50 protein-coding genes (1 of these 50 running past the window's edge) are annotated in these 57362 nt (G+C 71.7%); 38 read left to right on the forward strand and 12 right to left on the reverse strand.

Translation table 11 applies throughout. The features are described 5' to 3' along the window. Positions 1-127: 127 nt before the first annotated feature. Positions 128-868 carry an SDR family NAD(P)-dependent oxidoreductase gene (locus ACWDX6_RS14615; protein ID WP_451485291.1) on the reverse strand — a complete coding sequence of 247 codons (741 nt, stop codon included), beginning with the start codon at positions 866-868 and terminating at the stop codon, positions 128-130. Between the two features lie 193 nt (positions 869-1061). Here ACWDX6_RS14615 and ACWDX6_RS14620 point away from each other — a divergent pair, with 193 nt between their 5' ends. Continuing rightward, the gene (locus ACWDX6_RS14620; protein WP_451485292.1) at positions 1062-1673 is read left to right on the forward strand and encodes a dihydrofolate reductase family protein; all 612 of its coding nucleotides are present in this window, start codon (positions 1062-1064) and stop codon (positions 1671-1673) included. Positions 1674-1773: 100 nt separating this feature from the next. Next, positions 1774-2700: a DMT family transporter gene (locus ACWDX6_RS14625; RefSeq protein ID WP_451485293.1), complete on the forward strand. Its 927-nt coding sequence runs from the start codon at positions 1774-1776 to the stop codon at positions 2698-2700. A 45-nt stretch (positions 2701-2745) separates the two neighbouring features. Here the strand turns inward: ACWDX6_RS14625 and ACWDX6_RS14630 are convergent, their stop codons facing one another. Further along, complete coding sequence (locus ACWDX6_RS14630; RefSeq protein WP_451485294.1) at positions 2746-2967, reverse strand: hypothetical protein; 222 nt, start codon at positions 2965-2967, stop codon at positions 2746-2748. Positions 2968-3110: 143 nt separating this feature from the next. Between ACWDX6_RS14630 and ACWDX6_RS14635 the strand changes: the two genes are divergently transcribed. The 4 genes from ACWDX6_RS14635 to ACWDX6_RS14650 are packed head-to-tail and all read left to right on the forward strand — an operon-like array spanning position 3111 to position 6629. Continuing rightward, on the forward strand, positions 3111-4337 hold the full coding sequence (locus tag ACWDX6_RS14635; RefSeq protein ID WP_451485295.1) for a sensor histidine kinase: 1227 nt from the start codon (positions 3111-3113) through the stop codon (positions 4335-4337). After that, positions 4334-5005, forward strand: a complete 672-nt coding sequence (locus tag ACWDX6_RS14640) for a response regulator (protein ID WP_451485296.1) — start codon at positions 4334-4336, stop codon at positions 5003-5005. Before ACWDX6_RS14635 ends, ACWDX6_RS14640 begins: the two co-directional genes overlap by 4 nt. A gap of 9 nt (positions 5006-5014) precedes the next feature. Continuing rightward, positions 5015-6193, forward strand: coding sequence for a cytochrome P450 family protein (locus ACWDX6_RS14645; protein WP_451485297.1), 1179 nt, complete (start codon positions 5015-5017; stop codon positions 6191-6193). A gap of 4 nt (positions 6194-6197) precedes the next feature. Further along, on the forward strand, positions 6198-6629 hold the full coding sequence (locus ACWDX6_RS14650; protein WP_451485298.1) for a PaaI family thioesterase: 432 nt from the start codon (positions 6198-6200) through the stop codon (positions 6627-6629). A 38-nt stretch (positions 6630-6667) separates the two neighbouring features. Here the strand turns inward: ACWDX6_RS14650 and ACWDX6_RS14655 are convergent, their stop codons facing one another. Further along, complete coding sequence (locus ACWDX6_RS14655; RefSeq protein ID WP_451485299.1) at positions 6668-7678, reverse strand: Gfo/Idh/MocA family protein; 1011 nt, start codon at positions 7676-7678, stop codon at positions 6668-6670. A 158-nt stretch (positions 7679-7836) separates the two neighbouring features. Here ACWDX6_RS14655 and ACWDX6_RS14660 point away from each other — a divergent pair, with 158 nt between their 5' ends. The 6 genes from ACWDX6_RS14660 (at position 7837) to ACWDX6_RS14685 (ending at position 13298) form a co-directional block, all read left to right on the forward strand. Further along, entirely contained in the window at positions 7837-8556 is a 720-nt protein-coding gene (locus tag ACWDX6_RS14660) for a GntR family transcriptional regulator (RefSeq protein WP_451485391.1), read from the forward strand. Positions 8557-8720: 164 nt separating this feature from the next. Beyond that, positions 8721-9686, forward strand: coding sequence for a sugar ABC transporter substrate-binding protein (locus tag ACWDX6_RS14665; protein ID WP_451485392.1), 966 nt, complete (start codon positions 8721-8723; stop codon positions 9684-9686). Next, a complete protein-coding gene (locus ACWDX6_RS14670) occupies positions 9683-10732 on the forward strand; it encodes an ABC transporter permease (RefSeq protein WP_451485300.1) in 1050 nt (349 codons plus the stop codon). Before ACWDX6_RS14665 ends, ACWDX6_RS14670 begins: the two co-directional genes overlap by 4 nt. Further along, on the forward strand, positions 10729-11514 hold the full coding sequence (locus ACWDX6_RS14675; RefSeq protein ID WP_451485301.1) for an ATP-binding cassette domain-containing protein: 786 nt from the start codon (positions 10729-10731) through the stop codon (positions 11512-11514). The genes ACWDX6_RS14670 and ACWDX6_RS14675 overlap by 4 nt, the downstream gene beginning before the upstream one ends. Before the next feature lie 36 nt (positions 11515-11550). Next, entirely contained in the window at positions 11551-12726 is a 1176-nt protein-coding gene (locus tag ACWDX6_RS14680) for an ROK family glucokinase (RefSeq protein WP_451485302.1), read from the forward strand. Beyond that, positions 12723-13298 carry a hypothetical protein gene (locus ACWDX6_RS14685; protein WP_451485303.1) on the forward strand — a complete coding sequence of 192 codons (576 nt, stop codon included), beginning with the start codon at positions 12723-12725 and terminating at the stop codon, positions 13296-13298. The genes ACWDX6_RS14680 and ACWDX6_RS14685 overlap by 4 nt, the downstream gene beginning before the upstream one ends. Before the next feature lie 51 nt (positions 13299-13349). Here the strand turns inward: ACWDX6_RS14685 and ACWDX6_RS14690 are convergent, their stop codons facing one another. Continuing rightward, the gene (locus ACWDX6_RS14690; RefSeq protein ID WP_451485304.1) at positions 13350-14147 is read right to left on the reverse strand and encodes a VOC family protein; all 798 of its coding nucleotides are present in this window, start codon (positions 14145-14147) and stop codon (positions 13350-13352) included. A 199-nt stretch (positions 14148-14346) separates the two neighbouring features. Here ACWDX6_RS14690 and ACWDX6_RS14695 point away from each other — a divergent pair, with 199 nt between their 5' ends. From ACWDX6_RS14695 to ACWDX6_RS14720, 6 genes are all read left to right on the forward strand, one after another. Further along, positions 14347-15501, forward strand: coding sequence for an NAD(P)/FAD-dependent oxidoreductase (locus ACWDX6_RS14695; RefSeq protein WP_451485305.1), 1155 nt, complete (start codon positions 14347-14349; stop codon positions 15499-15501). 103 nt (positions 15502-15604) lie between these two features. After that, a complete protein-coding gene (locus ACWDX6_RS14700) occupies positions 15605-15928 on the forward strand; it encodes a (2Fe-2S)-binding protein (protein ID WP_451485306.1) in 324 nt (107 codons plus the stop codon). Then, positions 15900-17348, forward strand: coding sequence for an FAD/NAD(P)-dependent oxidoreductase (locus tag ACWDX6_RS14705; protein WP_451485307.1), 1449 nt, complete (start codon positions 15900-15902; stop codon positions 17346-17348). Before ACWDX6_RS14700 ends, ACWDX6_RS14705 begins: the two co-directional genes overlap by 29 nt. Before the next feature lie 97 nt (positions 17349-17445). Then, complete coding sequence (locus ACWDX6_RS14710; RefSeq protein ID WP_451485308.1) at positions 17446-18354, forward strand: dihydrodipicolinate synthase family protein; 909 nt, start codon at positions 17446-17448, stop codon at positions 18352-18354. 112 nt (positions 18355-18466) lie between these two features. Then, positions 18467-19471: a proline racemase family protein gene (locus ACWDX6_RS14715; RefSeq protein WP_451485309.1), complete on the forward strand. Its 1005-nt coding sequence runs from the start codon at positions 18467-18469 to the stop codon at positions 19469-19471. A 148-nt stretch (positions 19472-19619) separates the two neighbouring features. Beyond that, positions 19620-20303 (forward strand): GntR family transcriptional regulator, encoded by a 684-nt coding sequence (locus tag ACWDX6_RS14720; RefSeq protein WP_451485310.1) that lies wholly within the window; start codon positions 19620-19622, stop codon positions 20301-20303. 37 nt (positions 20304-20340) lie between these two features. On the opposite strand, the gene ACWDX6_RS14725 is transcribed toward ACWDX6_RS14720, so the two are convergent. Continuing rightward, positions 20341-20649 carry a DUF3040 domain-containing protein gene (locus tag ACWDX6_RS14725; protein WP_451485311.1) on the reverse strand — a complete coding sequence of 103 codons (309 nt, stop codon included), beginning with the start codon at positions 20647-20649 and terminating at the stop codon, positions 20341-20343. Between the two features lie 621 nt (positions 20650-21270). Here ACWDX6_RS14725 and ACWDX6_RS14730 point away from each other — a divergent pair. The 10 genes from ACWDX6_RS14730 (at position 21271) to ACWDX6_RS14775 (ending at position 31147) form a co-directional block, all read left to right on the forward strand. Continuing rightward, entirely contained in the window at positions 21271-22806 is a 1536-nt protein-coding gene (locus tag ACWDX6_RS14730) for an alanine/glycine:cation symporter family protein (protein ID WP_451485312.1), read from the forward strand. A 226-nt stretch (positions 22807-23032) separates the two neighbouring features. After that, positions 23033-24343: a Na+/H+ antiporter NhaA gene (gene nhaA / locus ACWDX6_RS14735; RefSeq protein ID WP_451485313.1), complete on the forward strand. Its 1311-nt coding sequence runs from the start codon at positions 23033-23035 to the stop codon at positions 24341-24343. A 192-nt stretch (positions 24344-24535) separates the two neighbouring features. Further along, positions 24536-25801 carry a bifunctional 3-oxoadipate enol-lactonase/4-carboxymuconolactone decarboxylase PcaDC gene (gene pcaDC / locus ACWDX6_RS14740; RefSeq protein ID WP_451485314.1) on the forward strand — a complete coding sequence of 422 codons (1266 nt, stop codon included), beginning with the start codon at positions 24536-24538 and terminating at the stop codon, positions 25799-25801. Between the two features lie 45 nt (positions 25802-25846). Further along, positions 25847-26479 (forward strand): MBL fold metallo-hydrolase, encoded by a 633-nt coding sequence (locus ACWDX6_RS14745; RefSeq protein ID WP_451485315.1) that lies wholly within the window; start codon positions 25847-25849, stop codon positions 26477-26479. 39 nt (positions 26480-26518) lie between these two features. After that, a complete protein-coding gene (locus ACWDX6_RS14750) occupies positions 26519-27298 on the forward strand; it encodes an exodeoxyribonuclease III (protein WP_451485316.1) in 780 nt (259 codons plus the stop codon). Positions 27299-27377: 79 nt separating this feature from the next. Next, positions 27378-27815, forward strand: coding sequence for a DUF6278 family protein (locus ACWDX6_RS14755; protein ID WP_451485317.1), 438 nt, complete (start codon positions 27378-27380; stop codon positions 27813-27815). Positions 27816-27944: 129 nt separating this feature from the next. Continuing rightward, the gene (locus ACWDX6_RS14760) at positions 27945-28688 is read left to right on the forward strand and encodes an amino acid ABC transporter ATP-binding protein (protein ID WP_451485318.1); all 744 of its coding nucleotides are present in this window, start codon (positions 27945-27947) and stop codon (positions 28686-28688) included. 14 nt (positions 28689-28702) lie between these two features. Beyond that, positions 28703-29617, forward strand: coding sequence for a glutamate ABC transporter substrate-binding protein (locus ACWDX6_RS14765; protein WP_451485319.1), 915 nt, complete (start codon positions 28703-28705; stop codon positions 29615-29617). A 16-nt stretch (positions 29618-29633) separates the two neighbouring features. After that, entirely contained in the window at positions 29634-30278 is a 645-nt protein-coding gene (locus ACWDX6_RS14770) for an amino acid ABC transporter permease (protein ID WP_451485320.1), read from the forward strand. After that, entirely contained in the window at positions 30275-31147 is an 873-nt protein-coding gene (locus tag ACWDX6_RS14775) for an amino acid ABC transporter permease (RefSeq protein WP_451485321.1), read from the forward strand. Before ACWDX6_RS14770 ends, ACWDX6_RS14775 begins: the two co-directional genes overlap by 4 nt. Positions 31148-31199: 52 nt before the next feature. Here ACWDX6_RS14775 and ACWDX6_RS14780 read toward each other — a convergent pair whose 3' ends face one another. From ACWDX6_RS14780 to ACWDX6_RS14790, 3 genes are all read right to left on the reverse strand, one after another. Next, positions 31200-32747 (reverse strand): alpha/beta fold hydrolase, encoded by a 1548-nt coding sequence (locus ACWDX6_RS14780; protein ID WP_451485322.1) that lies wholly within the window; start codon positions 32745-32747, stop codon positions 31200-31202. Positions 32748-32870: 123 nt separating this feature from the next. Then, a complete protein-coding gene (locus ACWDX6_RS14785; RefSeq protein WP_451485323.1) occupies positions 32871-34037 on the reverse strand; it encodes an Ig-like domain-containing protein in 1167 nt (388 codons plus the stop codon). A gap of 127 nt (positions 34038-34164) precedes the next feature. Continuing rightward, positions 34165-34896 carry a hypothetical protein gene (locus tag ACWDX6_RS14790; protein WP_451485324.1) on the reverse strand — a complete coding sequence of 244 codons (732 nt, stop codon included), beginning with the start codon at positions 34894-34896 and terminating at the stop codon, positions 34165-34167. 104 nt (positions 34897-35000) lie between these two features. Here ACWDX6_RS14790 and ggt point away from each other — a divergent pair, with 104 nt between their 5' ends. Next, positions 35001-36830 carry a gamma-glutamyltransferase gene (gene ggt, locus ACWDX6_RS14795; protein ID WP_451485325.1) on the forward strand — a complete coding sequence of 610 codons (1830 nt, stop codon included), beginning with the start codon at positions 35001-35003 and terminating at the stop codon, positions 36828-36830. A gap of 125 nt (positions 36831-36955) precedes the next feature. Here ggt and map read toward each other — a convergent pair whose 3' ends face one another. After that, on the reverse strand, positions 36956-37723 hold the full coding sequence (gene map / locus ACWDX6_RS14800) for a type I methionyl aminopeptidase (protein WP_451485326.1): 768 nt from the start codon (positions 37721-37723) through the stop codon (positions 36956-36958). Between the two features lie 32 nt (positions 37724-37755). Between map and ACWDX6_RS14805 the strand changes: the two genes are divergently transcribed. From ACWDX6_RS14805 to ACWDX6_RS14840, 8 genes are all read left to right on the forward strand, one after another. Next, a complete protein-coding gene (locus ACWDX6_RS14805; RefSeq protein WP_451485327.1) occupies positions 37756-38007 on the forward strand; it encodes a helix-turn-helix domain-containing protein in 252 nt (83 codons plus the stop codon). Between the two features lie 100 nt (positions 38008-38107). After that, entirely contained in the window at positions 38108-39388 is a 1281-nt protein-coding gene (locus ACWDX6_RS14810; RefSeq protein ID WP_451485328.1) for a UL36 very large tegument protein, read from the forward strand. A 256-nt stretch (positions 39389-39644) separates the two neighbouring features. Further along, the gene (locus ACWDX6_RS14815; RefSeq protein WP_451485329.1) at positions 39645-40487 is read left to right on the forward strand and encodes a nitrilase-related carbon-nitrogen hydrolase; all 843 of its coding nucleotides are present in this window, start codon (positions 39645-39647) and stop codon (positions 40485-40487) included. Beyond that, a complete protein-coding gene (locus tag ACWDX6_RS14820; protein ID WP_451485330.1) occupies positions 40484-41764 on the forward strand; it encodes an aspartate aminotransferase family protein in 1281 nt (426 codons plus the stop codon). Before ACWDX6_RS14815 ends, ACWDX6_RS14820 begins: the two co-directional genes overlap by 4 nt. Positions 41765-41788: 24 nt before the next feature. Continuing rightward, positions 41789-43192 carry a dihydropyrimidinase gene (hydA, locus tag ACWDX6_RS14825; protein ID WP_451485331.1) on the forward strand — a complete coding sequence of 468 codons (1404 nt, stop codon included), beginning with the start codon at positions 41789-41791 and terminating at the stop codon, positions 43190-43192. Between the two features lie 11 nt (positions 43193-43203). Beyond that, complete coding sequence (locus tag ACWDX6_RS14830) at positions 43204-44205, forward strand: TIGR03842 family LLM class F420-dependent oxidoreductase (protein WP_451485332.1); 1002 nt, start codon at positions 43204-43206, stop codon at positions 44203-44205. A gap of 24 nt (positions 44206-44229) precedes the next feature. After that, entirely contained in the window at positions 44230-45765 is a 1536-nt protein-coding gene (locus tag ACWDX6_RS14835) for an NCS1 family nucleobase:cation symporter-1 (protein WP_451485333.1), read from the forward strand. A 121-nt stretch (positions 45766-45886) separates the two neighbouring features. Beyond that, positions 45887-47461 carry a pectate lyase family protein gene (locus ACWDX6_RS14840; RefSeq protein WP_451485334.1) on the forward strand — a complete coding sequence of 525 codons (1575 nt, stop codon included), beginning with the start codon at positions 45887-45889 and terminating at the stop codon, positions 47459-47461. An 85-nt stretch (positions 47462-47546) separates the two neighbouring features. On the opposite strand, the gene ACWDX6_RS14845 is transcribed toward ACWDX6_RS14840, so the two are convergent. The 3 genes from ACWDX6_RS14845 to ACWDX6_RS14855 all read right to left on the reverse strand — a co-directional run bounded on the left by ACWDX6_RS14845 (position 47547) and on the right by ACWDX6_RS14855 (position 56240). After that, positions 47547-47876, reverse strand: a complete 330-nt coding sequence (locus tag ACWDX6_RS14845; protein ID WP_451485335.1) for a hypothetical protein — start codon at positions 47874-47876, stop codon at positions 47547-47549. A 117-nt stretch (positions 47877-47993) separates the two neighbouring features. Beyond that, entirely contained in the window at positions 47994-54170 is a 6177-nt protein-coding gene (locus ACWDX6_RS14850; protein WP_451485336.1) for a DNRLRE domain-containing protein, read from the reverse strand. Between the two features lie 162 nt (positions 54171-54332). Beyond that, positions 54333-56240 (reverse strand): ABC transporter ATP-binding protein, encoded by a 1908-nt coding sequence (locus ACWDX6_RS14855; protein ID WP_451485337.1) that lies wholly within the window; start codon positions 56238-56240, stop codon positions 54333-54335. A 596-nt stretch (positions 56241-56836) separates the two neighbouring features. Here ACWDX6_RS14855 and ACWDX6_RS14860 point away from each other — a divergent pair. Next, positions 56837-57362: the 5' portion of a class I SAM-dependent methyltransferase gene (locus tag ACWDX6_RS14860; protein WP_451485338.1), read on the forward strand. The gene runs 98 nt beyond the window's last position; only the first 526 of its 624 coding nucleotides appear in the window; it begins with the start codon at positions 56837-56839; its stop codon lies off the right edge, out of view.

Raw genomic sequence — 57362 nt, forward strand, 5'->3', positions numbered from 1 at the left:
CCCCGCTCGTTCCTCGCGGGCCTGCGCGCGGTCGGGGCTGTTCCCCCGGCGCGCCCTTCGGCTCACTCGCCGGGTTTCCGGGCCTGGTTGGCCTCGGGGCTCTTTGGGCTGTCCGCCGGGGGTGTCATTACGCGGCGTGGCCGCCGTCCACCGAGAACTCCGCGCCCGTCACGTACTCCGCGCCCGGACCCGCGAGGAACGCCACCATCGAGGCCACCTCCTCCGAAACGCCGAAACGGCCCAGCGCCGTCATGTCCACCTGGCCCGGCGCGTACGGTCCGTCCGCCGGGTTCATGTCCGTGTCGATCGGGCCCGGGTGGACGATGTTGGCCGTGATGCCCCGCCCGCCCAGCTCCCGCGCCAGCGCCCTGGTCAGCCCGATGAGCGCCGACTTGCTGGTCGCGTAGAGCGTGCCGCCGGGTCCCGGCACCCGCGCCGTCATACAGCTGCCGATCGTGATGATCCGCCCGCCGCTGCCCATCCGCGCCGCCGCCGCCTGCGAGGTGAGGAAGGCCGCGCGCACGTTCACCGCGAGCACCCGGTCCACATCCGCGAGGCTCAGGCTCTCCAGCGGAGCCACCACCCCCACCCCCGCGTTGTTGACGAGGACGTCGAGCCGGCCGAGCGCGTCCGCCGCCCACTCCACCGCGCCCGCCGCATCCCCGGCGTTCGCCGCGTCGGCGCGCAGGGCCAGCGCCTTGCGTCCGGCCGCCTCGATCCCCGCCGCGACCTCGCGCGCCCGCTCCTCCCCCCGTACGTACGTGAAGGCGACGTCCGCGCCCTCCCGTGCCAGCCGCAGAGCCGTGGCGGCACCCATCCCGCGGCTCCCGCCCGTCACCAGGACCGCCTTGCCGTTCATCGTGGACATCCCGAAACCTCCGTACACACGCCATGAGTGGTTGCGGGTTCAATGAAAGTTCGCCGGGCGGGCGGACGCTGGCGGCAATCGGACACCGATGAGTTCCGCCGGTCGGTCGAGTCGAACCTGGTGAGACACGATGGACCGGGTGACACCGGTCCAAGGAACGCCGAACCGAAAGCCGAACCGAAAGGCACCCGCCATGGGCACGCTCAGCCTCACCCAGTTCCTGACCCTCGACGGCGTCTACCAAGCACCCGGCGGCCCCGACGAGGACCGCAGCGGCGGCTTCGAACACGGCGGCTGGTCCGTGCCGTACGGGGACGAGGACTTCGGCCGCTTCGTGGACGAGGTCTTCCAGCGGCCCGCCGCCTTCCTCCTCGGCCGCCGCACCTACGAGATCTTCGCGGGCTTCTGGCCGAAGCAGACCGACCCCGCCGACCCCGTCGCCTCCAAGCTCAACGCCCTCCCCAAGTACGTCGCTTCGACGACCCTCACCCACGCCGACTGGGCCGGCACCACCCTCCTCGGCGACGACGTGGTCAAGGAGGTCACCGCACTGAAGGAACGCACCGACGGCGAGGTGCAGATGCACGGCAGCGGCGGCCTCGCCCAGACCCTGCTGGCGCACGACCTCATCGACACACTCCATCTGCTCGTCTTCCCCGTCGTCCTCGGCACCGGCCGCCGCCTCTTCACCGACGGGGCCCGGCCCACCGCGTTCCGCTCCACCGACGCCCGGACCACGAGCACGGGCGTCGCCATCCACACGTACGAACGGGCGGGCCGCCCCACGTACGGCTCGTACGCCTGACGGAAAGGTGTAGCCACCACACGCCCGTGCGGGTACGGTGATCGTCCCGCGTGCGAGCCGCCGAAGTCTCCACTCCTTGCGACGAGTCGGAGCAGCCCGCATGTCCTCGATCACCGCTTCCGTACCCCTGCGCGCCCCGCGTCGCGCCTGGCTCACCGACCTTCCGGTCCTCCTCGTCGCCGCCGTCTGGGGCGCCAGCTATCTCGCGGCCAAGGGCATCACCACCACCCACACCGTCGTGGCGGTCCTCGTCCTCCGCTTCGCCGTGGTCCTGCCCGCCCTCGCCGTCGCCGGACGGCGAGGGCTGCGGGCGCTCGGCCCCGCCCAGTGGCGCGGCGCCGGGCTCCTCGGTCTGGTCCTCAGCGGGATCTTCCTTTTGGAGACCTACGGCGTCGTCCACACCTCCGCCACCAACGCGGGCCTGATCATCAGCCTCACCATGATCCTCACCCCGCTCGCCGAGGCCGCCGTCACCCGCACCCGGCCGCCGCGCGCCTTCCTCGCGGCCGCCGCGCTCTCCGTCGCCGGAGTGGTGCTGCTGACCCAGGGCGGAGGGTTCACCACCCCGTCCCTCGGCGACCTGCTGATGCTGCTCGCCGCCCTCGCCCGTACCGTCCACGTCCTGGCCATGTCCCGGATCAAGGCCGTACGGAGCGCCGACTCGCTCTCCCTGACCACGGTCCAACTCGGCACCGCCGTCGCTGTCTTCGCCGTCCTGGCCACCCTCCCCGGCACCGGCGCCTCGCCCCTCTCCGTGGCCCTCGACTTCGGCCCCCGCGAATGGGCCGGACTGCTCTTCCTCTCCGTCTTCTGCACGCTCTTCGCCTTCTACGTGCAGATGTGGGCCGTCCGCCGCACCTCCCCCTCCCGGGTCAGCCTGCTCCTCGGCACCGAACCGCTCTGGGCCGCGGCCGCCGGCATCGCGCTCGCCGGCGACCGCCCCGGCGCCCTCGGCCTGGCGGGCGCCGTCCTGGTCCTCGCGGGCACGACCTGGGGCCGCCGAGCCGCCGACGAGGGCGCCCGGTAGCTTCACGCGCCGACGCAACCGCCTCCCGACCAGGCCCAGGAGTCGTCACGCCTTCCGCACCCGGTCCGCGACGATCAGCAGCACGAGACCCAGCACGGCGATCACGACGTTCGCGAACAGCTCGCGCCCCTGGAGGAACCACACGTGCTCCGTCAGGAACCGGGTGAAGCCCATCAACCTGAACCAGCCGTCCGTCAGTTCGCGGATCACTCCGCAGACACCCGCGACCAGCACGACCATGCCGGCGATCTCCAGAATCTTCTTCATGGAGAGAGCATGATCCGCCCCCCGCGCCGCTCGCGTCGGCCCACCGGCCACGGCGGCGCTACCGAAGTCTCCTCTCGCGCGACTTTGGTCGCTTCCTCCGTCCATGCCCCGTCGCGCGCCCCTCGCCTGCGTAATTTGGGGGGATGACACGTACGGACCGCCACGCCTGGCTGCTTCCCTCGGCCATGGCCGACACCACGGCCGACAGCCCACCGGGCCGCCGGCCGCGGCGCACCGTACGCGACTGGGTCGTCGACACCCTCCTCTTCCTCCTCGCGGCCTTCGTCGGCCTGCTCGCCGCCGAGTCCACCGACCAGCTCAACAGCGACGTCGTCGCCTTCGTCGACCAGATCGTCGGCGCCGCCGCCTGCTGCGCCCTCTGGCTCCGCCGCCGCCGGCCCGTCGGCCTCGCCGTCGTCCTCACCGTGATCAGCACCGTCGCCCCCGTCGCCGGCGGGGCGGCCCTCGCCGCGCTCTTCGGCGTCGCCGTCCGCCGCCCCTTCCGGGAGACCGCGATCCTCGGCGGGCTCGCCGTGGCCTCCTCCACCGCCCAGGTCTTCCTCCGCCCCGACCCGTCCCTCCACCCGGCGGCGGCGGTCGTGATCGGCATCGTCCTGACCCTGCTGGTGACCGCGTGGGGCATGCTCGTACGCTCCCGGCGCCAGCTCGTCGAAGCGCTGCGCGAGCGCGCCCGGCGCGCCGAGGCAGAGGCGGAGCTGCGCGCCGAACAGGCCCAGCGGCTCGCCCGCGAGGCCATCGCCCGCGAGATGCACGACGTGCTCGCCCACCGGCTCACCCTGCTCAGCGTGCACGCGGGAGCCCTGGAGTTCCGGCCCGACGCACCGCCCGCGCAGATCGCCCGCGCCGCCGGCGTCATCCGGGACAGCGCCCACGAGGCGCTCCAGGACCTGCGCGAGATCATCGGCGTGCTGCGCACCCCCGGCGAAGAGGGCGGCGGCGACCGGCCCCAGCCCACCCTCGACACCCTGGACGCCCTGGTCGGCGAGTGTCGCGAGGCCGGGATGAAGGTCGCCCTCGACATCGGCCTCGACACCCTCGGGGGCTCCTCCGCCGTACCCGCCGCCACCGGCCGCACCGTCTACCGCATCGTGCAGGAGGGCCTCACCAACGCCCGCAAACACGCCCCCGGCACCGAGGTCACCGTCACCGTCCGCGGCCGCCCCGGCGACGGACTCACCGTCCAGGTCCACAACCCGGCGCCCGCAGGCCCCGTCCCGCACGTCCCCGGGTCGGGGCAGGGCCTCATCGGGCTCACCGAACGCGCCACCCTCACCGGCGGACGGCTGGACCACGGCCCGGCCCCCGACGGCGGATTCGCCCTCCGCGCCTGGCTACCGTGGCCCTCATGACCATCCGGCTGCTGATCGTCGACGACGACCCCCTGGTCCGCGCGGGCCTCACCTTCATGCTCGGCGGCGCCGAGGACATCGAGATCGTCGGCGAGGGCGCCGACGGCCGGGAGGTCCCCGACCTCGTCGACCGGCTCGCCCCCGACGTCGTCCTCATGGACATCCGGATGCCCCACGTCGACGGCCTCACCGCCACCGAACGGCTCCGCGCCCGTCCCGGCGCCCCCGAGGTCGTCGTCCTCACCACCTTCCACGCCGACGAACAGGTGCTGCGCGCCCTGCGGGCAGGCGCGGCGGGCTTCGTCCTCAAGGACACCGCGCCCGCGGAGATCGTCGCCTCCGTGCGCCGGGTCGCCTCCGGCGACCCCGTGCTCTCCCCGGCCGTCACCCGCCAGCTGATGACCCATGTCGCCGGGCAGCAGGGGCAGCCCCGGCGCGCGAGCGCCGCCGACCGCCTCGCCGAACTCGCCCAGCGGGAACGGGAGGTGGCCGTCGCCGTCGGCCACGGCCGGTCCAACGCCGAGATCGCCGCGACCCTCTACATGAGCGTGCCGACCGTCAAGACCCATGTCTCGCGCATCCTGGCCAAACTCGGACTGAACAACCGTGTCCAGATCGCTCTCCTCGTCCACGACGCCGGGCTGCTGGACGACGAGGGCGGGGCATAGTCTGGACCGATGTCCGTCATCGAACTGGGGGAGTACGGCGCGGACTTCACCGCGAACCCTTATCCGTACTACGCGAAGATGCGCGAGACCGGGCCCGTCCACCGGGTCCGCACCGCCGACGGCGAGCAGCTGTGGCTGGTCGTCGGCTATGAGGAGGCACGCGCCGCCCTGGCCGACCCGAGACTCTGCAAATCCCCGTCCGTCGTCGGCCTCACCATGCTCGACGAGCGGGTCATCGGCCCCAATCTGCTGGTCCTCGACCCGCCCGACCACACCCGGCTGCGCAAGCTGGTCGCGGGGCAGTTCACCGGCCGCCGGGTGGAGAGCCTGCGGCCGCGAATCGAGCGGCTCACCGGCGAACTCGCCGACACGATGGCGCCGACCGGCCACGCCGATCTGGTCGACTCCTTCGCCTTCCCGCTGCCCATCACCGTCATCTGCGAACTCCTCGGCATCCCGGCCGCCGACCGCGACACCTTCCGGGCCTGGTCCAACGAGATCGTCGCCCCGACCGGCGCCGGTCCCGAGGCCGAGGCGATCGAGGGCTTCGCCGCCTATCTCGACACGCTCATCGAGGACAAGCGCGCCGCCGGCCCCACCGACGACCTGCTCTCCGACCTGATCACCGCCCGCGCCGAGGACGGCGACCGGCTCTCCCTGGCCGAACTGCGCGCCCTCGCCTACCTCCTGCTCATCGCCGGCCACGAGACCACCGTCAACCTCATCTCCAACGCCGTACGGGCCCTGCTCACCCGACCCGACCAACTCGCCGCGGTCCGCGCCGACTCCGGCCTGCTCGACGCCGTGGTGGAGGAGACGCTGCGCTGGGAGGGGCCGGTGGAGAACGCGACGTTCCGGTTCACCCGGGAGCCGGTGCGGTTCGGGGAGACGGTCATCCCCGCGTACGAGCCGGTCCTCGTCTCGCTCGCCGCGGGCGGCCGCGACCCCGAGCGCTTCCCCGACCCGGACCGCTTCGACATCCGCAGGGACCCGCGCGGCCACCTCGCCTTCGGGCACGGCATCCACTACTGCCTGGGCGCACCGCTGGCCCGTCTGGAGGCACGCATCGCGATCCGGACTCTTCTGGAACGCTTCCCCGGACTGGAACTCGATCCCGGGGGCGGGGCGTTGGACTGGCTGCCGGGCATGCTCATGCGCGGCGTCCGCCGCCTTCCCGTCAGATGGTGATCCGATGACCGCCGCCCCGTCGCACGACCTCAACCTCGCCCTCGCGCGGCAGGTGCTCGACGCCCAGCCGTTCAGCCGGCTCCTCGGCGCACGGATCACCGCCTTCGGCGAGGGTGGCGCGACCCTGGAGCTGGACGTCCGCGAGGAACTGCGGCAGCAGAACGGCTTCGTCCACGGCGGTGTGCTCTCGTACGCCGCCGACAACGCGCTCACCTTCGCCGCCGGCACGGCCCTCGGCGGGGCCGTCCTGACCGCCGGCTTCTCCATCCAGTACGTCCGCCCGGCCGTCGGCGTGACGCTGATCGCCCGCGCGGAGGTGGTGCACGCGGGGCGGCGCCAGGCGGTGACGCGCTGCGATCTCCTGACCCTGGACACCGAAGGCGCCGAGACGCTGTGCGCGGTCGCGCAGGGCACGGTGCTCGCCGCGAACGGCTGACGACGGACGGCTGACGGCCCGCCGTCCGGTCGGCGTCGTCAGCCGCGGTCCGAGGCGATCTCGGCCAGGGCGACCGGCCGGCGTTCGCGGCGGGAGAGTTCGCACGCCTCGGCGATCCGCAGGGCCTGGAGGGCCTCACGGCCGTCGCAGGGGTTGGGCGCCTCGCCCCTGACCAGCCGTACGAACGCGTCCAGCTCGGCCTCGTACGCGGGCGCGAACCGCTCCAGGAACCCGGGCCAGGGCTTGTCCGGAACCGGCGGGCCCAGCGGCTCGACGGAGGTGAGCGGGGTGCGGTCGTCCAGGCCGACGGCGATCTGGTCCCGCTCCCCGGCCAGCTCCATCCGTACGTCGTACCCGGCGCCGTTGCGGCGGGTCGCCGTGGCCGTCACCAGCGTGCCGTCGTCCAAGGTCAGTACCGCGGCCGCCGTGTCGACGTCGCCCGCCTCGTGGAACATCGCGGGACCGGTGTCCGAGCCGGTCGCGTACGCCTCGACGACCTCCCGGCCGGTCACCCAGCGCAGGATGTCGAAGTCGTGCACCAGGCAGTCGCGGAACAGCCCGCCGGAGAGCGGCAGATACGCGGCCGGTGGCGGCGCCGGATCGGAGGTGGCCGTCCGTACGGTGTGCAGCCGGCCGAGCCGGCCTGAGCGCACGGCCTCCCGGGCCGCCCGGTACCCGGCGTCGAAGCGGCGCATGAAGCCCAGTTGCAGCTCCGTACCGGCGCTCTCCGCGGCCCGCAGCGCGCCGAGCGTGCCGGACACGTCGAGGGCGATCGGCTTCTCGCAGAAGGCGGGGAGTCCGGCGTCGGCGGCGCGGGCGATCAGCTCGGCGTGGGCGGCGGTCGCGGAGGCGATGACGACGGCGTCGAGCGGGTGGCCGAGGAGGGCGTCGACCGTCGGGGCCGCGGTGGCGCCGAGCGCCCCGGCGACCGCCGCCGCCCGGCCGGCGTCGGCGTCCGCCACGATCAGTGAGTCGATCTCCTGGTGACGGGCGAGGACGCCCGCGTGGAAGGCCCCGATCCGGCCCGTCCCGATCAGTCCGATGCGCATGGCCCCAAGGTGGTGCCGCGGGAACCTCCTGTCAAGGATTTGTCAGGACAATCGGACGTCACCACTTCCTGTCATCTTGTCCTGCGACTACGCTCCCGTCCGTGGCCAAGCAGTCCCCACCCCCGCCGAGGTCCGTCGCCTCCCTCCCTCTCCTGTCCGTGGACCGCACCAGCCCGGTCCCGCTCTACTTCCAGCTCGCCCGGCAGCTGGAGGCGGCCGTCGAGACCGGAGCCCTGACCCCCGGCACCCTGCTCGGCAACGAGATCGACCTCGCCACCCGCCTGGGCCTGTCCCGGCCCACCGTCCGCCAGGCCATCCAGACCCTCGTCGACAAGGGGCTCCTGGTCCGCCGCCGGGGCGTCGGCACCCAGGTCGTGCACAGCCAGGTCAGACGCCCGCTGGAGCTGAGCAGCCTGTACGACGACCTGGAGGCGGCCGGCCAGCGCCCCGCCACCCTGGTCCTGGTCAACCGCGTCGAGCCCGCCACCGCCCCGGTCGCCGCCGCCCTCGGCGTACCGGAGGGCAGCGACGTCCGCTACCTGGAGCGGCTGCGTGCCGCGCACGGCGAGCCGATGGCCCGGCTGCGCAACCACCTGCCGGCCGGACTGCTCGACCTGGACACCGAGCGCCTGGAGGCGACCGGCCTCTACCGGATGATGCGCGGCGCCGGTATCACTCTGCACAGCGCCCGCCAGACCGTGGGCGCCCGCGCGGCCACCCCCGCCGAGGCGGAACTGCTCACCGAGGAGGAGGGAGCCCCGCTCCTGACGATGGAGCGCACCACCTTCGACGACACCGGCCGCGCCGTGGAGTTCGGCTCCCACGTCTACCGGGCCTCGCGGTACTCGTTCGAGTTCCAGCTGCTGGTCCGCCCCTGAGCCGCGACCCGGTGACCGGCCGGTGGACCCCCATGACCGATACTGCAATGCACGCAGATGGACATAAAGGAGGGCACGGCCTCGTGACCAAGGTTCGGAATCGGACAAGGACCGTACCGAGATCGCGGCCAGGGGTACGCGCCACCGGCGCCCTCCTCGCGGCGGTGCTGGCCGCCTCCGCGCTCGCCGGATGCAGCAGCACCGGCGGCAAGCGGGCCGAGGACGCCCGCAAGGCCGCCGCGGCGCAGGGCCGGGCGGCCGTGAACACCCCGAAGTGGACCTTCGCCATGGTGACCCACTCCGGCGACGGCGACACCTTCTGGGACATCGTCCAGAACGGCGCCCAGCAGGCCGCTGTCAAGGACAACATCAACTTCCTGTACGCCCACAGCGACGAGGCGCAGCAGCAGGCCCAGCTCATCGACTCGTACATCGCCAAGGACGTCGACGGGCTGATCGTCACCCTCGCCAAGCCCGACGCGATGAAGACGGCCGTGGAGAAGGCGGTCAAGGCCGGGATCCCGGTCATCACCGTCAACTCCGGCTCCGAGCAGTCCAAGGCCTTCGGCGCGCTCACCCACATCGGCCAGGACGAGGCCGTCGCCGGCGAGGCCGTCGGCGACGAGCTCGACAAGCGCGGCAAGAAGAAGGCCCTGTGCGTCCTGCACGAGCAGGGCAACGTCGGCCACGAGCAGCGCTGCGGCGGCGCGAAGAAGACCTTCGGCGGCGACATGCAGAACCTGTACGTCGACGGCACCAACATGCCCGACGTCCAGGCGTCCATCGAGGCCAAGCTCCAGGCCGACCCCTCCATCGACGCGGTCGTCACGCTCGGCGCGCCCTTCGCCGACGCCGCCGTCCAGGCGAAGAAGACCGCCGGGAGCGAGGCCGAGATCGGCACCTTCGACCTCAACGCCAAGGTCGCCACCGCCCTCGGTGCCGGCACGCTCGGCTTCGCCGTCGACCAGCAGCCCTACCTCCAGGGCTACGAGGCCGTCGACCTGCTCTGGCTGTACAAGTACAACGCCGACGTCCTCGGCGGCGGCAAGCCGGTCCTCACCGGTCCGCAGATCATCACCAAGGACGACGCCGCCGCGCTGAAGGCTTACACCGAGCGGGGCACCCGATGAGCACCACCGTCCCGTCCGACGTCGACCACGTCGACGAACGGCTGCTGCGCACCTCGCCGCTGAAGAAGGTGCTGGCCCGCCCCGAGCTCGGCTCGATCGTCGGCGCGGCCGCCGTCTTCCTCTTCTTCGCGATCGTCGCCGACAGCTTCCTGCGCGCCTCCAGCCTCGGCACGGTCCTCTACGCGGCCTCCACGATCGGCATCATGGCCGTGCCCGTCGCCCTGCTGATGATCGGCGGGGAGTTCGACCTGTCGGCCGGTGTGATGGTCACCAGCGCGGCGCTGATCTCGTCGATGTTCAGCTACCAGATGACCGCCAACGTCTGGGTCGGCGTCGGAGTCTCGCTGCTCGTCACCCTCGCCGTCGGCTGCTTCAACGGCTTCATGCTGACCCGCACCAGACTGCCCAGCTTCATCATCACGCTCGGCACCTTCCTCATGCTGACCGGTCTGAACCTCGGCCTCACCAAGCTGATCAGCGGCACGGTCTCCACCAAGTCGATCGCCGACATGGAGGGCTTCCCCTCCGCCCGGGCGCTCTTCGCCTCCCAGCTCACCGTCGGCGGCGTCGAACTGAAGGTCACCATCCTCTGGTGGCTCGTCCTGGTCGCCCTGGCCACCTGGATCCTGCTGCGCACCCGCTTCGGCAACTGGATCTTCGCGGTCGGCGGCGGCGCGGACGCGGCCCGCGCGGTCGGCGTCCCGGTCTTCAAGACCAAGATCGGCCTCTATACGGGCGTGGCCTTCTGCGCCTGGGTCTCCGGCCAGCACCTGCTGTTCTCCTTCGACGTCGTCCAGTCGGGCGAGGGCGTCGGCAACGAGCTCATCTACATCATCGCCGCGGTGATCGGCGGCTGTCTGATCACCGGCGGGTACGGCTCCGCCATCGGCTCCGCGGTCGGCGCGTTCATCTTCGGCATGACCAGCAAGGGCATCGTGTACGCGGAGTGGAATCCCGACTGGTTCAAGTTCTTCCTGGGAGCGATGCTCCTCCTGGCGACCCTGCTGAACGCCTGGATCCGCAAGCGTGTGGAGGCCACCAAGTGACTGCTCCGCTGGTCGAGCTGGACGACGTCAGCAAGTACTACGGCAACATCCGCGCCCTCGAAGGGGTCTCCCTGGAGGTCCACCCGGGCGAGATCACCTGTGTGCTCGGTGACAACGGCGCCGGCAAGTCCACCCTCATCAAGATCATCGCGGGTCTTCACCGGCACGACGCCGGGACCTTCCGCATCGAGGGCGAGGACGTCTCGCTCGCCAACCCGCGCGAGGCCCTCGACCTCGGGATCGCCACCGTCTACCAGGACCTCGCCGTCGTCCCCCTGATGCCGGTCTGGCGCAACTTCTTCCTCGGCTCCGAGCCCACCAGGGGCGCCGGGCCCTTCAAGCGCCTCGACGTCGAGCGGATGCGCGAGACCACCCGCACCGAGCTGCTCCGCATGGGCATCGACCTGCGCGACGTCGACCAGCCCATCGGCACTCTCTCCGGCGGCGAGCGCCAGTGCGTGGCCATCGCCCGCGCCGTGTACTTCGGCGCCAAGGTCCTGGTCCTCGACGAGCCGACCGCCGCGCTCGGCGTGAAGCAGTCCGGCGTGGTCCTGAAGTATGTGGCCGCCGCCCGTGACCAGGGCCTCGGCGTGGTCCTCATCACCCACAACCCCCACCACGCCTACCTCGTCGGCGACCGTTTCGTCCTGCTCAAGCGCGGTGTCATGTCGGGCAGCCACACCAAGGCGTCGGTCACCCTGGACGAGTTGACCCGGCAGATGGCGGGCGGCAGCGAGCTGGAGGATCTCCGCCACGAGCTGGAGCGCCCCTCCGCGCCCTGACCGCTCCCTCCACCCCCACCTGGCAGAATCGAGCCGATGAGTACCTACCGCGACCTCACCCAGCGCGGCGCCGCCCGGGGCACCGTGCTGCGGACCGTCGGCACCCGCGAGCGGCGCTCCCTGCTCACCGCGCCCAGGGTGCCCACCGTGGGCATCGACATCGGCGGTACGAAGGTCATGGCCGGGGTCGTCGACGCGGACGGCGTCATCCTGGAGAAGCTCCGTACCGAGACCCCCGACAAGTCCAAGAGCCCCAAGGTCGTCGAGGACACCATCGTCGAGCTGGTCCTGGACCTCTCCGACCGGCACGATGTCCACGCCGTCGGCATCGGCGCGGCGGGCTGGGTCGACGCGGAGCGGGCCACGGTGCTCTTCGCCCCCCACCTCGCGTGGCGCAACGAGCCCCTGCGCGACGCCCTCCAGTCCCGGCTCGCCGTCCCCGTCATGGTCGACAACGACGCCAACACCGCCGCCTGGGCCGAGTGGCGCTTCGGCGCCGGCCGCGGTGAGGACCACCTCGTCATGATCACGCTCGGCACCGGCATCGGCGGCGCGATCCTGGAGGACGGCCAGGTCAAGCGCGGCAAGTACGGCGTCGCCGGCGAGTTCGGCCATATGCAGGTCGTCCCCGGCGGCCACCGCTGCCCCTGCGGCAACCGCGGCTGCTGGGAGCAGTACAGCTCCGGCAACGCCCTGGTCCGCGAGGCCCGGGAACTGGCCGCCGCCGACTCACCGGTCGCGTACAACATCATCGACCGCGTCAAGGGCAACGTCCCCGAGATCACCGGGCCGCTCATCACCGAGCTGGCCCGCGAGGGCGACCCGATGTGCGTGGAGCTCTTCCAGGACATCGGGCAGTGGCTCGGCGTCGGCATCGCCAACCTGGCCGCGGCCCTCGACCCGTCCTGCTTCGTCATCGGCGGTGGGGTCAGCGCCGCCGACGATCTCCTCATCGGACCCGCCAGGGACGCCTTCCGCCGCCAGCTCACCGGCCGCGGCTACCGCCCCGAGGCCCGCATCACCAAGGCCCAGCTGGGCCCCGAGGCCGGCATGGTCGGCGCCGCCGACCTCGCCCGGCTCGTCGCCCGCCGCTTCCGCCGCGCCAACCGCCGCCGTGTCGAGCGGCACGAACGCTACGAGCGCTACGCCCAGGCCCTGCTCAACGGCACCGCCGGGCGCACCTCCCGCACCACCCAGGATCCGCACTCATGACCGTCCCGTCCCCGTCCCTCTCCCCCGAGCAGGACGTCAAGCCGCCGGAGGACCGGCGCCACATGATCCGCCGCCGCTGGCTGACGGCGGTCATCATCGTCCTCCTCGTCGGTGTCCCGGCCGGATATCTGGCGATCTCCGCCGGTCAGAGCCGCGACAGCGGCCGCGACAAGGAGCGCGAGTCCTCGGTGGTCGGACTGCAGGACAACTGGCCCTCCCAGATGAAGCGTCGGGTCTTCGAGGTCCCCATCCCCTCCGGCAGCACCGGCGTCGCCTACTACGAGACCAGCAACTGGCGCACCAGCCGGCTGTACGTGCAGTTCACGACCAGCGCCGGCAAGCTCGACTCCTTCCTCGACAAGGTCGGCTCCAGCCGCTCCCAGCTGACGCCCGCCCAGGTCACGGTCACCGAACGCGACGCCTCCATCGTCGGCTGGGACTTCGCCCCGGACCGGGACTGGTCGGGTACCACCATCACCCGGGAGAAGCCGCGGCCCGCCCAGGACATCACCGTCGACCTCACCGACCCGGCGGCCCCGACCGTCTACGTGGTCTCCGCCGCGACCCCGTGACCGCGACCCGCTGTCCGGCCCTGCCCTCGACCTCCTGACCGAGCGGCGGGCTCAGCTTTCGGTCGGGGTGAGCACCACGAAGTCCGCGTTCGACGGGTCGAGGCAGACGGCCAGGCGGCCGACGCCTTCGGCGTCCTCCGGCCCCATCTGCACGCTGCCGCCGTTCTCGGTGACCTTGGCGACCGCGTCGTCGCAGTCCGTGACGGCGAAGACGGGGTGCCAGTACGGCCTTCCGCCGGTCAGCGTGAGGGCGTCCTTGGGGAGTTCCATGATGCCGCCGTGCATGCGCTCCTCGGGCAGTCCGGCGGGGGTGACGAGGGAGTACGTGCCCCCGCCGCCGGGCAGCTCCATGTCACTGAACCGCCAGCCGAAGACGGTGCCGTAGAACTCCTTCGCCGCCGCGGCGTCGCTCGTGTACAGCTCGGTCCAGGACAGCGAGCCCGGCTGGTCCGCGATCTCGAAGCCGGTGTTCTTCCCGGGCTGCCAGACGGCGAACTGGCCCCCCAGCGGGTCGCTGTACTGTGCCATCCGGCCCCAGTCGTCGAGGTCCCTGGGCGCCAACCGTACCGTGCCGTTCGCGTTCTTGACGGCCCGGGTCGTGGCGTCCGCGTCGGTGACGGTGTGGTAGATCATCCAGGCCGAGCGCGCGCCCGGCTCGGTGAGCTTGCCGAGCCCGGCGACGGTCTTGCCGTCCTTGCGGAACATGCCGCCTTCCATGTCCTCCCCGTCGCCCATGGATTCGTACTCCCAGCCGAGCACGGCGGTGTAGAAGGCCGCGGCGGCGCCGACATCGGGAGCGCCGAGGTCGAGCCAGCAGGGGGCACCGGGGGTCAGGTCCGTGGTGATCATGCCGAATGATTCCCTTCCGTCGATCCGATGTGAACCCAGCGTGACAGCAGGCACTGACAATCGCCCCCCGGCCGCTCTGCGCGGGGCGACGGCCCCGGCGCGGAACCGCGCGGTCCGCCGGGGACCACGTCTCCGAGCGGCTTCACCGGTTCCGCCGAGACTCTTGTTCCCTCGTAATGCAATGTGAAATATTACTGACGTGCCCACGGGAAACCTCTCGGACGTCATCATCGTCGGCGCCGGCGTGGTCGGCGCGGCCTGTGCCTACTACGCCTCTCGAGCCGGCCTCACCGTCACCGTCATCGACCGCGGCCCCGTCGCGGGCGGCACCACCGGCTCGGGAGAAGGGAATCTCCTCGTCTCCGACAAGGAGGGCCCCGAACTCGAACTCGCCCTCCTCTCCACCCGGTTGTGGCGGCAGCTGGCCGACCGGCTGCCGCCGCGGATCGAGTACGAGCCCAAGGGCGGCCTCGTCGTCGCCTCCGACGAGACCGGCATGCGCGCGCTGCGCGACTTCGCGGCCGGACAGGAGAAGGCCGGAGTCAGCGCCCGGGAGGTCCCGCCCGAGCTGCTGCGCGACCTGGAGCCCCACCTCGCGCCCGGCCTCGCCGGCGGCTTCCACTATCCGCAGGACGCCCAGGTCATGCCCGCCCTCGCCGCCGCGCATCTGCTGCGTGCCGGCGGCGACCGGGTGCGCCGGAGACTCGGGGAGGAGGTCACCGGTCTGCTCACCGGAGCCTCCGGGGAAGTGCGCGGGGTGCGCACGACGGACGGTGAGCTCCACGCCCCGTACGTGGTGAACGCCGCCGGCACGTGGGGTGGTGAACTCGCGCGGCTCGCCGGAGTGGAGCTTCCCGTACTGCCCCGCCGGGGCTTCGTCCTCGTCACCGAACCGCTGCCGCGCCTGGTGCGCCACAAGGTGTACGCGGCCGACTATGTGGCGGACGTGGCCAGTGGGTCGGCGGCGCTGCAGACCTCGGCGGTGGTCGAGGGCACCCCGTCGGGCCCGGTCCTGATCGGGGCCAGCCGGGAGCGGGTCGGCTTCGACCGGACGATGTCGGCGGAGGTGCTGCGCCGCCTGGCGGCCGGGGCCACCGCGCTCTTCCCGGTCCTCGCCGCCGTACGGGCGATACGGACGTACGCGGGCTTCCGCCCGTATCTGCCGGACCACCTGCCCGCGATCGGCCCCGACCCGCGGGTTCCCGGACTGCTGCACGCCTGCGGTCACGAGGGGGCGGGCATCGGGCTGGCGCCGGCGACGGGGCTGATCGTCGCGGGCTGCCTGACCGGTGCCGAACCCCCCCTGGACATCGGCCCCTTCAGGCCCGAACGGTTCGCGTCCGCCCCCTTCTGAATCCGTCGGCAGGGCCCCCGGAGAGGCCGCGCGCCGAGCCCGAGTGCTCCTGCTCCGAACCCGACCGGCACATCCTGTCCGCGCCGTCACGAGAGGAAGCCCTGTGGCCCGCACCCCCGCCGAGCTCGTCGGGGCCCGACCCGACCCGCCGTTCGAGATCACCTTCGACGGCCGCCGTCTCACCGCCCTGCCCGGGCAGACCGTCGCCGCCGCCCTGTGGGCGGCGGGGATCCTCGCCTGGCGCACCACCCGCTCCGGCGGCCGGCCGCGCGGCGCGTTCTGCGGCATCGGACAGTGCTACGACTGCCTCGCCACCATCAACGACCGGCCCAACCGCCGGGCCTGCCTGGTTCCCGCCCGCCCGGGCGACACGATCACGACCCAGGAAGGACACGGCCATGACCGCCGCGGTGCCGGGACCGTCTGAACCGTACGACCTCGCGGTCATCGGCGCCGGCTCCGCCGGAATGGCCGGTGCCGTCGCCGCGTCCGGACTCGGTCTGTCCGTCGCGCTGCTGGACGCCTCTCCGGGGACCGGCGGGCAGTTCCACCGGCATCCCGCCCCCGCTCTGGGGGCGGTACGGCCCGAGGCCCTGCACCACGACTGGTCCACCTACACCGACCTGCGCCGGCGCCTGGCGGCGAGCCGGGCCGACCACCTGGCCGGGCACCACGTGTGGAGCGTGATGAAGGAGGCCGACGGCGCCTGGGCGGTGCACGCCGTCACCGGGGCCGACGGCACCGACGAGCGCCCAGTCCGGGTACGTGCCCGCGCGGTGCTGCTCGCGACCGGCGCCTACGAGCGCCAACTCCCCTTCCCCGGCTGGACCCTGCCCGGTGTCGTGGGCGCCGGGGGAGCGCAGGCCATGCTCAAGTCCGGCCTGGTCCTCCCCGGCAGGCGGATCGTCGTGGCGGGCAGCGGACCGCTGCTGCTCGCGGTCGCCGGGACCCTGGCCGCGGCCGGCGCACGCGTACCGGCCGTGGTGGAGGCCTCCGGCTACCTGCGCTACGCCCGCGACCCCAAGGCCCTCCTGGCCAACCCGGGCAAGGCGGCCGAGGCCCTGACGCACGGCGCCGCACTGCTGCGGCACCGGGTCCGGCTCCGGCCGCGCAGCGCGGTGACCGAGGCGCACGGCACCGACCGGGTGGAGGCCGTCACCGTCACCCGGCTCGACCGCGACTGGCGGCCCGTACCGGGCACCGGCCGGCTGATCACCTGCGACGCGCTGGCCGTCGGGCACGGACTGGTTCCCCAGATCGAACTGGCCACGGCGCTCGGCTGCGCCACCCGCCCCCGGGCCGACGGCACGACGGCCCTCGCCCTGGACGACCTCCAGGAGACCTCGGTGCCCGGCCTGTGGGCGGCAGGCGAGACCGGGGGAGTGGGCGGAGCCGAGCTCGCCCGTACGGAGGGCGAGTTGGCCGCGATCGCGGTCGCCGCGCGGCTGCTGGGCCGAGGCGCCCGCGGCATCCGGGTCCGTGCGCTCCAGCGCCGCCGGGACCGCATGCGCGCCTTCGCCGACGTGATGGCCGCCGCCCACGCCCCCGGCCCGGGATGGCCGCGTTGGCTGACCGACGACACGGACGTGTGCCGCTGCGAAGAGGTCACCGCCGGAAGCGTCCGCGAGGCGGTCACCGACCTCGGGGCCCGCGACGCACGCACCGTCAAGCTGCTCACCCGGGCCGGCATGGGCTGGTGCCAGGGGCGGATGTGCGGGACGGCCGTGGCCTGCCTCGCCGCCCGCGACGGTGCGGCCCGACTCCCCGGCGAGCGGCGCCCCTTCGCGGCGCCGGTGCCGCTGTCGGCGCTCGCCGCCCTCGACGAACCGGCCGAGAACGAGCACTGAAGGGCCTCCGCCACCGCGGTGGTGCGATCCGCCCACCACGACGGGCATCGCAGGACCGCCCCACGCACTGTCACCGACGAAGGAAAGGCACGCCGACATGTCCTCCACCACCTGGAACACCGCCCGCCCCTGGCGCGGCATCATGGTCGCCACCACCCTGCCCCTGCGCGACGACCTGTCCGTCGACCACGACGCGTACGCCGAACACGTCCGCCGGCTGATCGACAGCGGCTGCGACGGCGTCGTACCCAACGGATCGCTCGGCGAGTACCAGACCCTCACCGACCAGGAGCGGTCCCAGGTCGTCCGTACCGCCATCGAGGCGGCGGGCGACGGCGCGCGCGTGATGCCGGGCGTCTCCGCCTACGGCAGTGCCGAGGCCCGCCGCTGGGCGGAGCAGGCGGCCGAGGCGGGCTGCGGATCGGTGCTGCTCCTGCCGCCGAACGCCTACCGCGCCGACGAGCGGGCCGTGCGCGCCCACTACGCCGAGGTGGCCGGGGCCGGCCTGCCGGTCGTCGCCTACAACAACCCCATCGACACCAAGGTCGATCTCACCCCTGGCCTGCTGGCCCGACTGCACCGGGACGGCCACATCGTCGCCGTGAAGGAGTTCACCGGCGATGTCCGCAGGGCGTACGAGATCGCCGAACTCGCCCCGGGCCTCGACCTCCTGATCGGCGCGGACGACGTGCTGCTCGAACTGGCCGTGGCGGGCGCCGTCGGCTGGATCGCCGGATACCCCAACGCCTTCCCCGCCAGCTGCGCCGAGCTCTACCGCGCCGCCGTCGCGGGCGACCTCGCCACCGCACTGCCGCTCTACAGGTCCCTCCACCCGCTGCTGCGCTGGGACTCCAGGACCGAGTTCGTCCAGGCGATCAAGCTCTCCATGGACCTGGTCGGCCGCCGCGGCGGCCCCACCCGGCCCCCGCGCCACCCGCTGACCGGCGCGATCGAGGCCGGAGTGCGGACCGCCACGGAGAAGGCCGTCGCCGACGGCCACCGCTGACACCAACCCGTCCCCGACGGCCACCGCCGGCCACCAGGCGCCGTCACCGCCGGCCACCGGCGGCCACCAGCCCCTTCACGACCGACAATCCGTCCACCACACAGGAGGCCCCGTGCGGACGCGTCACGTCTTCCACGCCGTCGACTCACACACCGAGGGCATGCCGACGCGCGTGATCACCGGTGGCGTCGGGGTGATTCCCGGCGCCACCATGGCCGAGCGCAGGCTCCACTTCATCGAGCACCTGGACCACCTCCGGACGCTCCTGATGTACGAGCCGCGGGGGCACGCCGCGATGAGCGGCGCCATCCTCCAGCCGCCCACCCGGCCCGACGCGGACTACGGCGTGCTCTACATCGAGGTGTCCGGGCTGCTCCCCATGTGCGGCCACGGCACCATCGGTGTCGCCACCGTCCTCGTCGAGACGGGCATGGTGCCGGTGAGCGAGCCCGTCACCACCGTGCGGCTCGACACCCCGGCCGGTCTGGTCACCGTCGACGTCCAGGTGAAGGGCGGCGCGGCGACCTCGGTCACGCTCACCAACGTGCCCGCTTTCTGCGTGGGCCTCGACCGCAAGGTGGACGTTCCCGGATTCGGGACGGTCACCTACGACCTCGCCTTCGGCGGCAACTTCTACGCGTTCGTCCCGCTCGAGGAGCTCGGGCTGCCGTTCGACCGAGCCCGCAAGGACGACCTGCTCGCGGCGGGACTCGCCCTCATGGAGGCGGTCAACGCGTCGCCGGACCGGCCCGTCCACCCCGAGCTGCCGGAGATCGCCGGAGTCAAGCACGTCTACCTCGCGGCCCCCGGTTCCGACGCCCGCCACTCCCGGCACGCGATGGCCATCCACCCGGGCTGGTTCGACCGCTCGCCGTGCGGCACCGGCACCTCCGCGCGAATGGCCCAGTTGCACAGCCGGGGTGAGCTGCCGCTCGGCCGCGACTTCGTCAACGAGTCCTTCATCGGGACCCGCTTCACCGGCCGGCTCCTCGCCGAGACGGAGGTCGGCGGCGTGCCCGCCGTCGTCCCGGCCATCACCGGCCGCGCCTGGATCACCGGCACCGCCCAGTACTTCCTCGACCCGGACGACCCGTTCCCCGGAGGCTTCCTCCTGTGACCACCGCCGCGTCCGTGTTCGGCCCGCGCGAACAGGCCCGGGCCGCCCCGGAGTTCCCCACCTCCAGCCGTACGTACGCCCTGTCGCCCGCGGAAGCAACGTGACATTGTACGGTGGTCCGTACCGGACCGAAGGGACCAGCACTGTCATGGGGCACCTGACCCACCGCGACCTGAACGCCTCCCGGGAGCGGCTGCGCGACCAGGTCGCCCATGCCCTGCGAGCAGCCCTGATCTCGGGTGAACTCCGGCCGGGGGCGGTGTACTCGGCGCCGACGCTCGCCGAGGACTTCGGCATCTCCGCCACCCCGGTACGGGAGGCGATGCTCGACCTGGCCCGCGAGGGGCTGGTCGAACCCGTCCGCAACAAGGGGTTCCGCGTCACCGAGGTCGACGAGCGCGACCTCGACCAGTACGCCGAGATCCGCGCGCTCATCGAGATCCCCACGGTCGGCCGGGTCACCCGCACCGCCGACCGCGCGGATCTCGAGGCGCTGCGACCGGTCGCGGAGGAGATCGTGCGCGCAGCCCGTGAGCACGATCTCATCGGCTACCTGGAGGCCGACCGCCGCTTCCACCTCTCGCTGCTCGGCCTCGCCGGCAACGAACGCCTCGTCGAGACCGTCGGTGACCTGCGCAAGCGGTCCCGGCTGTACGGCCTCAACGCCCTGGCCGAGAGCGGCGCGCTGATCCCCTCGGCCGAGGAGCATCTGGAGCTCCTCGACCTGATGATCGCCGGTGACGCGAAGGGCGCGGAGAAGTGCATGGCCAGGCATCTGGGCCACGTCCGCTCGCTGTGGGCAACGAGCGACGCCGCACGCTCGGCTCGCTGACACGCGAAACCGTCCGACGGCCGCGCCGGGCCGCCGGTCATGGCGCGGGGTGCATGGCCATGGCGGCGGGTCGTGGTGCGGGCCCCTCGTTCTCACCCGCGGGCGGGGTCGGCGGGGCATTCAGGATCGCTGTGAGGAACAGCGCCACCAGAGCGATGACCGTCAGCACGATCGCCGCCACCGCGCGGGGGCTGCGGCGGGTGGCTCGGGCCGCCCCGGGCTGCTCCTGCTGTCGGGGCAACTGCTGGTTCAGAGTGCTCATCAGGGAGGCGAGAGCGGGGTCGTCCTGGCTGAGACGCCGCTCGATCTCGGCAAGGATGCGCTGGTCATCCGTGGAATGACTCATGGCGACCGCCTCGTGACCGCTGGGGACGGATGGACGGCCACGGAGATGCCGCGGCCCTCCCCAGGAGTGTGCCCGTCCCACCGCGTTCCCACGCGCTCCATCGTCACCGCGCCCGCCGGACCGAGCTCGTCACGGGCGCCCGCCGGACCGAGGTCGTCACGGGCCGCCGCCGAGCCCCGGCGCGCCCCGGACAGGGAACCAGCGGCGTGCCGTCTCTGCCCGTGCGCACCCGGCGCGTGCTCACCGGAGCGCGCACATGGGCGTAGCTTCGAACGCTCCTGACCAGCGGAAGTACGTGCACCGTGAACGGACAGGGTGTTCGGATAACGGTCGCGTCACGCTTGCTGGGCTTTTGCGAGATCACGATAGGTGATGTGATGTGCGTCACTCTCTCGGCGGCGATGCCGTGGTAGGAATGCGCAACTTCGCAGGTGGCACCACCCCTCGCCGCTTCTGCGCAGTGCCGGCACGCACCGGCAGTACGACCAAGGTGATCACGCTCCGAGTCCGCGGACGTCGACGCCTCGGGTCGCCGATCGGACAACGGCGTTCGCTCAAAGCCCGCACCCTCACCGGCGCAGCCTCCCGCGCGCCGGTCCTGCGCCAACGAGGTACTCCACCGTGTCGCTCGATTCCCTCACCCAGTCCGTGGACGATGCCGTCAGCGGCTTCTTCGAGCCCATAGCCCACTGGCTGGTCGAAGTCGTCTTCTACTCCGTCCCCGTCGGGGGTACGAACCTTCCGCTGATCGTGGCCTGGCTCGTCGTGGCCGGCCTCGTCTTCACCGGCTGGTTCGGCTTCGTACAGGTGCGCAAGTTCCGGCTCGCCGTCGACGTCGTGCGCGGCAAGTACGACGAGAAGGGGTCGGCCGGCGAGGTCAACCACTTCCAGGCGCTCACAGCCGCCGTCTCCGGCACGGTCGGACTCGGCAACATCGCCGGTGTGGCCGTCGCCGTCTCGATCGGCGGTCCCGGCGCCACCTTCTGGATGATCCTGTGCGGCCTGCTCGGCATGGCCACCAAGTTCGTCGAGGTCACCCTCGGTGTGAAGTACCGCGAGGTGCACGCCGACGGAACCGTCTCCGGCGGCCCCATGCACTACCTGCCCAAGGGCCTCGCCGCCCGCTTCGGCAAGAACGGCAAGACCCTCGGCAAGATCCTCGCGGTCCTCGCCTCCTTCATGATCCTGTTCTTCGGCCTCTTCGGCGGCAACCTCTTCCAGGTCAACCAGTCCTACGCCCAGCTGGTCTCCGTGACCGGCGGCGAGGACGGCCTGATGGGCTCCTCGGCCGGCGCCCTGTTCTTCGGCATCCTGATCGCCGCTCTCGTCGGCATCGTGCTCATCGGCGGCATCCGCTCGATCGCCAATGTCACCAGCAGGCTGGTGCCCGCCATGGCCGGCCTCTACATCGCCGCCTGCCTCGTCGTCATCGCCGTCCACATCACCGCAGTCCCCGCCGCGGTCGTCACGATCATCGAGGGCGCGTTCAACCCCCAGGGCGTCGCGGGCGGTGTGCTCGGTGCGCTGATCATCGGTTTCAAGCGGGCCGCGTTCTCCAACGAGGCCGGTCTCGGCTCCGCCCCGATCGCGCACGCCGCGGTCAAGACCAAGCACCCCGCGAGCGAGGGCCTGGTCGCCCTGCTGGAGCCGTTCATCGACACGGTCGTCATCTGCACCATGACGGCGCTGACCATCGTCATCGCCAACCCGGCCAGCTGGGCCGAGGCCCGTGCGGGCGAGTCCATCGGCGGCGTCACCATCACCTCCGACGCCTTCGCCACGGTCCTGCCCTGGTTCCCGTACATCCTCACGATCGCGGTGATGCTGTTCGCCATCTCCACCGTGCTGACCTGGGGCTACTACGGACTCAAGGCGTGGACGTACCTCTTCGGCCGCAGCCGCGCCAGTGAGATCACGTACAAGGTGCTCTACACCGTCTTCGCGGTCGCCGGCTCGCTGCTGACCCTCCAGACGCTGATCGACATGGCCGACGCGGTGCTGTTCATGCTCGCGGTCATCAACATCATCGGCCTCTACCTCCTCGCGCCGGTCGTCAAGGGTGAGCTCGACTCGTTCCTCGCCTTCGTCAAGAAGCGTGACGCGGGTCTGGACACGGACGGCGACGACGACCAGGAGCCGGTGAAGACCACCGTCTGACCGTCCCCGGCGGCCCGGTTCCGAGCAGGGTCCGCCTCCCCCTCGCGCCTTGGGGGAGACGGACCCTGCTGACTGTCTCCGCAGCTCAAAGCCCCCTCTGGTGAGACTCCCGGCCGCCGGATAGGGTGTGAGGAACGCGTCAAGGCGACGCTGGTGTGCCGGGAAGTCTGGTCGGCGTCCGAGGGGCCGTGTGCCCATCCGCCGTTATGTCCCGGAGGCCGCCCCCATGGCGCAGTCACGCCCGCGCAAGCCGCTTTTCGGTCTGCTTCCCTGGACGGAGCGGCAGACGGTCGCCGAAGCGCTTCGTACGGAGACGGTCGGCGGCCTGGTCCTGCTGGCGGCGGCCGTGGTCGCCCTGGTGTGGGCGAACAGCCCGTGGAGCGACACGTACGAGTACGTACGGGACTTCCACTTCGGCATACCCGCCCTGGGCCTGGACCTCTCGGTCGGCCACTGGACGGCCGACGGCCTGCTCGCGATCTTCTTCCTGGTCGCCGGTATCGAGCTGAAACGCGAGCTGGTCGTGGGTGAGCTGCGCACCCCGGCCACCGCCGCCCTGCCGGTCGTGGCCGCGGTCTGCGGCATGGCCGTACCCGCGGCCCTCTATCTGCTCACCGTCACCGCCGGCGGTGGCAGCCCGGAGGGCTGGGCCGTGCCGATGGCCACGGACATCGCCTTCGCGCTCGCGGTCCTCGCCGTCATCAGCACCCATCTGCCGTCCGCGCTACGGGCGTTCCTGCTGACCCTGGCCGTCGTCGACGACCTGGGGGCCATTCTCGTCATCGCGGTCTTCTTCACCTCCGACCTCGACTTCTGGGCGCTGGGCGGAGCCTTCGCGGGCCTGGTCGTCTTCTACGTCCTCCAGCGCCACCGCGTCCGCGGCTGGTGGTGGTACGCGCCGCTGGGGATCGCGACCTGGGCGCTGATGTACAACTCCGGTGTCCACGCGACCGTGGCCGGTGTCGCGATGGGCCTGATGCTGCGCACGGTCCGTGACGAGGGGGAGAAGGCGGCGCCGGCCGCCCGTGTCGCGCATCTGCTGCACCCCGTCTCGGCCGGTGTCGTCGTCCCCCTGTTCGCCCTCTTCGCCGCCGGCGTCAGCGTCTCCGGCGACGCGCTCGGCCATGTCTTCACCGACCCGGAGCCGCTGGGTGTCGTCGTCGGCCTGGTCGTGGGCAAGATCCTCGGCATCTTCCTCGGCACGTACCTGGCCGCTCGCTTCACCCGCGCCGAACTCAATCCGGGCCTCGCCTGGGCCGATGTCCTCGGGCTCGCCACCCTGGCGGGGATCGGCTTCACCGTCGCCCTCCTGATCGGCGAACTCGCCTTCCCCGACGCCGTCGAGGCCGAGCACATCAAGGCCGCCGTCCTCGTCGGCTCCCTCGCCGCCGCGGCCCTCGCCGCCGTACTGCTGCGCCGCCGGAACCGGATCTACCGGCTCCTGTGGGAGGAAGAGGAACGGGACGAGGACGCGGACGGCATACCCGACATCTACCAGACCGGCGAACGGTCGGCGGACGGCACAGCGCGCGGATAGGCGGCGGGCGTTCGGGGGCGGCCGTGGCCGTGAACCGCAGGGCATGGCGGTCCGGCAGTCCTCCGGCGGGCCGAGACCGGCCTTCCTGTTCCCCTTCTTCGGCATGCCCGGGCCATGCGGCCGAGGAGGGGAGGAGCCGCTAGGTTCGACCCGGCGACGTGAGGTGCCGTGGTACGTGAGAGGGTCTGGCGCGTGAGCGAGACACCACCGAACACCCTGCAATACCGCGTTGACGGGCCCGGAGACGCCCCGGTCCTGGTGATCGGACCTTCCCTCGGTACCACATGGCACATGTGGGACCGGCAGGTCCCCGAGCTGACCCGCCAGTGGCGCGTCGTCCGTTTCGACCTGCCCGGTCACGGCGGCGCGCCCGCCCGCCCCTTCACCTCCGTCGCCGAGCTCGGTGACCGGCTGCTGGCCACCCTCGACGAACTGGGCGTCCAGCGCTTCGGCTACGCCGGCTGCTCCATCGGCGGCGCCGTCGGCCTCGACCTGGCGCTGCGGGCGCCCCACCGGGTCGCCTCGCTGGCCCTGGTGGCCACCTCCCCCCGGTTCGGCAGCGCCGACGAGTTCCGCCAGCGGGGAGTGATCGTGCGCACCCACGGCCTCGAACCCATGGCCCGTACCGCACCCGAACAGTGGTTCACCCCCGGCTTCGCCGCCACCCAGCCCGCGATCGTCGAGTGGGCCGTGCAGATGGTGCGGACGACCGACCCCGGCTGCTACATCGGTGCCTGCGAAGCGCTCGCCCTCTTCGACGTCCGTGACTCCCTCGGCCGCATCGGCATCCCGGCCCTCGTGCTCGTCGGCGCCGACGACCAGGTCACCGGCCCCGCCGAGGCCCGCACCCTGGTCGCCGGGATAGCCGACGCCCGGCTCGCCGTCGTCCCCGGCGCCTCCCACCTCGCACCCGTCGAGCAGCCCGGCGCCGTCACGGACCTCCTCACGAACCACTTCGCCGGGATCGTGCACGACACGCAGAGCGCCCTGCCCGCCCCGCCGATGCCGCCCGTCTCCGCCCCGGTCGTCCCCGTCGCCGAGATCGCCCCGCCGCCCGCGCCCGAGCTCGCCGGATCCGCGCGGCCCGACGCGTACGACGAGGGCCTCAAGCTGCGCCGCGAGATCCTCGGCGACGCCCATGTCGACCAGGTCCTCGCCGACGAGTTCGGAGCCGATTTCCAGTCCCTGGTCACCCGTTACGCCTGGGGCGAGGTGTGGAGCCGTGACGGCCTCGACCGCCGCACCCGCAGCTGTGTGACCCTCACGGCCCTGATCGCGGGCGGTCACCTGGAGGCGCTGGCCGACCACACCCGGGCCGCGCTGCGCAACGGTCTGACCCCCGCCGAGATCCGCGAGGTGCTGCTCCAGACGGCGGTCTACTGCGGCATGCCGGCCGCCGACAGCGCCCTGCGGGTCGTGAGCCGGGTGATCAAGGAGGAGACCACGCCCCAGGCGTAGGCTGACCGGGCATGCCCATGCCCGGACCGTGTGAGGTGGACTCCTGTGAAGCTGACGAAGAAGTCGCACGCCTGCATCCGCTTGGAGAAGGACGGGCGGGCGCTCGTCATCGACCCCGGCGGCTTCACCGAGCAGGACGCCGCCCTCGGCGCCGACGCCGTTCTCGTCACGCACGAGCACCCCGACCACTTCGACGAGAACCGGCTGCGGGCCGGCCTGGAGGCCAACCCGGCGGCCGAGATCTGGACGCTGAAGAGCGTCGCCGAGCAGCTCTCGGCCGCCTTCCCCGGCCGGGTGCACACCGTCGGGCACGGCGACACCTTCAGCGCGGCCGGCTTCGACGTCCAGGTGCACGGCGAGCTGCACGCGGTGATCCACCCGGACATCCCGCGGATCACCAACATCGGCTTCCTCGTCGACGGCTCGCTCTTCCACCCCGGCGACGCGCTGACCGTCCCCGAGCAGCCGGTGGAGACGCTGATGCTGCCGGTGATGGCACCCTGGAGCAAGATCTCCGAGGTCATCGACTACGTCCGCGAGGTCAAGCCGCACCGCGCCTTCGACATCCACGACGCCCTGCTCACCGACCTCGCCCGGCCGATCTACGACCGGCAGATCGGCGCGCTCGGCGGCACGGACCACGGCCGGCTGGCCCCCGGTGACTCCACCGACCTGTGAACTCGATGACTGTCACACCCCGCCGTTAGGCTTGCCCGCATGCGCATCGCCACGTGGAACGTCAATTCGATCACCGCCCGGCTGCCCCGGCTCCTGGCCTGGCTGGAGAGCAGCGGCACGGACGTGCTCTGCCTCCAGGAGACCAAGTGCACCGCCGAGCAGTTCCCCACCGACGAGCTGCGCGAGCTGGGGTACGAGTCGGTGGTCCACGCCAACGGGCGGTGGAACGGCGTGGCGCTGCTCTCCAAGGTCGGCCTGGAGGACGTCGTCATGGGCCTGCCCGGCGGGCCCGAGTACGAGTCCGTGCAGGAGCCCCGGGCCATCTCGGCGACCTGCGGCCCGGTCCGCGTCTGGTCGGTGTACGTGCCCAACGGCCGCGAGGTCGCCCATGACCACTACGCCTACAAGCTGCGCTGGCTGGAGGCGCTCCAGGGAGCGGTCGCCGCGGACGCGGCGGGGGAGCGCCCCTTCGCCGTCCTCGGGGACTTCAACATCGCCCCGACCGACGACGACGTCTGGGACATCTCCCTCTTCGAGGGCGCCACGCACGTCACCGCCCCGGAGCGGGCCGCGCTCGCCGGGCTGCGGGAGACGGGCCTGTCCGACGTGGTCCCGCGCCCCCTCAAGTACGACCAGCCCTTCACGTACTGGGACTACCGCCAGCTCTGCTTCCCCAAGAACAGGGGCATGCGCATCGACCTGGTGTACGGCAACAAGCCCTTCGCCGACGCGGTCGAGGACAGCTATGTCGACCGCGAGGAGCGCAAGGGCAAGGGCGCGTCCGACCACGCCCCGGTCGTCGTCGATCTGGACGTCTAGAGCCTGTCCGGCACCCGCTGGAGCGGTGATCTCCGCGTGCCGGGTGGTCCGCGGGAGGGTCCGGTGCGACGCTGGTCGGATGAACATCCCCTTCCTGGGCAACTGGCGCAAGCGGCACGCAGTCGGTACCTCTCCGCTGACGGCGGCCTTCGACCGCGACCCGGAGGGAGTGGGCGAGCTGCTCGCCGAGTGCGAGCTGCTGCGTGCCAGGGCCCAGGAGGCAGGGGTGGAGCTGGACGACACCCCGCGTTCGCTGGCGGCCCTCGACCAGCTGCCGCCGCTCTGGCGCGACGACCCGGAGGAGCTGCCCTGGATCGGCAACGACGCCGGTCTGTATCTGGGCACGGTCGTCGTCCGCACGGTGCCGGGTGCCTGCTGGCAGGTGTGGCCCGGAGGGCAGCCGGTGGTGCGGCTCGCCTCCGGCCGGGAGATCAACGTGGTCGAGGCCGGCCTCGACTGGGCCGTGAGCGGATCCCCCGAACTCTCCCGCGTGTACGCGGAGGCCGCCGAGTTCTGACCGGCCGCCCCACCCTTCTGCAGTAAATACGGCTTATCCGTGTTTCATGCGTGTCGGGCGTGAAGTCCCTTTTCGTGCTGGATAGTTTGCGCTGACCTCGACACAGCTGAGAAGGGGGCAGGGCAGCGTATGGCCGTCGATCCTTTGATCGAGCTGCGTGGCGTCAACAAACACTACGGAACGCTGCACGTCCTGCAGGACATCGACCTCACCGTCGGTCGCGGCGAGGTGGTGGTGGTCATCGGACCGTCCGGCTCGGGCAAGTCGACGCTCTGCCGGGCGATGAACCGCCTGGAGTCCGTCGAGTCGGGCGACATCCTCATCGACGGGCGCCCTGTTCCCGAGGAGGGCAAGGCGCTGGCCCGGCTGCGGGCCGAGGTCGGCATGGTCTTCCAGTCGTTCAACCTCTTCGCGCACAAGACCGTCCTCGCCAACGTGTCACTCGCCCAGATCAAGGTGCGCAAGCGGAAGAAGGAGGAGGCCGACCGCCGCTCGCGCGAACTCCTCGAACGCGTCGGCCTCGCCGCCCACGCCGAGAAGCTGCCCGCCCAGCTCTCCGGCGGCCAGCAGCAGCGCGTCGCCATCGCCCGCGCCCTCGCCATGGACCCCAAGGCGCTGCTGTTCGACGAACCGACCTCGGCGCTCGACCCCGAGATGATCAACGAGGTCCTGGAGGTCATGCGGCAGCTCGCCCGCGAGGGCATGACCATGGTCGTCGTCACCCACGAGATGGGCTTCGCCCGCTCCGCCGCCCACCGCGTCGTCTTCATGGCCGACGGCCGGGTCGTCGAGGACCGCACCCCCGAGGACTTCTTCACCGCCCCGCGCAGCGACCGCGCCAAGGACTTCCTGTCCAAGATCCTGACGCACTGACGGGGAGGAACGCCATGCACCGTACGCAACGCATCCTCCTCGCGCTCGCGCTCGTGCTCGCCCTGGGCGCCGCGGCCGCCTGCGGCAAGGAGGGCAGCCCGCCCGTCAAGGGGCCACAGCCCGAGGCGCTCCCGAAGTACCGGATCGCGTCCGCGTTCCAGTTGCCCGCCTCCGCCACCTGGAGGAAGGCGAAGAGCCGCGGGCGTCTGGTCGTCGGCGCCAAGGAGGACCAGCCGTACATGGGCGAGAAGGACCCCGCCACCGGCAGGTACTCCGGCTTCGACATCGAGATCGCGAAGATGATGGCGGCCTCGCTGGGCTTCGACCCGGCGTCCGTCGAGTTCCGGACCATCGCCTCGGCCAACCGCGAGACCGCGCTGCAGAACGGCCAGATCGACTACTACGTCGGCACCTACACCATCAACGACAACCGCAAGAAGCTCGTGGGGTTCGCCGGCCCCTACTACATGGCCGGCCAGTCCCTGCTCGTCCGCACCGACGAGAACGACATCGGCGGACCGCGGGACCTCGCCGGCAGACGGGTCTGCTCGGCCGCCGGCTCCACCCCCTTCCAGCGGATCGAGAAGGACTATCCCGAGGCCGACCTCGTCGCCTACGACACCTACTCGGTCTGCGTCGACAACCTGCTCACCTACCAGGTCGACGCGGTCACCACCGACGACACGATCCTGATGGGCTACGCCGCCAAGGTCCCCGACGAACTCAAGGTTGTCGGCAGGCCCTTCTCCCGGGAGCCCTACGGCATCGGCGTGCCGCGCGACGACAACGCCCTGCGCCTCGCCCTCGACGACGCCCTCGCGGCCCACCAGAGGAACGGCGACTGGAAGAAGGCGTACGACGCGACCCTCGGCCTCTCCGGGGTGCCCGCCCCGCGGCCGCCCGCCATCGACCGCTACCCGGCGAGCTGAGGAGGCGAGCGGCGACATGGACGTACTGACCGAGAACTTCTCCCTCTACGGCGACGGCTTCCTCGGCACCGTCGAACTCACCGTCTACGCCTCGGCCCTGGCCCTGGTCCTGGGCTTCGTCATGGCCTCGTTCCGGATCGCGCCGGTCGGCTCCCTCCGGGTCTTCGGCGGCGTCTGGGTGACCGTGCTGCGCAACACCCCGCTCACCCTCCTCTTCTTCGCGGTGATGCTGGGCCTGCCACGGTTCGGACTCGTGCTCCCCTTCGAGCTGTTCGCGGTCCTCGCTCTCGGCTGCTACACCTCGGCCTTCGTCTGCGAGGCGCTGCGCTCCGGCATCAACACCGTGCCGCGCGGCCAGGGTGAGGCGGCCCGCAGCCTCGGCATGACCTTCGCGCAGACCCTGAGCGCCGTCGTCCTGCCGCAGGCGTTCCGTTCCGTCATCCCGCCCATCGGCTCCACCCTCATCGCGCTCGCCAAGAACTCGGCGATCGCCGGCGCCTTCAGCGTCACCGAACTCCTCGGCACCTACAAGACGTTGAGCGAACTCGGCTACAACATCATCTGGACCTTCGTTTGGATCGCCGTCGGCTATCTGATCGTCACCCTCACCATCAGCGCGCTCTTCAACGTCCTGGAGAAGCGCTGGGGAGTCGCCCGATGACCGAGTCCACCGCCCTGTACGACATCCCGGGTCCGCGCACCCGCAGGCGCCACCGGCTCTACGGCGCCCTCTCGACCCTGGCGATCCTGGCGCTGGCCGGCTGGATCCTCCATCTCCTGTTCGACACCGGGCAGTTCACCTCCACGAAGTGGTCGCCGTTCGCCTACGAGGGCATTCAGGAGCTGCTGCTGCGCGGGCTCGGCAACACGCTCAAGGCCTTCGCGTACGCCTCGGTGCTCTCGCTCGTCCTCGGCGGCCTCCTCGCCACCGGCCGCCTCTCCGAGCACCGGGTCTTCCGCTGGATCTCGACCCTCCTCGTCGAGTTCTTCCGCGCCATGCCCGTCCTGGTGATGATCTTCTTCATCTTCGTGGCGCTGAAGGTCCACCCGCTGCCCGCGCTGGTCGCCGGACTGACCCTCTACAACGGCTCGGTGCTCGCCGAGGTGTTCCGTACCGGAGTCGACTCGGTCGACCGCGGGCAGCGGGAGGCGGCGTACGCCCTCGGCATGCGCAAGACACAGGTCATGACCTACGTCCTGGTGCCGCAGGCGCTCCGCGCCATGCTGCCGGTCATCATCAGCCAGCTGGTGGTGGCCCTGAAGGACACCTCGCTCGGATTCCTCATCACCTACGAGGAGTTCCTGCACGCGGGCAAGCTGATCGCGTCCAACCTCGACTACGACCTGCCGTTCATCCCCGTCGTCATGGTGATCTCACCGATCTACATCGGGATGTGCATGCTGCTGTCCTGGTTCGCCACGTGGGTCGCCGGGAAGGAGCGCCGCAGTCCCAAGACGAAGGCCGTGGAGGTCGCCCCGGCCGAACCGGGGACGCTGCTGCCGGGCGGAGGTCCTCCCACGGGCGCGTAGCGGTCGCGCGGCAGGCCGCAGGAAGCCCTGCCCGTCCGGCAGCAGCCGGTGATCACTCCTCCCGCAGCGGGACCGACACGTACGACGGGTCGGCCGGCGGGGAGGAGAAGGTCAGCTGCGCGCCGGTCGGGTTGTGCTCGATGTAGAGGGGGTCGACGGTGTCGACGACCACGGCGAGACGGTGTCCGGCGGGCACGTCGTAGGCCGTGGAGAACAGCTCCAGATCGACGGTGAACGGCTCGCCGGGCGTCTTCCCGTGGAAGGTGTACGGGGCGTTGCTGACCAGCTTGCCGAGTCCGAGCGGGCCCACGTCGTAGAGGTACGCGACGAGGGTGCCGCTCTCGGCCGTGGAGGTGACGGTGGTGTGGAGCTTCGCCGTGCCGCGCACCCGCTGGGCGGTGTCGTGGCGCTCGGACTGCCACACGCCGGCGAAGGCGCGGGGGAGCAGCGGGATCGAGGCCACGGGCGGGGTCCCGAGGAACTGGTCGAAGGCGTTGGAGAGGAGGACGACGCCGCCGTTGGCGCCGGAGTCGACGTCGGCCCGGATCTTCTGGGAGCCGCCGAGGGCGATCTTCCGCTGGTCGGCGCCGACCGACTTCCAGTCGGGGTAGCCCTCGTAGCCGCCGGTGGAACGGGTCTTGAGCTGGACGGGCTGCTCGCGGTCGATGCCGTTGTCGGCGCCCTTGAGATAGCGGTCGAACCAGCGGTGGGCGCTGGTCCAGGTGTCGTTGGGCAGGCCGAGCAGGCCGGTGGCCTCGGCGGTGGCGTGGTCGCCGGGGCGGAACTCCAGGCGCTTGGGCCCCTGGAGCTTCTCGTAGAAGGACGCGTACTGGTTGGGCGGGAAGACGGTGTCTCCCCAGGCGTTCCCGAGCATGATCGCGGCGCCGTTGGCGTTGATCCGGTCCAGGTAGGTGACGGCGGAGCGCTTCCTGCCCCAGGCGATCATCTTCTCCTCCTCGGCGAGGTCGGAGGAGAGGAAGTCGCCCAGGATCTCCTGGAGTTCGGGGCCGGGACGGCCGGTGAGGTAGCCGGCGCCGCCGAGCAGGGCGGCGGCCTGGAGGTGCTGGGTGCGCCCGCTGTAGATCGACTCGATGAGGTCGGCCCAGCCGCTCAGTGCCGCCACGGCCCTGACGCGCTTGTCGTGCGCGGCGGCGAGCAGGCTGATCCCGGCGCCGTACGAGACGCCCGCCATGCCGATCTTCTCGGGGTCGGCGGGGGTGTTCGCGAGAACCCAGTCGATGACCTTGGAGGCGTCGGCGACGTCCTTCGGTCCGGCGGTCTCGATGTGGCCGCCGGACTGCCAGAAGCCACGCGAGTTGTAACTGACCACGACATAGCCGGAGTCGGCGAGCTTCCGGGCCTGCGCGAGGTACTCGACCTGGGGCATGGCCCAGCTGGTGGGCAGCACGATCACGGGGTGGCGGGCGCCGGAGCCCGCACCCGCCGGGGTGACGACATTGGCCTTCAGGACGGTGCCGCCGTCGCCGGCGATGTCGACGAAGCGGATGCCGGTCTCGGTGGCGTGGGCGGCGGGTGCGAGCCCGAGCGCCGTCCCCGCCACGAGGGCGGCCGAGACGGCGAGGACCAAGGGTGTGCGCACGGGTCACTCCTCACTGGGATCACTGATGGGGGGCAGTGAAAGTGACCCGACGGTAACCGGGAAGGCTTACTCCTGGTAACCGATCGGTGAGTCACGTGCGGGTAACGATTATTGGACGCCCTGTCAATTGAGTGCGCTCCTGGACCGCCACTCGGCCCAGGACAGATTCCACTCGCCGTAGCCGTTGTTCAGCGCCTGCGTCCCCTTGGCCTCGGAACCGGTGATCTCGAAGGGGTCGCCCACCCGCACCTGGTCGTACACGGCCCGCGCGTCGCCGTCGCTCATGCCGAGGCAGCCCGAGCTCCTGTTGGCGCTGCCGAAGTAGGCCGCGTTCCAGGGCGCCGCGTGCGCGTACATCCCCGACCAGGTCAGCCGCATCGAGTAGTCGACCATCTTGTCGTAGGCGTCACCGAGCCCCACGGTCTCCGAGCGCATGTTGATGGTGCCCTCCTTGGACATCAGGACGGTCCTGCCGCGCCAGGAGGCCTTCTCGCCGCCGGGTGTCCCGGCCGACATGGGCACGTCCAGGACCTCGGCGCCGTCCCGCAGCAGCTTCAGCCGGTGGTTGTCGAGGTCGACCTCGACGAGCTGCTCGCGGCCGATGCCGAAGGTCGTGGTGTAGTCGCGTACGAACCAGCCGCCGGCGCCGGAGTCGATCCCGCTCAGCCGGGCGTCGAGGGTCACCTTCGTGCCGGCCTTCCAGTACTCCTTCGGCCGCCAGTCCACCCGGTCCTTGCCGGACCAGTCCCGCATCCAGCCCCAGGACCCCTCGGTGCGGTTCGAAGTGGTGACCGTGAGGTGCTTCTCGACCTCGGCCTTGTTCTTCACCGGGTGGTCGAAGACGATCGACAGCGGCTGGGCGACGCCGACGGTGGTGTTCTTGCCGGGGGCGAGCGTCAGCTTGTTGACCCGCTCGGCCGGCGCGGTGGTGAACCCGGCGCGGGCGTTCCCGCCGGACGCGTCCCGTGCCTCGATCGCGTAGCCGGTACCCGGCACGGCCTTGCGCGAGGACGTCCAGCTCGTCCCGTCGGCGGACAGCTTCCCCTCAAGCCGGCCGCCCTTGGAGTCGGTCACGTCGACCCGTGACAGCCTCCCCTCGGCGAGCCGGACGACGACCGGTTCGCCGGCCGTCGCCCGGCCCCCGGTGAGATTCACCGATATCCGCGTCCGTGGCGCCCCCTCCTTCGTGCCGCCGGCCGCCGGCGTCCCCCCGGAGCAGGAGGTGACGGCGGCCAGGGCGAGCGCCCCGGCGGCGGTGGCGAGCAGGGTGCGCGGGCGTATGCGGTTCACGGGGACGACCTCCGGTGTGGATCACTCTCGCGGGGAGAGAGGGGCGGAGGCCGGGAAAGGTTGCGCGTGTTTGAGCTGTTTCACGGTCGTCGGGTGTGAGATGGGCGAGACGTTCGACCGGCGTCCGTCACGTCGTCGCCGGTTCGGCGGCGACCGCCGTCATCGCGTGCCGTGTCACATCGGCGACCAGCTCCACCACGTCCGGGCCGTACGCCTGCGAGTTGACCACCTTGAGGAGGAGGACGAACGGGCCGGAGCCGTACGTGCGCGCCAGCTTCTCGTGGTGCTTGGCCAGATAGCGGGTCGCGGCCTGGTTGGTGACCGCGAACTGCCCGCAGAAGAGGAAGACCGGCCGCCCTCCGTCGCCCGCCGTGAGCCGGGCCAGGACGACGTACTCCGTCACGCCGTTCACCCCCCGGTACACCTCGCCCCCGATCGTGAGCATGCCCCGGTCCTCGACCGGTTCCGACTCCACGTTCATGCGCAGACCCGGCAGCAGGGAGGACAGATGCGCCGCCATCCGGCGATTGGAGTACGGTCCGCCGACGCAGAACTCCGCGAGGTCGCCGATGCCCTGCCGTGCCGAGTCGTGCTGGACTATCCGGGGCTGCGCCCCGCAGTCCTTGATCAGGGCGGACAGTTCGAGCAGCGCGGAGACGTCGGTACGGTGCACCGAGCCCTCGCTGCCCGCCTTGCGGTTCACCACCAGCAGGCACTCGGAACCGCCGGCGAGCCCGAAGAACGCCTGCTTCCGGCGGAGCCCGCGGCGCCACAGATACGTGCGGGTCAGCCAGCCCAGCGACGCGCTGACACCGGTCGCGAGCACGCCGAGGACGACATTGCGCAGGTCTTCATTCATGGGCGCGCATGCTAGCGGGGCGGCGCCACTCCGTTCGAGGCGGTCCTGACGAGGAGGGCGGGCGGAAGTTAGGCTGCCGGGACGGCTGTTGACTGGAGGTAGGAATGCGTCGTTCCGCCGCACGGAATGGGTCGGTTCTCGCCGTCGCCGCGACGGTGCTGCTCTCGGTGGGCGCCGCCGCGCCACCGTCCGCCGCGCCGCCCTCCGCGTCGAGGGCGACCGAGACGAAGCCGCCGGTCAAGGAGCCCGTGGCCGTGGGCTGGGGCGGAGCCGTCGCCAGCGTCGACGCGGACGCCTCGGCCGCCGGCATCGAGGTGCTCCGCCAGGGCGGCAACGCGGTCGACGCGGCCGTCGCGGTCGCCGCGGCCCTCGGCGTCACCGAGCCGTACTCCGCCGGCATCGGCGGGGGCGGCTACCTCGTCCACTACGACGCCAGAACCCGTACGGTACGCACCATCGACGGGCGCGAGACCGCGCCGCGGTCGGCGGACGCGAACCTCTTCGTCGAGAACGGCAAGCCCATCCCCTTCGAGGAGGGCATGACCAGCGGCCGCGGCGTCGGCACCCCCGGCACCCCGGCCACCTGGAAGACCGCCCTCGACACATGGGGCAGCAAGCCGCTGCGCACCCTCCTCGCGCCGGCCACGCGGCTGGCCCGGGAGGGCTTCACCGTCGACCCGACCTTCCGCGCCCAGACGGCCGCGAACGAGGCCCGCTTCCGTGACTTCCCGGCCTCCTCGGAGCTCTTCCTGCCGGGAGGGGAACTGCCCGTCGTCGGCTCGACGTTCAAGAACCCGGACCTGGCCCGTACGTACGAGAAGCTGAGCCGGGAGGGCGTCGGCGCCCTCTACCGGGGGCCGCTGGCCCGGGACATCGTGAACACCGTACGGAAGCCCCCGGTACGGGAGGGGGCCACGCGGGTCGTCCGCTCCGGCGACCTGACCGAGCGCGACCTGGCGGCGTACGAGACCGAACGGCGGCGGCCCACGAAGATCTCGTACCGCGGTCTCGACGTCTACGGCATGGCGCCCTCGTCCTCCGGCGGCACGAGCGTCGGCGAGGCGCTGAACATCCTGGAGCGCACGGATCTGTCAAAGGCCACCCAGGCCCGCTATCTGCACCGTTTCATCGAGGCCAGCCGGATCGCGTTCGCCGACCGGGGCCGCTGGGTCGGCGACCCGGCGTTCGAGGACGTCCCCGTGCGGGAACTGCTCTCGCAGCGGTACGCGGACTCCCGGGAGTGCCTGATCCGCGACGACGCGGTCCTGACCAGTCCGCTGGCGCCGGGCGACCCCCGCGACCCCGCCGACTGCGGGCGCGGCGGGACGGCGGCGCCCACCACCTACGAGGGCGAGAACACCACGCATCTGACGGTGGCCGACAGGTGGGGCGACGTCGTCTCCTACACGCTGACCATCGAGTCGACGGGCGGCAGCGGGATCACCGTGCCGGGGCGCGGCTTCCTGCTCAACAACGAGCTGACCGACTTCTCCTTCGCCCCGGCGAACCCGGCGGTCCACGACCCGAACCTGCCCGGTCCCGGGAAGCGGCCCCGCTCGTCGATGTCCCCGACCATCGTGCTCGACAAGCACGGACGGCCGGTCCTCGCCCTGGGCTCCCCGGGCGGGGCGACCATCATCACCACCGTGCTGCAGACGCTGACCGGCGTCGTGGACCGGGGGCTGCCCCTGGTCGACGCGATCGCGGCGCCCCGGGCGAGCCAGCGCAACCAGACGACGACCGAACTGGAGCCGGGGCTCTGGAACAGCCCGCTGAAGGGCGAGCTGGAGGCGATCGGCCACGGCTTCCGGCAGAACCCGGAGATCGGCGCGGCGACGGCCGTCCAACGGCAGCCGGACGGCAGCTGGGTCGCGGCGGCGGAGACGGTCCGCAGGGGCGGAGGCTCGGCGATGGTCGTACGGCCCCGGCGCTGACCGGCGGCCCCCGAGCGGCGTCGCGCCGGTGCCTGAGGGATGGTCAGGAGGCCGGGGCCGTCAGGGTCGTACGGGCCTCTGTGTCCTGACGGACGGGTCTCCCGCGCGACGCGCGGCCCCGGCGGCTACAGGGCCGTCAGGATGCGGGGACCGTCGTCGGTGATCGCGATCGTGTGTTCCGTGTGGGCCGCGCGGGAGCGGTCGAGGGTGCGGATCGTCCAGCCGTCAGCGGCGGTGTAATGGTCGTCCCGGCCGCTGCCGATCAGCATCGGCTCGATCGCGATCGCCATTCCGTGGCGCAACGGCACGCCCCGGCCCGGACGTCCCTCGTTGGGGACGTCCGGGCCCTCGTGCATGGTGCGGCCGACGCCGTGCCCGCCCATGCCGTCCGGGATGCCGTAACCCGCCCGGCGGCACACGCGGCCGACGGCGTGGGCGATGTCGCCGACGCGGTTGCCCACGACGGCCGCGCCGATCCCGGCCTCCAGCGCCGCGTACGCCGTGTCGATCAGGCGGGTGTCCTCCGGGCGGGCCCGGCCGACCGTGAAGCTGACGGCCGCGTCGCCGACCCAGCCGCCGAGGGACGCCCCGCAGTCGAGGGAGACGAGATCCCCGTCGGCGAGCCGGCTCTCGTCCGGGACCCCGTGCACGATCGCGTCGTTCACGGACACGCACACCACGGCCGGGAACGGCACGGGCGCCCAGCCGGGGTGATAGTTCAGGAACGGCGATCCCGCGCCCGCCTCGTCGAGCACTTCTCGCGCCGCCCGGTCCAGCTCGCGCAGGGTCACCCCCGGCGCCGCCTTCTCCCGCGCGGCCGCCAGAGCCCGGGCGACGACCCTGCCGGCCTCCCGCATCGCACGCAGGGACTCGTCCGTCTTGATCTCCATCATGCCAATTACTATACCGGTATTAGAATGGTGGCATGGTACGCACACCCCTGACCCCCGAAGAGCGCGAGCGCGGCGAACGCCTCGGCCTGCTGCTGCGCGAGGCCCGCGGCGGCCGCTCCATGGTGGAGATCGCCGCGGCCGCCGGGCTCTCCGCCGAAACGCTCCGCAAGATCGAGACCGGACGGGCCCCGACCCCCGCCTTCTTCACCGTCGCCGCGCTGGCCGGGGTCCTCGGTCTCTCCATGGACGAGATCGTCGTGCGCTGCGCGCTCGTACCGGTCTGATCCCGGCGCGAAAACGGTCCGTAGCCGTCCCGTAACACGCCTGAGGTCCAATGCCAGCGGACCGGAAGGTTCCAGTCGAGTGTGCGGGTGGTGCGGCGGTATGTCCACGGATCAACTTCCGGCGGCGGAAGGCGCGTTCGCGCGTCTCCTGAGAGACCTGGTGGCACGCCTCGACCCGGGGGAGGGCTGGTACGGCGTCTTCGCGAGCCGGGACCCGGACGGCATGCGGGCCTGCTTCGACGGTACGGAGATCCTGCCCTGGGACGTGGTCGAGTCCCTCCTCCACGACCTGGGCGAAGCACCGTCCGGACCTCAGGGCGTACGGGTCAGGGCGCTGCACACCGCGGCCGCCGCCGCCCATGACCGCAGGCCGGGCGGAGCGGAGGCGCTGCGCGAGCGCCTGGAGCTGATGGAGCGGGAGCGGTGCCACGCCGCGACCCGCTCGCGCGAACTCGAGGCCCTCCTGGGCGCGGCCCCCGGCTCCCCGGACACGCCCCGGCTCCAGCACGAACTGGCCTGGGCCCGGGACGACCACCGCCGTGCGACGGCCCGGATCGAGGAACTGGCGGCGCGCCTGACCGCCCTGGCCCAGCCGGCCCCGGCCCCCGCGGTCGAGCCGGCCCCGGCTCCCGCCCCCGCCCGCACACCGGCACCGGCCGTCAAGCGACGCCCCCGGGGCGCCCGTTACGCGTGGATGGACGAGGCCGATGACGTGCCGGAGGCGGTGGGGGTGCCGCGGCTTCCGGTGGCCGGCGCCCTCCCGCGCGGTGCCCGGTTCGGCGGAGCCGAGACGACCCCCGCCGCCCCGCCCCGTACCCCCGCCGCGCCCCTCGCCGCCGAGGTCGCCGCCGAGGCGGCCCGCGCCGCCGGGAACGCGGTCTACGCGCTGCGGCGGCTGCGCGCCCAGGGGCGCAGCGGCGAGGCGCACGCGCTGCTCTGCGAGGCCGTCGCGGGTCCGCCCGCCTGGCTCCCGCCGCTCGCCGCGGAGCTCGACCGGGTGGGACTCGGCGCCGACTGGACCACCTTGCTCTGGGAGGCGGCCACGCTGCCTCCCGGCCGGCTCGCCGCCGTCGCCGGGGCGCTCGCCGACGCGGGCCGGGACCAGGACTGCGATCAGCTGCTCCGCCAGGGCGTCGCCCGGCCGGTCGAGGAGCTCGCCGACGCCTGCGCCGCCCTGCGCGCGGAGGGGCATCAGCGCGAGGCCCGGGCCCTGCTCGCGGCCTTCCTCCGGGCCCGTACGCCGGAGGACGCCGCCCGGCTCGCCGCCGTGGACCCGCACGCCCTGGTGCCCCAACTCCTCGACGCCGCACACACGGTGTCCCCGGACCGGCGGCGGGATCTGGCGCACGCCCTGCGGGTCGCGGGCCTCGCCGGAGCCTGACCGCGCCACGCGGGTCCCGCCCCTACGCCAGTCACGACGCCCATCCCGCCCGCCCGCCACGTCGTAGGTCACACCGGATCAGACCGGGACGTGTCGGTGTGTGTCCGACGTGGACCACTCGGGTATGAAACATGATCGACTCCGGCGGTTCACGGCGGTGGTCTTGCTCCGGGGTGTGACGGGGCTTACGTTCTCCTCCTACGTACCGCGTCTACGTGCGTAGAGGCTCTCTGACGCCGTGCCGAAGGAGCAGCTCATGACCGCTGTCGTACGCGCCGCACTCGTCCAGGCGACCTGGACCGGCGACACCGAATCCATGATCGCCAAGCATGAGGAGCACGCCCGCGAGGCGGCCCGGCAGGGCGCTCGGATCATCGGGTTCCAGGAGGTCTTCAACGCCCCCTACTTCTGCCAGGTGCAGGACCCCGAGCACTACCGCTGGGCCGAGCCCGTGCCGGACGGGCCCACCGTGCGCAGGATGCGGGAGCTCGCCCGCGAGACCGGCATGGTGATCGTCGTCCCGGTCTTCGAGATCGAGGGCTCCGGTTTCTACTACAACACCGCCGCCGTGATCGACTCCGACGGCTCCTACCTCGGCAAGTACCGCAAGCACCACATCCCCCAGGTCAAGGGATTCTGGGAGAAGTACTACTTCCGCCCCGGCAACATCGGCTGGCCGGTCTTCGACACCGCCGTCGGCAAGGTCGGCGTCTACATCTGCTACGACCGCCACTTCCCCGAGGGCTGGCGCCAACTCGGCCTCAACGGCGCGCAACTGGTCTACAACCCCTCCGCCACCCACCGCGGACTCTCCTCCCACCTCTGGCAGCTGGAGCAGCCCGCCGCCGCCGTCGCCAACGAGTACTTCATCGCCGCCATCAACCGCGTCGGCCAGGAGGAGTACGGCGACAACGACTTCTACGGCACCAGCTACTTCGTCGACCCGCGCGGCCGGTTCGTCGGCGACGTCGCCTCCGACAAGACCGAGGAACTCGTCGTGCGCGACCTGGACTTCGGCCTGATCGAGGAGGTCCGCAAGACCTGGGCCTTCTACCGCGACCGACGCCCCGACGCCTACGACGGGCTGGTGCGGCCGTGAGCAGCCTCCACGACCGCCACCGCGCCGTCATCCCCGACTGGGTCGCCCTCTACTACCGGGACCCCATCGAGATCACCCACGGCGAGGGCCGCCATGTGTGGGACGCCGAGGGCCGCAGGTACCTCGACTTCTTCGGCGGCATCCTCACCACCATGACCGCCCACGCCCTCCCCGAGGTCACCAAGGCCATCGCCGAGCAGGCCGGCCGGATCATCCACTCCTCCACGCTCTACCTCAACCGCCCGATGGTCGAGCTCGCCGAACGGATCGCCGCCCTCTCCGGCATCCCCGACGCCCGGGTCTTCTTCACCACCTCCGGCACCGAGGCCAACGACACGGCGCTCCTCCTCGCCACCGCGTACCGCCGCTCGAACCAGATCCTGGCGATGCGCAACAGCTACCACGGCCGCTCCTTCTCCACCGTCGGCATCACCGGCAACCGCGCCTGGTCACCCACCGGCCTCTCCCCGCTGCAGACCCTCTACGTCCACGGCGGCGTCCGCACCCGGGGCCCCTACGCCCAGTTCACGGACGACCGCTTCATCGACGCCTGCGTCGCCGACCTCGAAGACCTCCTCGGCCACACCCGGGACGTCGCCGCGCTGATCGCCGAACCCATCCAGGGCGTCGGGGGCTTCACCTCCCCGCCCGACGGGCTCTACGCGGCCTTCCGCCGGGTCCTCGACCGGCACGGCATCCTCTGGATCACCGACGAGGTGCAGACCGGCTGGGGCCGCACCGGCGACCACTTCTGGGGCTGGCAGGCGCACGACCAGGCCGGCCCGCCCGACATCCTCACCTTCGCCAAGGGCATCGGCAACGGCATGTCCGTCGGCGGGGTCGTCGCCCGCGCCGAGGTCATGAACTGCCTGGACGCCCACTCCATCTCCACCTTCGGCGGTTCACCCGTCACCATGGCCGCCGGCCTCGCCAACCTCGGCCACCTCCTGGAACACGACCTCCAGGGCAACGCCCGCCGCGTCGGCGGACTGCTCCTCGAACGGCTCCGGGCCGTCGGCGCCGGAGTGGAGGCGGTCCGCGAGGTCCGCGGCCGCGGCCTGATGATCGGCATCGAACTGACCGTACCGGGCACGGACGAGGCCGACCCGGCGGCGGCCGCCGCCGTCCTGGAGACCGCCCGCGAGAACGGACTCCTCCTCGGTAAGGGAGGCGGCCACAACACCAGCACCCTGCGGATCGCCCCACCGCTCTCGCTCACCGCCGCCGAGGCCGAAGAAGGGGCCGCCATCCTCGAACAGGCGCTCCGGTCCCTGTAGTCCACGCACCCCAGGGAGAGACCCGTGAGTACCCGTACCCTCATCCGCGGCGGTCTGGTCGTCACCGCCTCCGACGAACTGCACGCGGACGTCCTGATCGAGGACGGCCGGATCGCCGCCCTCGCCACGCACGGCTCCGACGCCGCCGCCCACTGGACCGCCGAGCGGACCCTCGACGCCACCGACCGCTACGTCCTGCCCGGCGGCGTCGACGCGCACACCCACATGGAGCTGCCGTTCGGCGGCACCTCCGCCTCCGACACCTTCGAGACCGGCACCCGGGCCGCCGCCTGGGGCGGCACCACCACCATCATCGACTTCGCCGTGCAGAGCGTCGGCCACACCCTGCGCGAAGGCCTCGACACCTGGTACGCCAAGGCCGACGGGAAATGCGCCGTCGACTACGCCTTCCACATGATCCTCTCCGACGTCAACGAGCACACGCTCAAGGAGATGGACAAGCTGGTCGAGGAGGGCGTCACCTCCTTCAAACTCTTCATGGCCTACCCCGGCGTCTTCTACAGCGACGACGGCCGGATCCTGCGGGCCATGCAGCGCGCCGCGGGCAACGGCGGGCTGATCATGATGCACGCCGAGAACGGCATCGCCATCGACGTGCTCGTCGAGCAGGCCCTGGCCCGGGGCGAGACCGACCCCCGCTACCACGGCGAGGTCCGCCGGGTGCTCCTGGAGGCCGAGGCCACCCACCGGGCCATCCAGCTCGCCCGGGTGGCCGGGGCGCCCCTGTACGTCGTCCACGTCTCCGCCGGCGAGGCGGTGCGGGAGCTGGCGGCCGCCCGGGACAAGGGGCTCCACGTCTTCGGCGAGACCTGCCCGCAGTACCTCTTCCTCTCCACCGACAACCTCGCCGAGCCCGGCTTCGAGGGCGCCAAGTACGTCTGCTCCACCCCCCTCAGGCCCCGGGAACACCAGGAGGCGCTCTGGCGGGGACTGCGGACCAACGACCTCCAGGTCGTCTCCACCGACCACTGCCCCTTCTGCTTCAAGGGGCAGAAGGAGCTCGGCCGCGGCGACTTCTCCAAGATCCCCAACGGCCTCCCGGGCGTCGAGAACCGCATGGACCTGCTCCACCAGGCCGTCGTCGACGGGCACATCAGCCGCCGCCGCTGGATCGAGATCGCCTGCGCCACCCCGGCCCGCATGTTCGGCCTCTATCCGCAGAAGGGCACGATCACCCCCGGCGCCGACGCCGACGTGGTCATCTACGACCCGCACGTCCGCCAGACCCTCTCCGCGGACACGCACCACATGAACGTCGACTACTCCGCGTACGAGGGGAAGACCGTCACCGGCCAGGTCGAGACCGTCCTCTCGCGCGGCGAGATCGTCATCGACAAGCGGGAGTACACCGGGCGTGCCGGGCACGGCTGCTTCATCCCCCGCTCCACCTGCCAGTATCTGAACTAGGAGACGCCGACGTGGACTTCGGACTCGTCCTGCAGACCGACCCGCCCGCCTCGGCGGTCGTCGGCCTGATGCGCCGGGCGGAAGGCAACGGTTTCCGCTACGGCTGGACCTTCGACTCCGCCGTGCTGTGGCAGGAGCCCTTCGTCATCTACAGCCGCATTCTCGAGCACACCCGGAAGCTGACCATCGGCCCCATGGTCACCAACCCGGGCACCCGCACCTGGGAGGTCACCGCCTCCACCTTCGCCACCCTCAACGACATGTACGGCAACCGGACCGTGTGCGGCATCGGCCGCGGCGACTCCGCGATGCGCGTCGCGGGCCGCAGGCCCAACACCCTGGCGCGGCTCGGCGAGGCCATCGACGTCATCCGCGACCTCGCCGAGGGCCGGGAGGCGGTCGTCGACGGCAACCCCATCCGCATCCCCTGGGTGAAGGACGGCCGGCTGCCGGTCTGGATGGCGGCGTACGGCCCGAAGGCGCTGGCGCTCGCCGGGCAGAAGGCCGACGGGTTCATCCTCCAGCTCGCCGACCCCTATCTGACCGAGTGGATGGTCAAGGCCGTCCGGGACGCGGCGGAAGCGGCGGGCCGCGACCCCGCCGCGATCACGATCTGTGTCGCCGCGCCGGCCTACGTCGGCGACGACCCCGCCCACGCCCGCGACCAGTGCCGCTGGTTCGGCGGCATGGTCGGCAACCACGTCGCCGATCTCGTCGCCCGCTACGGCGAACACTCCGGGATGGTGCCCGAGGCCCTGACCGCGTACATCAAGGAACGCCACGGCTACGACTACAGCCACCACGGCCGCGCGGGCAACCCGTCCACGGACTTCGTCCCGGACGAGATCGTCGACCGGTTCTGCCTCCTCGGCCCGGCCGAGGCGCACATCGAGAAGCTCAGGACACTGCGCGACCTGGGCGTGGACCAGTTCGCCGTCTACGCCATGCACGACGCCAAGGAGGCGACGATCGACGCCTACGGCGAACAGATCATCCCGGCACTCACCAGATGACCGTCTGCTGAAAGGGCACCTGGCATGACCTCGACCGTCCCGCCCGTGCCGTCCGAGGGACCCATAGCCGACCCGGCGGGACGCGTCGAACTCCCGCCGGGCACCCACCTCCCGGACGACCGCTTCGTCAACGACGACCTGCTGCCCGTACCGGTCGAACGCCGGCGCTGGACCACGTACAACTTCGCCGCCCTCTGGGTCGGCATGGCCCACAACATCCCCTCCTGGCTGCTCGCCTCCGGCCTCGTGTCGCTCGGCATGGACTGGAAGCAGGCCGTTCTCACCATCGCGCTCGCCAACGTCATCGTGCTGGCGCCGATGCTGCTCACCGGCCACGCCGGACCCAAGTACGGCATCCCCTTCCCGGTCCTCGCCCGCGCCTCCTTCGGGCTGCGCGGCGCCAACCTGCCCGCGATGATCCGGGCCGGTGTGGCGTGCGCCTGGTTCGGCATCCAGACCTGGATCGGCGGCCAGGGCATCTTCGTCCTGCTGGGCAAACTCTTCGGCGGCTGGACGGAGGCCGCACGGATCGGCGGGCAGCCGTGGACGCTCTGGCTCTGCTTCGTCCTCTTCTGGATCCTCGAACTCGCCATCATCTACCGGGGGATGGAGGCACTGCGCCGCTTCGAGAACTGGGCGGCCCCCTTCGTCATCGTCGGCGCGCTGGTGCTCCTCGCCTGGATCGCGGTGAAGGCCGACGGTTTCGGACCGCTGCTCGACCAGCCGTCCCGGCTCGGCTGGGGCGCGGACTTCTGGCCGGTCTTCTTCCCCTCGCTCATGGGCATGATCGCCTTCTGGTCGACCCTGTCCCTGAACATCCCGGACTTCACCCGCTTCGGCGCCGGGCAGCGCGCCCAGATATGGGGGCAGACGCTCGGCCTGCCCACGACCATGACGCTGTTCGCACTGCTCTCGGTGTTCGTCACCTCCGGTTCGCAGGCGGTGTACGGAGCTCCCGTCTGGGACCCGGTCGCGCTGGCCGCGAGAACCGACAACGTCTTCGGGCTGCTCTTCGCCCTGGTGACCGTGCTCGTCGCCACGATCTCGGTGAACATCGCGGCGAACGTCGTCTCGCCCGCGTACGACCTCGCCAACCTCGCGCCACGGCTGATCGACTTCCGTACGGGCGCGCTGATCACGGGCGTCGTCGGGGTGCTGATCATGCCGTGGAAGCTCACCGAGACCCCGGAGCTGTACATCTTCACCTGGCTCGGCCTCGTCGGCGGACTCCTCGGCACGGTCGCCGGCATCCTCATCGCCGACTACTGGCTGGTCCGCCGCACGGTCCTGGACCTGCCCGGCCTCTACACGCCCGGCGGACGCTACTGGTACACGGCGGGCTGGAACCTGCGCGCCGTCGTCGCGTTCGCGGTCGGCGGCGTCCTCGCGGTCGGTGGCTCGCACTCGGCTCCGGGCAAGGGGCCGTTCCCCGAGGACGGGCTGATCCCGTTCCTGGAACCGCTTGCGGACTACGGCTGGGCGGTCGGCCTCGGAGCATCGCTCCTCGTGTACGTCGCGCTGATGGGGCGCGCCAACTCAGGCCCCGTACATCGCCGTTGAGGGGCGTGTGCGGCGGCGGAGCACATTCTCCGCGACCGTCAGAACCCTTGTCAGCCTCCCGGGGGCGCCCTACTGTCGCGGGCAGAAAGCGCTTTCTCCATGTTCTGAAAGGGAGGCGAGGATGAGACGACCAGTCGCACTACGACTCTGCGTGGCGGTGGCCACCATGGCCCTTGCGGCCGCGACCGGGGCGGTTCTGTCGGTACCCGAGGCATCCGCCGCGACCGGTGGTGCCACCGGCTACGCGACCCAGAACGGCGGGACCACCGGCGGTGCCGGCGGGCGGACGGTGCGGGCCACCACCGGCACCGCGATCCATGCGGCCCTGTGCGGCCGGGCCGGCACCAGCACTCCCATCACCATCGAGGTCGAGGGGACCATCAACCACGGCAACACCACCAAGGTGTCGGGCGCCGGCTGTAACACCACCGCCGGTGTGATCGAACTCAAGCAGGTCAGCAACGTCACGATCGTCGGGGTCGGCGCCGGAGCCGTCTTCGACCAGTTGGGCATCCATATCCGGGAAGCCAGCAACATCATCATCCAGAACGTGACGGTCCGGAACGTCAAGAAGTCGGGCTCGCCCACGTCCAACGGCGGTGACGCCATCGGCATGGAGAGCGGCGTCCGCAACGTCTGGGTCGACCACGTCACCCTGGAGGCGTCGGGCGGGGAGTCGGAGGGGTTCGACGGCCTCTTCGACATGAAGGACAACACCCAGTACGTGACCCTGTCCTACAGCATCCTGCGCAACTCCGGCCGCGGGGGCCTCGTCGGATCCAGCGAGAGCGACCTGTCGAACAGCTTCATCACCTACCACCACAACCGGTACGAGAACATCGACTCCCGGGCGCCCCTGCTGCGCGGCGGCACGGCCCACATGTACAACAACCACTACGCGCGCCTCAACGAGTCGGGCATCAACTCCCGCGCCGGAGCCCGCGCCAAGGTGGACAGCAACTACTTCGAGGACTCCAAGGACGTCCTGGGCACCTTCTACACCGACGCGGCCGGCTACTGGCAGGTCAGCGGCAATATCTTCGACAACGTGACCTGGTCGAGCCCCGGCAGCGAGAACAAGCCGGCGGGTCCCGACCCCCAGTCGAACACCACGGTCACCATCCCCTACTCCTACCGTCTCGACGCGGCCGGTTGCGTGCCGGCCGTCGTGAGCCGGACGGCGGGCGCCGGCAAGGGACTTCTGGTGTCGGACGGCAGCTGCTCACCGCAGACGCCGCCCCCGTCACCGACGCCGACCAGCCCCACGCCCCAGCCGACCACGCCCACGCCGGGTCCCACCACGCCCACGCCGGGGCCGTCCCAGCCGGGTGGGAGCAACCTCAGCATCGGGGCCGGCTCCGACGGCTCCAGCAAGGCCGACGGGACGAGCTACGGCAACGTCCGGGACGGGGACATGAGCACCTACTGGTCACCGGCCGGCTCGACCGGTTCGATCTCGATCAAGTGGGGCTCCGCCACCGCCGTCTCCGCGATCAACGTGCGCGAGGCGGCGGGCGCCACAGGGCGTATCGGGTCGTGGAGGGTCGTCAACGCCGACACCGGCGCCGTGCTGACCTCCGGCAGCGGGGCGGGCGTCATCACCTTCCCCCGGACCTCGCTGACCAAGATCACCTTCGAGATCGTCAGCTCCGCCGGAACGCCGCGGGTCGCCGAGTACGAGACGTACGCCGGGTAGGGGCGTCACCCCCGCGGGAACGATCAAGGGGCCGTTTCGGAGAAATCCGAAACGGCCCCTTCACCGTTTCCGGCGGTCGGCCCCGCTACAGCGGAACGCGCGCGACCAGGGCGGCCAGCAGGGCGCAGGCCGCCGCCGCCGCCCAGAAGCGCGGGGAGCGGGTGTCGTCGAGGGCCTTGCGCGGGGTGCCGGCCTTGCGGAGGCCCTTCTCGACGAGCGGGGCGATGCCCACCGCCACGTACACCCGCAGCGCCGTCTCCATCAGGTGCGGCCCGTCGCCGGGCGGCAGGAGAACCAAGGCCAGGGCGAATCCCGCGGTGACGGCGGACTCCAGCTTCCAGCCACGACTGTGACGCACGACCAGCACGGCCTGGATGGCCAGGAGCAGCAGGAAGGCGGCTTGGAACACGATCACTGAGACGTCCTCGCTTCCGGAAGTCCGGGAGAGCCCGGGAGAACCCGGGAGTTCAGGGGTGGCAAGAGGGAAGGTACGGGGAGGGGACCGGTCGTGCCGGCCCCCTCCCTCAGGCCGCTACTTCTTCCAGCGGTTGACCTTGATCCTCGGGTACATCACCCACTTCCAGAACCCGCTCTTCTGCCAGATCCCGACGGTGATCTTGACGCCCTTGCTCTTGGGCATCGCGTTCTTGAGCTGGATCTCGGCGGCGAACCACCTCATCGCGCCGCCGATGGCTTCCAGCGCCAGGCCCGCGATCTTGGCCCAGAAGGCGGGCATGGTGAGGCCGATCCGGCCGAAGGCCGACGCGAGGCGCGCGCCCGCCTTGATGGCGCGGGCCAGCTTCTTGGCCTTCTTCTTCTTGACGTGCCAGACCTTCTTCTTCTTCCAGCGCTGCCCGTCCAGGTCCTGCGAGTTCACCGGGTCGCCCGGGTACGCGTAGGCGCTGAGCGAGCCGCCCGGAACCGGGTCGGTCTGCAGGAAGCGGCCGGTGGCCGGCGAGTACAGGCGGACGCCCATCAGCGTGGAGCCGCTCAGCGTCTCCGAGGAGCGCTGGTGGCCGCCGACCCAGCCGTACCGCGCGGTGGTCGCGCCTTCGGCCCGGTTGCCGTACTCGTCGGTGCGCAGCACGACGGGCGCCTGGGTGGTGTCCGCCGGCAGCTGCACCGAGACGTCGCCGTGCAGGTTGAGCAGCTGTAGGACGAGCCCGCCGGTCTTGCCCGTCGTCGCGGTCAGCTGGCCGCTGAGTCCGTTGACGTAGCGGGTGATCGTGCCCTGGGCGTCCTCGACGGTCCAGGTCGGGTTGTCCCCAGTGCCGAAGTGGTGCGTCTTGGACTCGGTCCGCGTCCAGGTGCCGTCCGTCCCCTTGGTCTCCACGGTCCACGCCGCCATGCGGCCGGTGGCGTCGAGGTTCCAGGTCTGGCGGCGGTCGCCGACGGTCTCGCTGTGGACGAGGTCGTTGGCGTAGTACGTCAGCCGGCCACCGGCCGGTGTCGCGGTGGTCCGCCCGAAGGCGTCGTAGGCGTAACCGCTGTCGACGATCCGGTCGGCGCTGTCGTACGTGTGCGTGGTGCTGGTGGAGCCGGTTCCTCCCTCGGAGCAGTCGGCCGTGGTCAGCCCGGTGCGGTTGCTGTTGGCGTCGAACGCGTAGGACCTGCGGGTGCACAGGGCGTCCGCGGTGTCCTTCGCGGTCACGAGCCGTCCCGCCGCGTCATAGGTGTACGCGGTGGAGGTGGCGGTGCCGTCGGACTGGTGGTGCCCGGCCTGCTGCTGGTGCGCGGTGTGTCCGGTGGTGTCGGACAGCAGCGTCGTGCCGTCGGCGGCCGCGTACGTGCGGGCGGTGGTGTTGCCCGCCGGGTCACGGTCCACGGTCAGTGTGACGGCGCCGGGCAGGGACTCGGTGGCGAGCTCGCCGTCCGCGTCGTAGGTGCCGGCGAAGGTGCCGGCGACCGAGTCGGCCACCTTGGTGGCCAGACCGCGCGGCTCGACGGCCGTGTCGTAGGCGTACGTCGTGGTCGACGGCGCCGAGTCGGTGACCTGGACCGGCCGGTCCAGGGCGTCGTACGCCGTGGTGACGGTGTTGCCGCTGCCGTCGGTGGTGCTGATCCGGCGGCCGAGCGCGTCGTAGCCGTACGCCACGGTGGCGCCGGCGGCGGTCTGCGAGGCGACCTCGCCGGTCTGCTGGTGGTAGACCGTCGTGGCCTCGGGCACCGGGGTGCCCGCATCGCCGGTGACGGCGGACTTGATCTGCCGGCCCGCCGCGTCGGTGGTGACCGTGGTGGTGCGGGTGGCGCCGTTGGCGGTCTCGGTGGCCGTGGAGACATTGCCCCAGCGGTCGTAGCCGTAGGTCTTGGTGACCCGTTCGGCCGGGTGGGAGCCGCCGCCCGTGATCGTGCCCGCCGGGCTGGTGCGGCACACCAGGCCGGCCCAGGCGGGCTTGCCCGCGCAGGCACCGGTGCCGGTCGCCGACCAGTACTCGGTCACGGTGGTCAGCGCGTCGGTGCCGTTGGAACGGCCCGAGGTCTCCCGGACCTTGCGGCCCGAGGCGTCGTACGCCGTGGTGGTGGTGATCGCCAGGCCGCCCGGGTCGACGACGCTGCGCGTCGGCTGGCCGGAGGCCCAGTCGTAGCCGGTCACCGTGGTACGGCGGTCGGCGTCGGTGGTGTACCCCTGCACGGAGGCTCCGGTGACCGAGGTGGTCACCAGGTCCTGCACCGCCGCGTCGGCGGGGCGGCCCTCGTCGTAGGTGTTGACGGTGTGCGTACGGGCCGGAACCTCGGTGCCCGCGGGCAGCGTGCCCGCGGCGGTGCCGCCGGAGAGGGCGCGCTCCAGGGTGACCAGGTGCAGCGGGCCGAACTCCTCGGTCTCGCGCCGCCCGTCCGCGCTGTACACGGTGCGGGTGGAGAGCTGCTCGGCGCGCTCGGCGACGGTCGCGTCGACGATGCCGAGCCGGGTGAGCTCCGCCTTGGCGGCGTCGGTGGCTCCGACGGCGAGGGCCCGGTTGCCCGGGGTCAGGGAGCGCTCCTCGGAGCCGTACTGGTTGTAGTCGACGGAGTCGATGTGGCCGCCCGGCTGCGCCGTGTTGACCTCACGGCCGGAGGCGTCGGCGTACACGATCGTCGCCCGCTTGTACGCGTCCGCGGTCAGCGAGGTGCCGACGTTGGAGGCGGGGACCTGGTCCGCCGGGAAGACGGCGGTGGCCTCGACGGGGGCGTCGGTCTGGCCCCAGACGGCGACCGCGGCCGCGTTCATCTGGTACGGGGCGTTGGAGCCCGACACCGGCACCTGGTAGACGACCGTGGTGACGGCCTTTCCGCCGTCGGTCTCGCCGGCGCTGCCCTGCTTGAGGGTCGGCCGCGACGCGGACAGGAGCATGCCCTCGCCCGCGGTGACCGCGGTGCCGGCCTTGCCGTACGTCAGCGTCCACGGGAGCTCGCCGGGCTCGGTGAGCGTGGTGAGCCGGCCCGCGCTGTCGTAGGCGTACGCGGTCTTCAGCGCGGGGCTGATCCGCGGGTCCCACACCTCGCGCAGCCGCCCGGAGGCGTCGTACGCGTACTGCGCGACGGTCTCGGCCGTGGCCGCGCTCGCGCCGGGGCTTGTGGCCCACAGCTTGAGCTGGGCGACCTGTCCGGCGTAGGTGCCGAACGCGGTCGACGTCGCCGTGGTGGACGACGCGTACACGTACTCCAGGACGCGGCAGCCGTTGGTGGCCGGGCTGGCCTGGCAGGTGGCCGCGTCGACCGCCGGGGAGGCGCCGATGAGGTACTTCGGCCGGGACTGCACCGCGCCGCCGACGGTGACCTTCTCGGAGACCACGGTGGTGGTGGAGTCGTCGACCGACAGGGCCGTGGTGGCCAGCGTCCAGGTGGCGGCGGCCGCGTCGACCTTGCGGAAGACGCTCACGGTGCCGCTGGTGTCCTTCAGGGTGAAGGAGCCGGCCGTCGAACCCGTCAGGGTCAGGTCCTCGGAGCCCGACTCGGCCTTCCAACCGCCGCCGCTGGTAGCGGTGAAGGCGGTGGCGACACCGGTGGAGTCCAGGATCTCGACCGAGGTTGCCGAGGTCTTGCGCAGCACGCCCCAGTCCGTGCCCGCGTCCTCGGCGCCCACGCCGGAGGACCAGTTGGGGCCGAAGATCGCGGCCTGGCCCTCCTGGACCTCCTGCGCCACCGGGCGGCGCGAGGAGTGCGAGCGCTCGGCGGAGAGCCCGAAGACCTCCGCGTCGGTGTCGGTGAAGGTGAAGTCGCCGGTCTGGGCGTTGACCGTGCCGGGACCCACCTCCAGGCTCGGCGCGTTGCCCGCCTGCCGGTCCAGGGTGATTTCGACGACCTGGGAGTGGTACTTGGTGGCCGTACCGGCGTCGAACACGGCGCGCAGTTCGAGCACGCCGTCCTCGGCCAGCGAGGTGGCCGCGTCCCACACGAGCGGAGGGGCCGTGCCGGAGGTGACCTGGGCCGGCCAGCTGACGGCCCCGCCCGTGGTGGTGGTCACCTGGGCGGTCGGCACGGTCTTCCAGCTGTCGGTCTCGCCGCGCCGGTACTCGTACGTCACGCCGGTGTACTCGGCCTTGCCCTTGGCCTGCAGGGAGACGCGCCGCGCCGTGTCGTCACCGTCGGCGGGGGAGATGACGGCGGCGCCGTCGGCGCCGACCCCGAAGCTGTAGCTGGTGACGTCGGTGGAGAGGTTGCCGCCGGAGTCGACGGTCTTGGCGCGCAGGGTGTGCCAGCCGTCGGCCGGGTCGACCGAGATGGTCAGCGCGTCACCGCCGGTGCCGTCGACGGTGTCGTCCACGCGGTGGGGCAGGTTGGTGTCGTCCAGACCCCAGTAGTAGCCCTGGCCGTCCGTGGACGCGGTGTCCAGGGTGCAGGTCACCGGGCCGCTCGCACGGGCGGTCCAGGTGTCCTTGTCGTACGTCTGGCAGCTGATCGCGGGCGCGGCCGGCTTGGCGGTGTTCACGCCGAACGGCATGTACGCGCTCCACGGGCCGTAGAAGGTCCCGTCGTAACCGCGTACGCGGTAGCGCAGCTTCGGCCCCGAGGGCAGCTTGTTCGTCGTGGGAACGGTCAGGGTCGCGTTCGACCCGGACGCCACGGCGGCGCTGGTACCCGTGTACGTGTACGTGGTCTCGTTGTACGCCGGGTCGGGGGTGATCTCGAACTGGGCCCTGACCGTGGCGCCGTCGGGGTCGGTGACCTTCGCGGACAGCGTCGGGGTCACCGAGGTGACGTACCGGATGCCGTTGTACGCGTTGACGGCGGACGGCGAGATCGCGGTGGCGGTCGGCGACCCCGGGTAGGAGTCGTAGGTGACCGTCAGATGCGGCTCCTGGGCGTGGTCCCCGCTGACGTAGTTGGCCGAGCGGTAGCGCCGCCAGGTCGTCGAGTCCGTCTCGCTGGCCCCCTTGACCTGAAGGCCGTGGTTGGGCTGGCCGTCGGCCCACGCCTGCACGATCGCGTCGATGTCGAAGTCGACGGTGCCGGCCGGGCAGGTGGAGTTGTAGCCCTTGGCGGCGGTGCTGGTCACCGCACCGGCGTCGGTGGTCGCCGGCTGCGCGCCCCAGGTGATCGTGGAGGAGTTCCAGTCACCGGTGATGCGCCGCACCTGGGTGCCGGAGCCGGTGGTCGAGCAGGTCGACGAGTAGTACGAGTAGAGGCCCAGGTTGGTGTCGTTGATGCGCTTGCCCTTGAAGGCCGACACGTCGAACTTCAGGTACGCGCGGGCCTTGGTGGTGCCGCCGTCGTACGTGCCGGACTTCAGCTCGGCCGAGGAGACCTGCGAGTCCGGGTAGTTGGTGGCCACCCAGGTGTCGGTGGAGGCCGCCAGGGTCGAGGTCGGGTCGACCGTGACCGGGTAGGTCAGGTCCTGGGTGAAGTACTTCGGGTCGGGCGACAGGACGAGGGTCTGCTTCCCGTCCTTCGCCGTCTCGATCTCCACCGGGACCCTGGCCAGGTGCTTGGACTCGCCCGAGCGCGGGTCCTTGGAGGAGTCCCACATCATCGGCGCGGGCGCCTCGGCGACCAGCTTGCCGGCGGAGTCCTTGAGCAGCAGCCGCCCGCTGGGCGCCTCGGACAGCTTCAGTCCCTTGGCCTCGACGGGTATGCGGTAACTGACCGGAGCCGTGGGCGCCTTGGCCAGGTGGACGTTCTGCGAGAAGCCCTGGGGCAGCGCGGTGACGGTGAGCGTCTCGCCGCCGCCGAGGTCGTACGCGGCGGTGTCCCCCTTCAGCTTCGGCGCGGGCAGGTTCTTCTCCCAGCCCATGGCGAAGCTGCGCCCGCCGCGTCCGACGGAGGCGAGCTTCCTGTCCCCGCCGTCGGAGACGGTGATGTCCGCCGTCGCCGTACGGGGGCGCAGGTCGGCGCCCGCGTCGGCGAGGGTGGTGTTGATGTCCTGCCAGGAGCCGTCCTTCTTGACCCGTACCGGCGCTGCGTACACGGCGGTCTGCATCTGTCCGTCGGGCAGCACATAGGTGGCCGAGGTCTCGGTGCGAGCCGACAGGACCTCGATCCTGCGCTTCTGCAGCCGTGCCATCAGCCGCGCGGACGCCTCGTCCTCGGCCACGGCGGGGCCCTTGGGGGCGGCGTCCGCGGCGATGGCGCGCGCGGCGGGCTGCTGTGAACCGAGCGCGACGGCCTGGCCGGTGGTGGCGACGACCACGGCCGTCTCGGCGGCCAGTACGGCGGCAACCGCGCCGGCGATCAGGCGCAGGCGTTGACGGGTCGATCTGCGCGCAGTGGACCACTGGGGCCTCTTTGGCACAATCCCTCCCAAAATTTGTCTGTGACATGCCACATCGGTGGCGGCAGACAGAATTCCGGCTCCGTGACCGCCCGGTCACCGTTCGAAGGAAACCTCCATAGGATTCAGAGGTTCTCTTGAGCTATGGAGGTCGCCGGGCCGGGGGAGCGAGCGGTGGAGGTGTCATGGTGTCGCCTGATCGTCCCTGAGGGTGCCGGAGGGCGCCGGCCCCGCCTGCCCGGGGACGGCCGGACGGACGAACTGGCGGGCCTGCAGCTCGTACGCCTCGCGGAAGAAGCCCGCGCCGGCGGGGCCCATGAGCTCCTCGAACGTCCCCGCCTCCACCACCCGGCCGTCCTCCATCACGTAGATGAGATCAGCGTGGGCCACGCTGTGCAGGCGGTGGGTGATCAGGATCGTCGTCTGGCCGGTGCCGGCGAGGCGGTGGATCTGGTCGAAGACCCGCTGCTCGGCCGCCGGGTCGAGGGCGCTGGTCGGCTCGTCCACGACGAGAACCTGTCCGCGGCGGAATCGCGCCCGGGCGAGCCCGATCTTCTGCCACTGCCCGCCGGAGATCTCCTGGCCCCCGCGGTAGCCACGGGCCAGCAGCGTGTCCAGACCCCGGGGGAGGCCCTCGATCACGTCGTCCGCGCCCGCGTAGGCGGCGGCCGCCCGGATCGCGGAGTCCTCGAACGGGCCGCCGGGCCGACCGATCCCGATGTTGACGCGGGCGGTGAAGGGCCAGCGGTGGAAGTTCTGCGCCACCATCGCGATCCGGTCGAAGATCTGGGCCCGGCTGGCCTGGGCCGCGTCGACCTCGCCCCACATCACCCGGCCGCCGTCCGGGAGGTACAACCCGCACAGCAGCTTGGTGACGGTGGTCTTCCCCGAGCCGTTCCTGCCCACCAGGGCGACCGTCCGCCCCCGGGGAATGACGAGGTCGACCTCGCACAGCGACGGCTTCTCCGCCCCCGGGTAGGTGAAGGTGACCTTCTCGAACCGGATCTCCTCCACCTCCTCGGGAAGGTCCGCGCCGCCGGCGGGGATCTCCCGGCGGACCGCCTCCTCGCACAGGGTCTCCAGGTCGGCGACGAACAGCGACTCCTCCTGGACGTCCGTCACCCTCATCACCAGGTCGGTGATGCTCGCCGAACCCGTACGGATCGCGAGGACGGCCGTGCCGCCGACCGCGAGCGCCATCTGCCCGTGCCACAGCAGCACGCCGAGCACCGCGTACGTGGCGACGGTCGCCAGTCCGCGCGCCGCGTCCGCCGTCAGCCCCGTACGGGCGCCGATCCACGCCAGCCGGGTCTGCTCCCGCTCGCTCGTCTCGGCCATCCCGCGGAAGTGCTCCAGCAGGAACGGGCCGACATCGTGGACCCGGACCTCGCCGGCCGCCTGCTGGTCGATCAGCAGCCGGCTGATCAGCTGCGCCGCCCGCGCGTGCTGCACGAACCGGTGCCAGCTCACGTACCGGGCCCGCGCCATCGTCAGCGAACTCCACGCGCTGGGCAGCGCCATGGCGATCAGCAGCGGCAGCAGCAGGGGGTGCAGGACCGTGAGCACACCGGCCGCGGCGACGAGGGAGATCGCCGAGGTGACCACGGCCGTGCAGTACCCGACCATCCGGCGCGCGGAGTCCGCGCCCCACTGGGCGGAGTCCATCAGCTTGTGGAACGCGTCGTCCTCGATCGCCTTCAGCTCCACCCGTGCCACCAGCGCCAGATAGCGTTCCGTGGCCACCCGTTGGACCTTCGGCTCCAGGATCCCCGTGCCCGCCGAGGACGCCGACTTCAACGCGGACCCGACCATCGCGAGCACCGCGACGACCACCAGGGACGGCAGAGCGGACCGCAGCCGCTCGGCCGTACTGCCCTGGGCGAGGAGCTCGACCAGGATCGCGTTCACCGCGACCAGGGACACCGCCTGGGTGACACCGCGCCCGAACTCGCTGCCCGCGACCGTGTACAGAGCCCGCCGGTCGGCCGCGCGGGCCAACCGCACCGCGATCGCCACCTGCCGGGGGAGTGAGAGGGCCATGGACCGAAGGCTCAGCTTCACCCACACCCCGTGGTGCTGACTCCACCCCATGTCGTACGCGAGCTCCCCGCCGAACAGCAGCCGTTCGGACGCCGAGGGCCTCCCTCCCCGGCCTCGTGCCGTTCGTTCTCCGTTCCGGCGGGAGCGGTCGCGCGGGCGGTCGAAGAGCGCATGGTGTCCTCCGGTGTGGCTCGGCCGGTTCTGCCATCGAGCTCAACGACATGACGGAAATTTCGAACACACGTTTTTCGGACGCTTCCCGTGCCCCGCGACAGAGCGAGAAACCGAGCGTGCGGGTTACACCGATCCTTGCCGTGCGGGACCCGGGGCCCGAGCCGGTCATGGCCGAAACGCCGACGCCCGGGGCGGGAGCGTGGGGGCCCGGCGAAAGCGGGGGTGGAACACGCCACCCGTGGAACGGATGTGCGGCGGCCGGCTCGCCGAGCCGCGGAAACCTCGGGAGGCGCGCCGGAATTCGCCGCCCGCGCCCTTCCGGCCTTTACCTTCGGCTTCCCGGTGTCCTAGCCTGGGTGCCGTAGATCACACGGCTGATCACGCGGCCTCGCGCGCCGCCGTGCGCCGTGATGTCACTTTCCACTCTGATGGTGTGGATTCCCTTGGACCAGCGCAAGGTAAGGCGGACGCCGATGGCCGGCACCCAGGACAGGACGCTCGAACCCGGCACGGAGTCTTCGGACTACACCAAGCGGCTCGCCCGCCTGGAGCAGTCGGGGATCAAGCGGTTCCTCCCCACCCAGGCGCCGTACCGGTGGAACCTGAAGCGGCTCGGCCTCGGCCGTGTGCTGGACGTCGGCTGCGGCCTCGGCCGCAATCTGCTCAACTGCGAGCCGGGCAGCGTCGGCGTCGACCACAACGCCCACTCCGTGGCCACCTGCCGTGAGCGCGGACTGACCGCCTACACGCCCGAGGAGCTGGCCAAGGCAGCGGACTGCGGGCCCGGCTCCTTCGACAGCCTGCTCTGCGCGCACGTCCTGGAGCACATGGACGAGGAGTTGGCCTCCTCGATCCTGGAGCAGTACCTGCCGCTGGTGAAGCCGGGCGGCTCGGTCGTGCTGATCACGCCGCAGGAGGCCGGCTACCGCACCGACGCCACGCATGTGCGTTTCGTCGGCTTCGACGAGCTGCGGCACCACGCGGAGAAGGCCGGCGTGA

Source organism: Streptomyces sp. NPDC003027 (genome assembly GCF_053591435.1).

What these genes read in the sequence shown, in the direction of transcription:
- ACWDX6_RS14720 (WP_451485310.1), top strand. Translation starts at nt 19,620, where the DNA reads ATGGGGCACCTGACCCACCGCGACCTGAACGCCTCCCGGGAGCGGCTG.
- ACWDX6_RS14625 (WP_451485293.1), top strand. Translation starts at nt 1,774, where the DNA reads ATGTCCTCGATCACCGCTTCCGTACCCCTGCGCGCCCCGCGTCGCGCC.
- ACWDX6_RS14760 (WP_451485318.1), top strand. Translation starts at nt 27,945, where the DNA reads ATGGCCGTCGATCCTTTGATCGAGCTGCGTGGCGTCAACAAACACTAC.
- ACWDX6_RS14790 (WP_451485324.1), bottom strand. Translation starts at nt 34,896, where the DNA reads ATGAATGAAGACCTGCGCAATGTCGTCCTCGGCGTGCTCGCGACCGGT.
- ACWDX6_RS14710 (WP_451485308.1), top strand. Translation starts at nt 17,446, where the DNA reads ATGTCCTCCACCACCTGGAACACCGCCCGCCCCTGGCGCGGCATCATG.
- ACWDX6_RS14770 (WP_451485320.1), top strand. Translation starts at nt 29,634, where the DNA reads ATGGACGTACTGACCGAGAACTTCTCCCTCTACGGCGACGGCTTCCTC.
- map (WP_451485326.1), bottom strand. Translation starts at nt 37,723, where the DNA reads ATGATGGAGATCAAGACGGACGAGTCCCTGCGTGCGATGCGGGAGGCC.
- ACWDX6_RS14755 (WP_451485317.1), top strand. Translation starts at nt 27,378, where the DNA reads ATGAACATCCCCTTCCTGGGCAACTGGCGCAAGCGGCACGCAGTCGGT.
- ACWDX6_RS14835 (WP_451485333.1), top strand. Translation starts at nt 44,230, where the DNA reads ATGACCTCGACCGTCCCGCCCGTGCCGTCCGAGGGACCCATAGCCGAC.
- ggt (WP_451485325.1), top strand. Translation starts at nt 35,001, where the DNA reads ATGCGTCGTTCCGCCGCACGGAATGGGTCGGTTCTCGCCGTCGCCGCG.
- ACWDX6_RS14650 (WP_451485298.1), top strand. Translation starts at nt 6,198, where the DNA reads ATGACCGCCGCCCCGTCGCACGACCTCAACCTCGCCCTCGCGCGGCAG.
- ACWDX6_RS14855 (WP_451485337.1), bottom strand. Translation starts at nt 56,240, where the DNA reads ATGGGGTGGAGTCAGCACCACGGGGTGTGGGTGAAGCTGAGCCTTCGG.
- ACWDX6_RS14705 (WP_451485307.1), top strand. Translation starts at nt 15,900, where the DNA reads ATGACCGCCGCGGTGCCGGGACCGTCTGAACCGTACGACCTCGCGGTC.
- ACWDX6_RS14840 (WP_451485334.1), top strand. Translation starts at nt 45,887, where the DNA reads ATGAGACGACCAGTCGCACTACGACTCTGCGTGGCGGTGGCCACCATG.
- nhaA (WP_451485313.1), top strand. Translation starts at nt 23,033, where the DNA reads ATGGCGCAGTCACGCCCGCGCAAGCCGCTTTTCGGTCTGCTTCCCTGG.
- ACWDX6_RS14640 (WP_451485296.1), top strand. Translation starts at nt 4,334, where the DNA reads ATGACCATCCGGCTGCTGATCGTCGACGACGACCCCCTGGTCCGCGCG.
- ACWDX6_RS14750 (WP_451485316.1), top strand. Translation starts at nt 26,519, where the DNA reads ATGCGCATCGCCACGTGGAACGTCAATTCGATCACCGCCCGGCTGCCC.
- ACWDX6_RS14815 (WP_451485329.1), top strand. Translation starts at nt 39,645, where the DNA reads ATGACCGCTGTCGTACGCGCCGCACTCGTCCAGGCGACCTGGACCGGC.
- ACWDX6_RS14635 (WP_451485295.1), top strand. Translation starts at nt 3,111, where the DNA reads ATGACACGTACGGACCGCCACGCCTGGCTGCTTCCCTCGGCCATGGCC.
- ACWDX6_RS14690 (WP_451485304.1), bottom strand. Translation starts at nt 14,147, where the DNA reads ATGATCACCACGGACCTGACCCCCGGTGCCCCCTGCTGGCTCGACCTC.
- ACWDX6_RS14685 (WP_451485303.1), top strand. Translation starts at nt 12,723, where the DNA reads ATGACCGTCCCGTCCCCGTCCCTCTCCCCCGAGCAGGACGTCAAGCCG.
- ACWDX6_RS14725 (WP_451485311.1), bottom strand. Translation starts at nt 20,649, where the DNA reads ATGAGTCATTCCACGGATGACCAGCGCATCCTTGCCGAGATCGAGCGG.
- ACWDX6_RS14645 (WP_451485297.1), top strand. Translation starts at nt 5,015, where the DNA reads ATGTCCGTCATCGAACTGGGGGAGTACGGCGCGGACTTCACCGCGAAC.
- ACWDX6_RS14810 (WP_451485328.1), top strand. Translation starts at nt 38,108, where the DNA reads ATGTCCACGGATCAACTTCCGGCGGCGGAAGGCGCGTTCGCGCGTCTC.
- ACWDX6_RS14775 (WP_451485321.1), top strand. Translation starts at nt 30,275, where the DNA reads ATGACCGAGTCCACCGCCCTGTACGACATCCCGGGTCCGCGCACCCGC.
- ACWDX6_RS14805 (WP_451485327.1), top strand. Translation starts at nt 37,756, where the DNA reads ATGGTACGCACACCCCTGACCCCCGAAGAGCGCGAGCGCGGCGAACGC.
- ACWDX6_RS14655 (WP_451485299.1), bottom strand. Translation starts at nt 7,678, where the DNA reads ATGCGCATCGGACTGATCGGGACGGGCCGGATCGGGGCCTTCCACGCG.
- ACWDX6_RS14615 (WP_451485291.1), bottom strand. Translation starts at nt 868, where the DNA reads ATGTCCACGATGAACGGCAAGGCGGTCCTGGTGACGGGCGGGAGCCGC.
- ACWDX6_RS14670 (WP_451485300.1), top strand. Translation starts at nt 9,683, where the DNA reads ATGAGCACCACCGTCCCGTCCGACGTCGACCACGTCGACGAACGGCTG.
- ACWDX6_RS14630 (WP_451485294.1), bottom strand. Translation starts at nt 2,967, where the DNA reads ATGAAGAAGATTCTGGAGATCGCCGGCATGGTCGTGCTGGTCGCGGGT.
- ACWDX6_RS14620 (WP_451485292.1), top strand. Translation starts at nt 1,062, where the DNA reads ATGGGCACGCTCAGCCTCACCCAGTTCCTGACCCTCGACGGCGTCTAC.
- ACWDX6_RS14765 (WP_451485319.1), top strand. Translation starts at nt 28,703, where the DNA reads ATGCACCGTACGCAACGCATCCTCCTCGCGCTCGCGCTCGTGCTCGCC.
- ACWDX6_RS14680 (WP_451485302.1), top strand. Translation starts at nt 11,551, where the DNA reads ATGAGTACCTACCGCGACCTCACCCAGCGCGGCGCCGCCCGGGGCACC.